This is a genomic window from Rothia nasimurium, from assembly GCF_928381415.1.
GTDB classification, from domain to species: Bacteria; Actinomycetota; Actinomycetes; order Actinomycetales; family Micrococcaceae; genus Rothia; species Rothia nasimurium_H.
The window spans coordinates 169,402-227,072 of record NZ_CAKMSF010000004.1; the positions used below are offsets into that span (position 1 = coordinate 169,402).

The 57,671-nt window shown below is 58.3% G+C and carries 49 protein-coding genes and 1 tRNA gene (2 of these 50 only partly in view); 27 read left to right on the forward strand and 23 right to left on the reverse strand.

Translation table 11 applies throughout. The annotated features are described in order from the left end of the window. Positions 1-541 carry the final stretch of an MDR family MFS transporter gene (locus tag L7A20_RS06100; protein ID WP_237222763.1) on the forward strand. 1,526 nt of this gene lie to the left of the window's left edge, so 541 of the gene's 2,067 nt are visible here — the last part of the coding sequence; its start codon lies beyond the left edge, outside the window; it ends in the stop codon at positions 539-541. An 82-nt stretch (positions 542-623) separates the two neighbouring features. Here the strand turns inward: L7A20_RS06100 and L7A20_RS06105 are convergent, their stop codons facing one another. Together L7A20_RS06105 and L7A20_RS06110 are read right to left on the reverse strand one after the other, a co-directional pair. After that, a complete protein-coding gene (locus L7A20_RS06105; protein ID WP_237222764.1) occupies positions 624-2,129 on the reverse strand; it encodes a protein adenylyltransferase SelO family protein in 1,506 nt (501 codons plus the stop codon). A 252-nt stretch (positions 2,130-2,381) separates the two neighbouring features. Beyond that, positions 2,382-2,467: transfer RNA gene (locus L7A20_RS06110), tRNA-Leu, on the reverse strand. Positions 2,468-2,615: 148 nt separating this feature from the next. On the opposite strand from L7A20_RS06110, the gene pepN reads away from it, so the two are divergent. Both pepN and L7A20_RS06120 read left to right on the forward strand, forming a co-directional pair. Beyond that, the gene (pepN, locus tag L7A20_RS06115; protein WP_237222765.1) at positions 2,616-5,276 is read left to right on the forward strand and encodes an aminopeptidase N; all 2,661 of its coding nucleotides are present in this window, start codon (positions 2,616-2,618) and stop codon (positions 5,274-5,276) included. Between the two features lie 115 nt (positions 5,277-5,391). Beyond that, positions 5,392-6,561: an HIRAN domain-containing protein gene (locus L7A20_RS06120; RefSeq protein WP_237222766.1), complete on the forward strand. Its 1,170-nt coding sequence runs from the start codon at positions 5,392-5,394 to the stop codon at positions 6,559-6,561. Positions 6,562-6,677: 116 nt separating this feature from the next. Here L7A20_RS06120 and L7A20_RS06125 read toward each other — a convergent pair whose 3' ends face one another. From L7A20_RS06125 to L7A20_RS06140, 4 genes are all read right to left on the reverse strand, one after another. Further along, entirely contained in the window at positions 6,678-7,835 is a 1,158-nt protein-coding gene (locus L7A20_RS06125) for an LCP family protein (protein WP_237222767.1), read from the reverse strand. 171 nt (positions 7,836-8,006) lie between these two features. Next, positions 8,007-8,264 carry a type B 50S ribosomal protein L31 gene (locus tag L7A20_RS06130; protein WP_083091002.1) on the reverse strand — a complete coding sequence of 86 codons (258 nt, stop codon included), beginning with the start codon at positions 8,262-8,264 and terminating at the stop codon, positions 8,007-8,009. Between the two features lie 96 nt (positions 8,265-8,360). Further along, positions 8,361-9,239 (reverse strand): TrmH family RNA methyltransferase, encoded by an 879-nt coding sequence (locus tag L7A20_RS06135; protein WP_237222768.1) that lies wholly within the window; start codon positions 9,237-9,239, stop codon positions 8,361-8,363. Between the two features lie 9 nt (positions 9,240-9,248). Continuing rightward, complete coding sequence (locus tag L7A20_RS06140; protein WP_237222769.1) at positions 9,249-10,034, reverse strand: ABC transporter ATP-binding protein; 786 nt, start codon at positions 10,032-10,034, stop codon at positions 9,249-9,251. 30 nt (positions 10,035-10,064) lie between these two features. Here L7A20_RS06140 and serB point away from each other — a divergent pair, with 30 nt between their 5' ends. Further along, positions 10,065-11,000: a phosphoserine phosphatase SerB gene (serB, locus tag L7A20_RS06145; RefSeq protein ID WP_237222770.1), complete on the forward strand. Its 936-nt coding sequence runs from the start codon at positions 10,065-10,067 to the stop codon at positions 10,998-11,000. A gap of 156 nt (positions 11,001-11,156) precedes the next feature. On the opposite strand, the gene L7A20_RS06150 is transcribed toward serB, so the two are convergent. Both L7A20_RS06150 and L7A20_RS06155 read right to left on the reverse strand, forming a co-directional pair. Beyond that, on the reverse strand, positions 11,157-11,897 hold the full coding sequence (locus L7A20_RS06150; RefSeq protein ID WP_237222771.1) for an SDR family oxidoreductase: 741 nt from the start codon (positions 11,895-11,897) through the stop codon (positions 11,157-11,159). Between the two features lie 179 nt (positions 11,898-12,076). After that, positions 12,077-12,784, reverse strand: a complete 708-nt coding sequence (locus L7A20_RS06155) for a beta-ketoacyl-ACP reductase (RefSeq protein WP_237222772.1) — start codon at positions 12,782-12,784, stop codon at positions 12,077-12,079. Between the two features lie 183 nt (positions 12,785-12,967). On the opposite strand from L7A20_RS06155, the gene L7A20_RS06160 reads away from it, so the two are divergent. Both L7A20_RS06160 and L7A20_RS06170 read left to right on the forward strand, forming a co-directional pair. Continuing rightward, entirely contained in the window at positions 12,968-13,468 is a 501-nt protein-coding gene (locus L7A20_RS06160) for a DUF3099 domain-containing protein (protein WP_237222773.1), read from the forward strand. Between the two features lie 257 nt (positions 13,469-13,725). After that, entirely contained in the window at positions 13,726-14,694 is a 969-nt protein-coding gene (locus L7A20_RS06170; RefSeq protein WP_237222775.1) for an SURF1 family protein, read from the forward strand. A gap of 82 nt (positions 14,695-14,776) precedes the next feature. On the opposite strand, the gene L7A20_RS06175 is transcribed toward L7A20_RS06170, so the two are convergent. Together L7A20_RS06175 and L7A20_RS06180 are read right to left on the reverse strand one after the other, a co-directional pair. Next, positions 14,777-15,367 carry a xanthine phosphoribosyltransferase gene (locus L7A20_RS06175; protein ID WP_237195934.1) on the reverse strand — a complete coding sequence of 197 codons (591 nt, stop codon included), beginning with the start codon at positions 15,365-15,367 and terminating at the stop codon, positions 14,777-14,779. Then, on the reverse strand, positions 15,364-16,707 hold the full coding sequence (locus L7A20_RS06180; RefSeq protein ID WP_237195932.1) for a nucleobase:cation symporter-2 family protein: 1,344 nt from the start codon (positions 16,705-16,707) through the stop codon (positions 15,364-15,366). The genes L7A20_RS06175 and L7A20_RS06180 overlap by 4 nt, the downstream gene beginning before the upstream one ends. A 231-nt stretch (positions 16,708-16,938) precedes the next feature. Here L7A20_RS06180 and L7A20_RS06185 point away from each other — a divergent pair, with 231 nt between their 5' ends. Continuing rightward, entirely contained in the window at positions 16,939-17,670 is a 732-nt protein-coding gene (locus L7A20_RS06185; protein WP_237222776.1) for a metal-dependent hydrolase, read from the forward strand. 587 nt (positions 17,671-18,257) lie between these two features. On the opposite strand, the gene abc-f is transcribed toward L7A20_RS06185, so the two are convergent. Continuing rightward, positions 18,258-19,856 (reverse strand): ribosomal protection-like ABC-F family protein, encoded by a 1,599-nt coding sequence (gene abc-f, locus L7A20_RS06190; RefSeq protein WP_237199046.1) that lies wholly within the window; start codon positions 19,854-19,856, stop codon positions 18,258-18,260. A 173-nt stretch (positions 19,857-20,029) separates the two neighbouring features. Here abc-f and L7A20_RS06195 point away from each other — a divergent pair, with 173 nt between their 5' ends. The 6 genes from L7A20_RS06195 (at position 20,030) to L7A20_RS06220 (ending at position 29,391) form a co-directional block, all read left to right on the forward strand. Continuing rightward, positions 20,030-20,632: a biotin transporter BioY gene (locus L7A20_RS06195; RefSeq protein WP_237222777.1), complete on the forward strand. Its 603-nt coding sequence runs from the start codon at positions 20,030-20,032 to the stop codon at positions 20,630-20,632. 14 nt (positions 20,633-20,646) lie between these two features. Beyond that, complete coding sequence (locus L7A20_RS06200; protein WP_237222778.1) at positions 20,647-21,456, forward strand: energy-coupling factor ABC transporter ATP-binding protein; 810 nt, start codon at positions 20,647-20,649, stop codon at positions 21,454-21,456. Continuing rightward, on the forward strand, positions 21,453-22,067 hold the full coding sequence (locus L7A20_RS06205) for an energy-coupling factor transporter transmembrane component T (RefSeq protein ID WP_237222779.1): 615 nt from the start codon (positions 21,453-21,455) through the stop codon (positions 22,065-22,067). Before L7A20_RS06200 ends, L7A20_RS06205 begins: the two co-directional genes overlap by 4 nt. 95 nt (positions 22,068-22,162) lie before the next feature. Next, positions 22,163-23,917, forward strand: a complete 1,755-nt coding sequence (locus tag L7A20_RS06210; RefSeq protein WP_237222780.1) for an ABC transporter ATP-binding protein — start codon at positions 22,163-22,165, stop codon at positions 23,915-23,917. Then, positions 23,914-25,836 carry an ABC transporter ATP-binding protein gene (locus L7A20_RS06215; RefSeq protein WP_237222781.1) on the forward strand — a complete coding sequence of 641 codons (1,923 nt, stop codon included), beginning with the start codon at positions 23,914-23,916 and terminating at the stop codon, positions 25,834-25,836. The genes L7A20_RS06210 and L7A20_RS06215 overlap by 4 nt, the downstream gene beginning before the upstream one ends. Before the next feature lie 177 nt (positions 25,837-26,013). Continuing rightward, positions 26,014-29,391 (forward strand): DEAD/DEAH box helicase family protein, encoded by a 3,378-nt coding sequence (locus L7A20_RS06220; protein ID WP_237222782.1) that lies wholly within the window; start codon positions 26,014-26,016, stop codon positions 29,389-29,391. A gap of 10 nt (positions 29,392-29,401) precedes the next feature. Here the strand turns inward: L7A20_RS06220 and L7A20_RS06225 are convergent, their stop codons facing one another. Further along, positions 29,402-29,722, reverse strand: coding sequence for a nucleotidyltransferase family protein (locus L7A20_RS06225; protein ID WP_237222783.1), 321 nt, complete (start codon positions 29,720-29,722; stop codon positions 29,402-29,404). A gap of 73 nt (positions 29,723-29,795) precedes the next feature. Between L7A20_RS06225 and L7A20_RS06230 the strand changes: the two genes are divergently transcribed. Genes L7A20_RS06230 through L7A20_RS06240 form a run of 3 tightly spaced genes read left to right on the forward strand, consistent with a single transcriptional unit; the run spans position 29,796 to position 33,398 of the window. Then, complete coding sequence (locus tag L7A20_RS06230) at positions 29,796-31,277, forward strand: type I restriction-modification system subunit M (RefSeq protein ID WP_237222784.1); 1,482 nt, start codon at positions 29,796-29,798, stop codon at positions 31,275-31,277. Beyond that, on the forward strand, positions 31,274-32,344 hold the full coding sequence (locus tag L7A20_RS06235) for a restriction endonuclease subunit S (RefSeq protein WP_237222785.1): 1,071 nt from the start codon (positions 31,274-31,276) through the stop codon (positions 32,342-32,344). The genes L7A20_RS06230 and L7A20_RS06235 overlap by 4 nt, the downstream gene beginning before the upstream one ends. Before the next feature lie 46 nt (positions 32,345-32,390). Beyond that, positions 32,391-33,398 (forward strand): hypothetical protein, encoded by a 1,008-nt coding sequence (locus L7A20_RS06240; protein WP_237222786.1) that lies wholly within the window; start codon positions 32,391-32,393, stop codon positions 33,396-33,398. Positions 33,399-33,421: 23 nt separating this feature from the next. Here the strand turns inward: L7A20_RS06240 and L7A20_RS06245 are convergent, their stop codons facing one another. Beyond that, on the reverse strand, positions 33,422-33,859 hold the full coding sequence (locus L7A20_RS06245) for a prevent-host-death protein (protein ID WP_237222787.1): 438 nt from the start codon (positions 33,857-33,859) through the stop codon (positions 33,422-33,424). Between the two features lie 218 nt (positions 33,860-34,077). Here L7A20_RS06245 and L7A20_RS06250 point away from each other — a divergent pair, with 218 nt between their 5' ends. After that, positions 34,078-35,013, forward strand: a complete 936-nt coding sequence (locus tag L7A20_RS06250) for a restriction endonuclease (RefSeq protein WP_237222788.1) — start codon at positions 34,078-34,080, stop codon at positions 35,011-35,013. A 69-nt stretch (positions 35,014-35,082) separates the two neighbouring features. After that, positions 35,083-35,505, forward strand: coding sequence for a DUF6508 domain-containing protein (locus L7A20_RS06255; protein WP_237222789.1), 423 nt, complete (start codon positions 35,083-35,085; stop codon positions 35,503-35,505). 73 nt (positions 35,506-35,578) lie between these two features. Here the strand turns inward: L7A20_RS06255 and L7A20_RS06260 are convergent, their stop codons facing one another. Continuing rightward, entirely contained in the window at positions 35,579-36,727 is a 1,149-nt protein-coding gene (locus L7A20_RS06260; RefSeq protein ID WP_237222790.1) for an XRE family transcriptional regulator, read from the reverse strand. Further along, on the reverse strand, positions 36,669-37,340 hold the full coding sequence (locus L7A20_RS06265; protein WP_237222791.1) for a hypothetical protein: 672 nt from the start codon (positions 37,338-37,340) through the stop codon (positions 36,669-36,671). Before L7A20_RS06265 ends, L7A20_RS06260 begins: the two co-directional genes overlap by 59 nt. 130 nt (positions 37,341-37,470) lie before the next feature. Here L7A20_RS06265 and L7A20_RS06270 point away from each other — a divergent pair, with 130 nt between their 5' ends. The 5 genes from L7A20_RS06270 (at position 37,471) to L7A20_RS06290 (ending at position 42,976) form a co-directional block, all read left to right on the forward strand. After that, positions 37,471-38,265, forward strand: a complete 795-nt coding sequence (locus L7A20_RS06270) for a MerR family transcriptional regulator (protein WP_237222792.1) — start codon at positions 37,471-37,473, stop codon at positions 38,263-38,265. A 110-nt stretch (positions 38,266-38,375) separates the two neighbouring features. Continuing rightward, positions 38,376-38,900, forward strand: a complete 525-nt coding sequence (locus L7A20_RS06275; RefSeq protein WP_237222793.1) for a DUF664 domain-containing protein — start codon at positions 38,376-38,378, stop codon at positions 38,898-38,900. A gap of 2 nt (positions 38,901-38,902) precedes the next feature. Further along, complete coding sequence (locus L7A20_RS06280; RefSeq protein WP_237222794.1) at positions 38,903-39,511, forward strand: DUF1349 domain-containing protein; 609 nt, start codon at positions 38,903-38,905, stop codon at positions 39,509-39,511. Positions 39,512-39,726: 215 nt separating this feature from the next. Further along, complete coding sequence (locus L7A20_RS06285; protein ID WP_237222795.1) at positions 39,727-40,479, forward strand: SDR family NAD(P)-dependent oxidoreductase; 753 nt, start codon at positions 39,727-39,729, stop codon at positions 40,477-40,479. A gap of 283 nt (positions 40,480-40,762) precedes the next feature. After that, positions 40,763-42,976 carry a phospholipase D family protein gene (locus L7A20_RS06290; protein WP_237222796.1) on the forward strand — a complete coding sequence of 738 codons (2,214 nt, stop codon included), beginning with the start codon at positions 40,763-40,765 and terminating at the stop codon, positions 42,974-42,976. A gap of 90 nt (positions 42,977-43,066) precedes the next feature. On the opposite strand, the gene L7A20_RS06295 is transcribed toward L7A20_RS06290, so the two are convergent. From L7A20_RS06295 to L7A20_RS06325, 7 genes are all read right to left on the reverse strand, one after another. Beyond that, on the reverse strand, positions 43,067-44,329 hold the full coding sequence (locus L7A20_RS06295) for an FAD-dependent oxidoreductase (protein WP_237222797.1): 1,263 nt from the start codon (positions 44,327-44,329) through the stop codon (positions 43,067-43,069). 168 nt (positions 44,330-44,497) lie between these two features. Then, positions 44,498-47,692: a fibrinogen-like YCDxxxxGGGW domain-containing protein gene (locus L7A20_RS06300; RefSeq protein ID WP_237222798.1), complete on the reverse strand. Its 3,195-nt coding sequence runs from the start codon at positions 47,690-47,692 to the stop codon at positions 44,498-44,500. Between the two features lie 340 nt (positions 47,693-48,032). Beyond that, the gene (locus L7A20_RS06305) at positions 48,033-48,362 is read right to left on the reverse strand and encodes a metal-sulfur cluster assembly factor (protein ID WP_237209360.1); all 330 of its coding nucleotides are present in this window, start codon (positions 48,360-48,362) and stop codon (positions 48,033-48,035) included. A 27-nt stretch (positions 48,363-48,389) separates the two neighbouring features. Continuing rightward, positions 48,390-49,148 (reverse strand): Fe-S cluster assembly ATPase SufC, encoded by a 759-nt coding sequence (gene sufC, locus L7A20_RS06310; RefSeq protein ID WP_185172967.1) that lies wholly within the window; start codon positions 49,146-49,148, stop codon positions 48,390-48,392. Positions 49,149-49,177: 29 nt separating this feature from the next. Then, a complete protein-coding gene (sufD, locus tag L7A20_RS06315; RefSeq protein WP_237222799.1) occupies positions 49,178-50,425 on the reverse strand; it encodes a Fe-S cluster assembly protein SufD in 1,248 nt (415 codons plus the stop codon). Positions 50,426-50,428: 3 nt separating this feature from the next. Continuing rightward, positions 50,429-51,886 carry a Fe-S cluster assembly protein SufB gene (gene sufB / locus L7A20_RS06320; protein WP_135011742.1) on the reverse strand — a complete coding sequence of 486 codons (1,458 nt, stop codon included), beginning with the start codon at positions 51,884-51,886 and terminating at the stop codon, positions 50,429-50,431. Between the two features lie 99 nt (positions 51,887-51,985). Next, positions 51,986-52,744: a helix-turn-helix transcriptional regulator gene (locus tag L7A20_RS06325; protein ID WP_237222800.1), complete on the reverse strand. Its 759-nt coding sequence runs from the start codon at positions 52,742-52,744 to the stop codon at positions 51,986-51,988. Between the two features lie 154 nt (positions 52,745-52,898). Here L7A20_RS06325 and L7A20_RS06330 point away from each other — a divergent pair, with 154 nt between their 5' ends. From L7A20_RS06330 to L7A20_RS06345, 4 genes are all read left to right on the forward strand, one after another. Further along, a complete protein-coding gene (locus L7A20_RS06330) occupies positions 52,899-53,918 on the forward strand; it encodes an ABC transporter ATP-binding protein (RefSeq protein WP_237222831.1) in 1,020 nt (339 codons plus the stop codon). Continuing rightward, a complete protein-coding gene (locus tag L7A20_RS06335; protein WP_237222801.1) occupies positions 53,915-54,682 on the forward strand; it encodes an ABC transporter permease in 768 nt (255 codons plus the stop codon). The genes L7A20_RS06330 and L7A20_RS06335 overlap by 4 nt, the downstream gene beginning before the upstream one ends. A 41-nt stretch (positions 54,683-54,723) precedes the next feature. Then, complete coding sequence (locus tag L7A20_RS06340) at positions 54,724-55,902, forward strand: COX15/CtaA family protein (protein ID WP_237222802.1); 1,179 nt, start codon at positions 54,724-54,726, stop codon at positions 55,900-55,902. Between the two features lie 809 nt (positions 55,903-56,711). Further along, on the forward strand, positions 56,712-57,047 hold the full coding sequence (locus tag L7A20_RS06345) for a hypothetical protein (RefSeq protein ID WP_237222803.1): 336 nt from the start codon (positions 56,712-56,714) through the stop codon (positions 57,045-57,047). 80 nt (positions 57,048-57,127) lie between these two features. On the opposite strand, the gene L7A20_RS06350 is transcribed toward L7A20_RS06345, so the two are convergent. Continuing rightward, positions 57,128-57,671, reverse strand: partial view of a heme o synthase gene (locus L7A20_RS06350; protein ID WP_423816782.1) — the 3' portion only. The gene runs 416 nt beyond the window's last position; 544 of the gene's 960 nt are visible here — the last part of the coding sequence; its start codon lies off the right edge, out of view; its stop codon occupies positions 57,128-57,130.

Genomic DNA, 57,671 nt, shown 5'->3' on the forward strand with positions numbered 1-57,671 from the left:
CGCCGACGATGCGGTCTACCAGCAGGTTTCTGCTGCGGTTCAGGCCCAGGTTGACGCTGGTGCCCTGCCTGCCGACCAGGCCCAGACCTTCATTGATGCCCAGGTAGCTGAAGCCACCCCGGCCGCTGAAGAGGCCGCACTGGCATCTGCTGCCGAGCAGGCTCACGCGTCGGTTCAGGACGGCACCCTGGTCGTTGACTGGTCCGATGAAACCCAGCGCTCCTACTGGGTTGATCAGCTCACCCCCACCCTGGCAGAGCAGATTTCTTCTACCTCCACCGATGGTGAAGGCTCAGGCGTTTCAACCTCTGATACCTCTTACCTCACCGGTGCGGACGCCCGCCTCACCCGCCCCTTCATGGTCGGCTTCAACGCTTCAACCCTGTCGGTCTACTGGGTTGCCTTCTTTGCCACCGTTATGGCCTTTGTTCTGGCTCTCTTCTTCAAGACTCCCCCGCTGCGTGCAGCTTCGGGTCTGCAGGAGAACGCCCAGGGCAACAAGCAGGCTGAAGATGCCGCTCCCGCTAGGCACTCCCAATAGCAGAAGGCCGGGGCCTACCACCGACAAGTTCGGTGGTAGGCCCCGGCCTTTTTAAACCAAATTCTAGATAAGAGAAGTTACTCTACGTTCCGCAAAAGCTCGTGAAGAAGCGGGACTCGGCAGGAGCGCCCTCCAGGTAGTCCAGGCCGGCGCGGCGCTCAAAGGGGTTACTGACGGCTTCCAGCAGCTCCTCAATCGGTTGCCGATTCCCGCGCTCCATCTGCCGTAGGGCAGCGTCGAGGGCTAAATTTCTGGGGATGTAGACCGGGTTATGTGCCAGCATGAGTTCCGTGGCCCGTTCAGGGGTAGTACCTGTAGCGACCTTCAGTTCTTCCCACCGAGTCAACCAGCCCTGCCGGTCTCCCTCCGGTAGCAGGCAGGTTCCTTCAGCCAAAGACCTAAAGAACCCTGTAAAGTCCAGCGCGTGGCGCTCTAGCAGCCCCAGAGTTGCCTGCCCGAACCTGCCCACTTGGGCGCGGACGTCCTCACCAACCCCGCCCAGGTCAAGCCCCAGCTTGATAGCAAATGCCGCTATTTGCTGCTCTACCACTTCATCTTCGAACTCCGAGATCACCTCGGTGGCTAGGTGGATTGCCCGGTTCGGATCTTCAGGGTCGATGATATCGAGCAGGGTTTCGGCAAAACGGGAAAGGTTCCAGGCGGTAATGCCGGGCTGGTGGTTGTAGGCGTAACGGCCCTGGCGGTCGATAGAACTAAAAACCTTGCCGCGCTCAAAAGCATCGATGAAAGCGCAGGGGCCAAAGTCGATAGCCTGGCCGGAAATAGTCACGTTATCGGTGTTGAGCACCCCGTGTACGAACCCCAGCGCCTGCCAGCTAGCTACCAGGTGAGCTTGCCTCTGCGCCACAGCCTGAAGCAGGGCAAGGGCCCGCTCACTGCGGGTTTCTCCCGGGGTGAGGTCGGGGTAATGACGGGCCAGGGCATAATCGACCAGCTGCCCCCGCACCTCGGGGTCGCAGTGGTACTGGGCAAACTGGAAGGTACCTACCCGCAGGTGGCTGGCGGCAACACGCAGAACCAGCCCCGCCGGCTCCGGTTCAGGTGCGCGGCGCTGCACCTTCTCTCCGGTCTCAAACACAGCCAGGGCCCTGGTGGTCGGCAAACCGAGCGCATGCAGAGACTCCCCGATGACAGCCTCGCGCCAGGCCGCCGACAGCGGAGCCTTGCCGTCCGAACCGGGGCGGGAGAAGGGCGTCCGACCACTGCCTTTCAGGTGCAGATCGCAACGGGTAGCCCTACCGCCTTCTTCTTGCGCGGGGATAGCCAGTTCGCCAATGAGGTGGGCCCGACCGTCACCCAGCACCGACGAGAGCTGCCCGAACTGGTAGCCCGAGTAGGCCAGGGCAACCGTGGGAGCCTCTCCCCTGCCCGTCATCCAGGCTAGACCGGCGTCCGTGCGCAACCAGGCCGGGTTCAGCCCCAGGTCGCGGGCAAGATTCTCGTTGAGCCAGGCCAGGCGGGTACCCTGCGGGATGTCCGGCTGAGCATGGCGAGTGAGGTCGGGGAAGGTCTCGCTGTAGGTATGGTCAAGGAGCGGGGCGGACGCACGGGGTTCAGTAGGCTGCATAGGGCTAGTTTATCGCCCGGTCTAAGGATAGAGAGACTGGCTTGGAGGCTGGGAGCTGCCACTGGTTCCAAAAATTTTTTAAGGGCGCCCGCCAAAAATAATCAGTTTAACTGATGAGTAAAGTTGATAATCTACCGGGGTATAAAAATTCCGCCAGGGCCTGATTTGCAGCAGAAGGACCTAAGTCAACAAAAAAACCGGCTCCTGTCAACAGGAACCGGTTTTTTCTATATCCCATATGGGGTTTTCTTGTGCGCGAGGGGGGACTTGAACCCCCACCCTCTAATACGAGGACTAGCACCTCAAGCTAGCGCGTCTGCCTATTCCGCCACCCGCGCAAGGTGTCTTACAGACTTCAACTGAAGCTGTGCTGGCAACGAGTTATTACTATACACAATGTTGAGCGAACGTGCAAAATCCACCTTCCACCACCCCACCATCACTCCCCAGCTCGACCTTGTACATACAGGGGCTTACTATAGTGATGTGAATAACGAAAACTTGACTCAAGAAGAGGCCGCCCTGCGCGCCCGTACTATCAGCGTTGATACCTACGATGTGCATGTTGATCTCACTCATGCCAGCTCTGATTTTGAAACTTATCCGGTTACTACGACTGTTCGATTTACGGCGTCTGAGGGTGCTAGTACTTTTATTGACTACATTCATCAGTCGGTGGAGTCGGTGAAGCTGAACGGAGTGTCACTAGCTGTTGATGAGGTGGTTGAGGGTTCCCGTATTGCCCTGCCGGGTTTGCAGGCGGAGAATACTCTCACTATCAAGGGGCGGTCGTACTTTAGCCGCTCGGGTGAGGGTCTGCACCGCTATGTTGACCCGGCCGATGGCAAGATTTATCTCTACACCCAGTATGAGCCGGCGGATTGTCGTCGGGTTTTCCCGAATTTTGAGCAACCCGACCTCAAAGCTGTATTCAGCTTCCGCATTACGGCTCCTAAGAGCTGGGTGGTGAGCTCGAATGCTGAGCTGGATCGCGAAATTGATGACCCGTCAGATTCATCGATTTCTAAGCGTGTTTTCAAGCCGACTGCCCGTATTTCTACCTATATCACCGCTATTGTGGCGGGCGAGTACTTTACCGCTTTCGATACCTATACCCCGGCGTCCGCTGTTAATTCTGGGCCTATCCCCCTGGTTGCTTACTGCCGCCAGTCGCTCAAAGAGCATTTTGACTACCAGAATATCTTTGCCGTGACCAAGCAGGGCCTGGACTTCTTCCAGGACCTCTTTGACTACGCCTACCCCTACCCCAAGTACGAGCAGGCTTTTGTTCCGGAGTACAACCTGGGGGCGATGGAGAACCCCGGTTTGGTGACGTTTACCGAGGGGTACATTTTTGTCTCCGGTGCTGATGAGTCCCAGCTTGAGGGCCGGGCTAATGTGATTTGCCACGAGATGAGCCACATGTGGTTTGGTGACCTGGTCACGATGAAGTGGTGGAATGACCTGTGGCTCAAGGAGTCTTTTGCAGACTTCATGGGGCACCTGGGCGCTGCTGAGGCCAATGGCTATAAGGACGCCTGGGTCACCTTTGCGAATTCCCGTAAGGCTTGGGCTTACCGTCAGGATCAGCTGCCGACAACTCACCCGATTGTTGCGGATATCCCCCACCTTGAAGCCGCCCGCCAGAACTTTGACGGTATTACCTACGCCAAGGGTGCGAGCGCCCTGAAGCAGCTGGTTGCTTATGTTGGGTTTGAGCAGTTTATTGAGGCTGCGCGGGTGTACTTTAAGCGGTTTGAGTGGGGTAATACGACTCTGGATGATTTCTTGGGTGTGCTTGATGAGGTTTCTGATCGGGATGTGCGCACTTGGGCTGAGGCTTGGTTGCAGACCAGTGGTTTGTCTGAGCTGTCGTGTGAGCGTGTAACCGGTGCTGATGGTTCTGTGCAGCTGGTGGTGCGTCAGGTGTTGCCTGTGGGTGTTCCCGCTGAGCTGGGGCGTCCGCACCTGTTGAAGATTGCCCTGTTCGCGTCTGAGGGCGGACGTCTGGTACCGACGGGTGTGGTGTCTGCTGATCTTCCTGTGGGTCAGAATGAGGTGCTGGTTGAGTTGACTGAGCAGGAGCAGGCTCTTGTGGCTGCTGCTGATCTGGTTTTGCTCAATGCTGAGGATTTGACCTATGCCAAGGTTGCCCTGGCTGAGGCTGATGGGCTTGAGTTGGCTTTGAGCCAGATATCGTCGGTGGAGGATGCCCTGTCGCGCGGGTTGCTGTGGGGTAGCTTGTGGAATATGGTGCGTGATGGGAAGCTTGCTAGCCGCCGGTTTGTGTTGGCTGTGGGGCAGGCTGCGGCGGCTGAGCCGTCCGCTACCCTACTGTCGAATATTGTGGATCAGGCGCAGGCTGCGATTTCTTTGTACACTCCGGCGGGTGCTCGTGGTGAGCTGTGGGATGCCCTGTATGCTGCGCTGTCTGAGGCTCTTGCCGGTGCGAAGGAGGGTAGCGATGAGCAGTTGATTCTGGTGCGGGCGCTGCTGTCTGTGTCGGCGCATTCTCAGTTGGGTCTTGAGTTCGCTCAGGATCTGGCGCGGGGTGCGAGCGGGCAGGTTGAGGGCTTTATTTCTGATGCTCCTGGTATGAGCTATAACCAGACTCTGGGCTGGAAGGCTCTGGGGGCGCTTGCGGTTCAGGACGCGGTGACCCGGCAGGAGCTGGATGAGGCGCGGTCTTTCCGTCCTTCTGCCACGGCTGAGCGTGGCTATGCTTTTGCGACCGCTGCTCTGCCGGTGGCGGCTGCGAAGCAGGCCGCCTGGAACCTGGTGACTGAAGATATGAGCCTATCGAATGAGTTGCTGTCGGCGACCGCTGCTGGTTTCCAGCACGGGCCGGAGGAGCTGCGCACCGGTTACCGGGATGCTTTCTTTGAGCTTCTTGCCCCTACCTGGGCTGCCCGTACCGGCGGTATGGCTACTCGCGTTATTCGCGGCCTCTACCCGGCGGTAGAGCTGGCAGAGGGTACTGCGGCGGAACACCCGGTCGTCCGCGCTACCGAGCGCTGGCTAGCCGAGCATACGGACGCCCCCACCGCCCTGGTGCGACTGGTGCGGGAGCTGCTCGATGATGCCGTCCGTATCCTTACCGCTCAGGCCTATAACGCATCTGCCGCCGAAGAGGGGGCAGGTAACTAGGTCTTTACCTGGGAATCTACGCAGAAAGCCGGTTTTGGGGCGCAGCATTGCAAACCAAAACCGGCTTTTTCGTGAGAAGCTATAGAGAGTAACTTTTTGGGATAAGGAGCCTACTGTGACCGACTACGTACTGGGCGATCGCGGCACCGTGCAGGTCATCACCGATGACTACTACGATGCAGAAATTCTTCAGGTTTTTGAAGAACTCTTGATTGACCGTGAACGGGTCTGGAACGGTGAGGTTCGCCTTGTACCAGAACCCGATAACCCCTACCAGCCCCAGGCCATTGCGGTTTACGCTGATGACCTCAAGCTGGGGCGTCTTTCCCCCGAGGACTCCGCTGCCTACTGGGGCCCGATTACACGCGTTGTGGCCTCGGGCTACGACGCTGTGACCCGTATGCAGCTCTCTGCTGTTCTGCGCGGGGTCACCGGTGAAACCCACATCGAAAGCAGCGGCCAGCTCTCCCTGAGTGCCCCCGGTTCTCTCTTCCCCCTCAATAACGCCCCCACCCAGGCAACCCTGCTACCCCAGGGGGCCTCTATGAAGGTGCTCGATGAGAAGGACCATTCCGAGTACCTGCACTCCATCCTGCCTCCCTCCGGTGAGGGTCGGGTGATTCTCTCCCTGGAAAATAACCAGATTAAGCACGCGGACGGGCGCGTGGTTGACTCGGTCGACGTCCTGCACGACCGCAAGGTGGTAGGCCGTCTCTCCACCCAGATCTCCGAGCAGCTGGCCCCCGTCATCCGCTATGCCTACGAGCACGATAAGCTCACCAGCGCCTGGGGCACCATCCGCGGCAACTCCTTTGAGCTGTCCCTGACGGTGCAGGCCGTCCGCCCCTCTGAGATTCCCACCGAGTGGTACCAGGAGCTCCCCAACTACCTGCCCGAGCTTCTACCGGCTGCACCCTCCTACGAGGTGCCCCCCGCCTATGTGCCGACCGAGGGTGAAGCGACCCGCAGCAACGCCCCCAAGAAAAAGCGCTCACTCATGCCCAGCCGTCCGGCCGCAAACGAGCCCACTACCGCTGAAGCCAACGGCGCAGAGGTCTCAGAGCCCACCGCCGCACATTCCCTGGGCCTACAGCGTATCTCTGTTCTCCTTGGCCTTGTCGGCGGGCTGATCCTGGTTACGGGCCTGGTTCTTGTCTTCTTCAAGCCCCTGCTCGGCATTTTAGGTATAGTGCTCGGCGCCTCCGTAGCCTTCCTGGCTCTCTTCGTCGGTCGCGATAACAGCTATACCGAAGAAGAAGTATCTGCCGACCCGCTAGAACACTAAGCCAACACAACGAGCAGCTAGCCTAGGGAAGATACCTATACCTCAGGTGCTAGAAAGGGAGCCCCACCAAACTGGTGGGGCTCCCCTTATATCCTCTGGCGAGGGACTACCTGGATTTAGTCAGAACCGTAGGTAGCAATGTAACTAGGCATGGTATCGGTCTTCAGAGCGTTCGACAGAGCGCTGGTTGCAGCGGCATCGAGCACCACAATCGACTGACCATCCCAGGACCAGCCGGTACCGGCATTCGGCAGGGTCATGGAAACCAGCTGAGTGTTACCGTTAGCCAGAACAGGCTGGGCAATACCCACGATGGCTGAAGGGGATAGACCCTGATCTACGGTCATGTAGGGAGATACAGACTCGATGACCTGCAGCAGCTTGCTAGCAGAAGACAGGGCACCATCGGCTTTTAGCTCGTTATAGACGCCGCGCAGGAAGGCACGCTGGTTACGGACGCGCTGGTAGTCACCGTCAGAGAAAACGTAGCGTTCGCGCACGAAGACCAGCGCCTCACCACCGGTCATGGTTTGAGGACCAGCAGCAAAGGAATACCCAGCGGGAGTTGCGTTAAAAGCGAAGGGAACATCAACAGTTACACCGCCCAGGGTATCAACCAGAGCCTTAAAACCCTGGAAGTCAATTTCAGCGACGTGATCCATCTGGATGCCGAGAAGCTGCTCAATGGTAGCAACCTGCAGGTCAACACCGCCATAGTTCAGACCGGCATTAACCTTGTGGGAGCCGTAACCGGGGATATTAACCCAGGTATCACGCATCACTGAAATCAGGTAGGCCGCTGAGCCATCCTCAGGGATATGCAGCACCATGATGGTATCGGCACGGGCACCGGTCACAACCTGCGCTTCGGCACCGGAGCGCTGGTCAGAGCCCAGCAGCAGGATATCGGTGGAGGCGGTGTTGACCGGACGGTCGGTGACAGCACCACCGGCTACAGCATCCAAAATGCCGTCGCCGTTAGCATCACCCTCAGAGACGTTGCTTTCTAAGGTAGCACCCGACTCATTGGTAATCGTAGCGTTAGCTGCCTGATCAACCAGAGCCTGCAGCTCGTCATTATGGGGGGTGGTGACGGTGCCGTCCTCATTGGGCATGGCGTTATCAAAGGTCTCGGACTTATTCCAGGCCTTATTGATCATGAACAGGTAGCCGCCCACAGCGATAACCGGAATCAGCAACAGAATGAGCAGGGTAATCCAGAGGGCTTTTTTGCTTTTCTTCTTTTTAGGTTCTTCGTGAGCCTCGACGGACACGGTACCTCCCTAACTTGTCTCAAAAGGGGCGTACCCACCCGGCAAAAGGGTGCGGTACGCGGAGTGAATCGAACCCAATTCTACGCAGTAAACCTACAAAAACACCCCGTAACGCGTGATAAATCACGGTCACGGGGTGTGATATTAAGCCTGAATAGACTGGCTGTAAACTTAGGCCTTCTTGCCGAAGTTTGCGAAGCGAGCGTTGAAGCGCTCAACACGACCAGCGGCGTCCATGATGCGCTGCTTGCCGGTGTAGAAGGGGTGTGAAGCTGATGAGATTTCAACTTCTACGAGGGGGTACTCGTTGCCGTCTTCCCACTTTTCGGTCTTCTGAGAAGTCATGGTTGACTTGGTCAGGAAGGTCTCGCCTGATGCGAGGTCGCGGAAGAGAACGTAGTTGTATTCAGGGTGGATGCCAGCCTGCATGATATTTACCTTCTTCGTGCCCTGGATTTTGCCAGTGCATATCTTGTTGCTACCGGGGCGGGTGCCTACCGGTGGTTGCGGTTTACAACCGAGGAACTACTCTACCATCTTTGGGCGGGTTTCCCAGAAGGCAACGGCTGAGGCGGCCGCTACATTGAGGGAATCGACCCCGTGGCTCATGGGAATCATGACGGTGTGCTGGGTGGCTGCCAGGGTGGATGTGGCCAGTCCGTGCCCCTCGGTGCCCAAAATCAGAGCTAGCTTCTCGTCTTTGCGGTCTGCCAGTTCGGTCAGGCTCAAAGAATCTTCTTCTAAGGCGAGCGCGGCGGTGGTGAAGCCCGCTGCGTGCAGGGTGTCGAGGGCGCCGGGCCAGGAGTCCAGTCTGGCCCAGGGTACCTGGAAGACGGTTCCCATGGAGACGCGGATTGAGCGCCGGTAGAGCGGGTCAGCGCAGCGCGGGGTCACCAGCACCAGGTCGACGTCGAGGGCGGCTGCCGAGCGGAAGATGGCACCCACGTTGGTGTGGTCCACGATGTCTTCCAGAATTGCGATGCGCCGCACCCCCTCAAGCAGGGTTTGTAAGGGGGCGGGTTCAGGCCTGGCCATGGCAGCCAGGGCCCCGCGGTGCAGGGCGAAGCCGGTAACCTGCTCCAGCTCGTCCTCGCTTCCCACATAGGCGGGTACCTCGGGGTGCTCCTGCAACACGTCAATGAGGTCGTCGGCCCATTTCTCGCTCATGAGAAACGAGAGAGGCCGGTGCCCGGCGGCGAGCGCCCGGCGGATTACCTTGGAGGATTCTGCAATGTAGATTCCCCATTCGGGTTCTTTGATGGAGCGCAGTTTGACGTCGGTGAGGTGGGTGTAGAAGCGGGTGGCCTCGCTCGGGGTTGTACTGAGCGGACGCGTGTTGGGCAGGGCGGTGACGCGGGCTGAGCGTTCTACCAGCTGCTCGGGGGTGAGTTGTTTGGGTTTCATGCTTGGGAGCTAGCGGGCGAAGGCTGAGTAGCGGCCGGACTCGTGAACGGTCAGATCAAGGTCGAGGCCGTAGGTGGCTGAGACGTTGGCCTGGGTGAGGGTTTCTTCGATGGGGCCTGCTGCTACGATTTCACCTTCGCGCAGGAGCAGGGCGTGGGTGAAGCCTGCGGGGATTTCTTCGAGGTGGTGGGTGACCAGGATGGTGGCGGGGGCGTAGGGGTCGAGGGCCAGGTGGGTGAGGCGCTTGACCAGGTCTTCGCGGCCTGCGATGTCCATGCCGGCGCCGGGTTCATCGAGAATCAGCATTTCGGGGTCGGTCATGAGGGCGCGGGCGATGAGCACGCGCTTTTTTTCGCCCTCAGACAGGGTGCTGAAGGGGCGGTCAGCTAGGTGGGCTACCCCCCAGTCGTCGAGCAGGGCCTTGCCCTGGTTGTCGTCGAAGGAGTCGTATTCTTCGTTCCAGCGGCCTGCTACGCCGTAGGCTGCGGTGATGACGACATCGAGCACGGTTTCGTTGCCGGGGATTTGGGCTGCCATGGGGGCTGATGAGAGGCCGATGCGGGGGCGTAGTTCAAAAACGTCGACGGCGCCGAGGATTTCGTCGAGGATGTCGACTTCGCCGCGGGTGGGGTGCAGGCGGGCTGCTGCGATGGAGAGCAGGGTAGTTTTGCCCGCGCCGTTGGGGCCAAGGACGACCCAGCGTTCGCCTTCTTCGACAGACCAGGTGATGTTGTGGATGAGGTTCTTACCGCTTCGTGAGACAGTAACCTTATTAAGTTCAAGAACTGATGCCATGGTTCACAACTTTAGTAGATAATGGTGCCTATGAGTACTTCTGTGAATATTGTTGCTATTTCTCGTGCGGACGCCCCCCTGATTGCTACCGAGGAGCAGCTGGTTGCTGCGTTGCAGACGGTTGAGGGCTTGGAGCTTGAGTCGGGTCTTTTGATGGAGGTTCCTGCCTCTCGCGTGGAGCGCGAGGCTGAGGGCCCGGCCTACTCGGTCTATATTGCCGCGGCTTCGTGGGAGCGCGGTGGTGTTGAGGACGCCCGCGGCGCCTTGGGGCTACTCGATGGGGCGCGCTCGCTAGGCTTTGACCTGAATGTGGTACCCGCTGAGCTGGCCAACGATGAGAAGAAGCTGCTCATTATGGATGTTGACTCTACCTTAATCCGCCAGGAGGTCATTGATGAGCTGGCAGCTGCGGCAGGACGCGGCGCTGAGGTTGCTGAGGTGACCGAGCGGGCTATGCGCGGGGAGCTCGATTTTGAGGCGTCCTTGCGTGAGCGGGTTGCCACCCTAGCCGGTCTCGATGAGTCGGTGATTGATGAGGTGGCTTCCAAGGTGCTGTACTCCCCCGGCGCTACCAAGCTGGTTGAGGTTTTCCTGGCTGCCGGCCACGAGGTCTGCGTGGTCTCGGGCGGGTTTGTGCAGGTGCTCTCCCCGCTGGCGGGCTACCTGAATCTTTCCAAGGCGCGCGCCAACGTCCTTGACATCATCGAGGGTAAGCTGACCGGCAAGGTCACCGACGAGGTCATTACCGGTGAGGTCAAGAAGGAGTCGCTGAAGGAGTGGGCCAAGGAGTTCGATATTAAGTCCTCCCAGACCATTGCCGTGGGCGATGGTGCCAACGATGTGCTCATGATCCTTGAGGCGGAGCTGGGCGTTGCTTTCAATGCCAAGACCGCCCTGCTTGAGGTCGCCGACGCCCAAATCAACACCCTGCGCCTGGACGCGGTACGCCACTTCGCTGGGCTCTAAACAATCGCTTCATTCTGCCCCGTAGGGCAAGCAAAAGGACGCTGGTAGGTGGCTACCAGCGTCCTTTTACGTGCTGAAATCATCGGGTTTGTACCATGCCCTGCCCACTTTTAACCTTAAAAATGGGCAGGGTGCGGTACAAAGTTCGACAGGAAACTACTTGATGAAGCCGCCCGCGCCACCGACCAGCTCGATGTGGCCGGTCTCGACATCAGCGGTCACCATCTTGGAGACTTCCTGGGCGAACTCGTTGACGGTGTAAAGTTTGCCGGCTTCTTCGCGGCGGGCCTCAATGGCGCCGGGGTGCAGGCGGTTGAGTAGGGCCGCGGTGACGGTACCTTCAATCATGTCGGCGGAGACAACCACCAGGGAGATGCCCTTTTCGGTGAGGGCGGGGATTTCTGCTAGCAGGGCGTCCTCGCCGGCGCGCTTGGACTCAGCAACCGGCTTGTACTCGGGCATGGTCTCTACTTCGCGGATGAAGTGGGCCTGGTGGCTGGTCACAAAGACGATACGGCCGCCCTCAGGCATCTTTTCGGCTGCCAGGCGGGCCAGGCGCAGCTGGGAGTCGCGGTTGAGCACCATGGCGTAGTCGTCGGGCATGCCGGCCTCCATGCCGCCAGAGGCGTTGAGAATGAGGTAGTCCAGGGAGCCGAAGTTCTCGATGGCAGCTTCTACCAGGGCGGCGGCGTCCTCAGCCTTGGTCACGTCGCCCTGTACGGCAACGGCCTTACCGCCGGCTTCTTCAATGGCGGCAACAACCTTGGTGGCACGGGGTGCCTTGGAGCGGTAGTTGACGATGATGTTGGCTCCCTGGGCGGCAAGAATCTGGGCGGTATCTGCGCCCACGCCGCGGGAGGAACCGGTAATGATAATGGTCTTGTTCTGAAGTGACATTCTTAGTCCTTATTAGCGCTGTATAAATGATTTGTTTAGGTAGCAGTGGGCGGTAGCTCCCCGGCAGCCGACTGGCTGGGGCTGGCATGAATCGCCTGTGAGCGATAGCGAACCGGCGAGAAGGTTAGTCGGCAGAGGGGAGCTACCGCCCTTCGCTGGCACACACCGGCCAGGCTGTATTAGTGCCCCATGCCCAGGCCGCCGTCTACTGGAATGACGGCACCTGAGATGTACCCTGCGGCGTCTGAGGCGAGGAAGAGGGCTACGTCGGCGATTTCTTTGGGTTCGGCGAAGCGGCGGGCGGGGATGGAGTCGGTGTACTGCTTTTTGAGGTCGTCGGAGAGTTCCTCGGTCATGTCAGTTTTGATGAAGCCGGGAGCGATGACGTTGGCGGTGATATTGCGGGCGCCGAGTTCGCGGGTGATGGAGCGGGCCATGCCGACGAGTCCGGCTTTGGAGGCTGAGTAGTTGACCTGGCCGGGGTTGCCGTAGAGGCCGACAACGGAGGAGATGAAGATGATGCGGCCGCCCTTGTTTTTGAGTAGGCCCTTGGTGGCGCGCTGGGCGACGCGGAAGGCGCCGGTGAGGTTGGTGTCGATGACGGAGGTGAAGTCGTCTTCTTTCATGCGCATGAGCAGGGTGTCTTTGGTGATGCCGGCGTTAGCGATGACGACGCCTACGGGGCCGAATTCTGCTTCGACGGCGGTGAAGGCTTGGTCGATGGAGGCTGTGTCGGTGACGTCTGCTTTGACGGCGAAGAAGTCTGTGGGGGGTTCGCCGCTGCGGTAGGTGATGGCGACGTTGTAGCCGGCTTTTTTGAATTCGGTGGCGATGGCGTGGCCGATGCCGCGGTTGCCGCCGGTGATGAGTACGGTGGGGTTGGTCATTGTTTCACCTTGTTGTGGGGTTTTGTTTCTGCCCCTATCTTACGCTCTTGAGAAAAAAGTGGTGGTTTGTTCAAGTAGGCGCGTGTTATTTGGCCTGGCGGGTTTGGTTAGGGGGTCGGGCGGGGTGTGGGTGCGAGGGGTAGACTGGTGGGGTGAGTTTGAGCCTGTGTGAGGAGGGTGCCGGTGGCGCAGAAGTATTGGACTGCTGAGGATTTAGAGGCTGCCGGGTATTCTTCGGGCGATTCTGAGGTTTTTGAGATTACGGACGCTGCTGAGCGGCAGTCGGTGGGGGTTAGTTCGCGGGCTAAGGTGTATGCCTTCAAGATGTTTTTACGCATTGTTTTTATTATTGCTGCGGTGATGGTGGACGGTGTGTGGCAGTGGGTGTGCCTGGCTGCGGCTGCGATTATTCCTTGGACGGCTGTGGTGGTGGCTAACGGTGAGGCTAAGCAGGGTGGTGGCGGTTTTTCTGCCATGCTGCCGCCGGAGCAGCAGGCTGCTATTGAGGCGGCTCAGGCTGATCGGGCGGCTCGTGCCGCTGCGGCTGAGGGGGCGGACGCCGGTGGGCCAGCTGGTGGCCGTACCCAGGCGAGCACGCACCCGGCAGATTCTGCGGCTGAGGATTCTGGTGAGCCGGTGATTATTGATGGTGAAGTGGTTTTTGATGAGGACGGTAAGGAGTAGCGGGTGGATATTTTAGGTTCTTTGAATCAGGGTCAGGCAGATGGCAGTGGCCAGGGCCCTGAGTTTGTGAAGTGTAGCCGTAAGGGCTGCCAGAAGCAGGCTCGTTTTGAGGTGCTGTGGAATAACCCGAAGGTGCATGCCCCGGGGCGGCTCAAGAGCTGGGCGGCCTGTGAGGAGCACGTGCAGTATTTGCAGGATTTTTTGGTGGCGCGTAGTTTTTGGAAGCAGACTGTCCCTCTGGGATAGGGTGGTTGCTTGTGAAGAAATACGGTTTTTTGCTCTCTGGTAAGTGGGTTGGCCTGTTTGTGCTGACTGTGGTCGCCTCGCTGGTGTGCCTGTATTTGGCGAGCTGGCAGATGAGCCGTAAGGAGGCGCTTGATTTTTCGAATGAGCGTATTTCGCAGAACTATGATGCCGCTCCCCTGGATTTTGCGGACGATTCTAGCCTGTTTGCGTCCGCTCATTCTGAGCTGCGCTGGCAGCCGGTGACCATGACCGGCCAGTACCTGAGTGAGCACCAGTTGCTGGTGCGCAATCGGCCCTATAACGGGTTGAACGGGTATGAGGTGCTGGTACCTTTCCAGACCGATCAGGGCCATATTGTGGTGGTCAACCGCGGCTGGATGGAGGCTGCGTTTGGGGATGCCGGTTCGACGGCTTCTCCGGTGCCTGCTCCCCCGGCTGGACAGGTGACGATTACGGTTCGCCTGGTGGAGGGTGAGATTGATACGGGTGCTTCATCGGTGGATGGGCAGATTAGCAGTATTGACCTTCCCGAGGTTGCTGAGGTGACCGGTCTTGATGTTGACACGGTCAATTACGGTGTGCTGGCTTCTGAGAGCCCGGCCCCGGCGAGCGCCCCGGTTGCTAAGGATAAGCCGGAGGAGGATTACGGGCCGAATCTGTCGTATTCGGTGCAGTGGTACTGTTTTGCGGTCATGTTCTATATTGCCTATTTCTGGTCTGCCCGCCAGAAGGTGCGTAACGATGAGCTCGATGCGCAGGTTGCCGCTGAGCTTGAGGCCTATTTTGGTCAGTTCTACGATGCTGATGGCACCTATATCGGCGATGAGGACGAAGAGGTGGTGCGCCGCCGCATGGAGTTTGTGGATGATATGCCCGCGCATATGAAGTCCATTGTGCGCCCTAAGGCCCCTAAGCGCAGTAAGAAGATTACCGATGAAGAGGTTGAGGACGCCCTGCTCGATGAGCAGCTCTACCGCTAGGCTTTGTGGGTGATTGAGAAAAGAAAATGCTCCCCTCCACCGGTTCAGGTGGAGGGGAGCATTTCTTGAGCTGGGTGATGTACTACTGGGTTTTTTCTACCTCGTGGGTAAAGACCACTCCGTCGTCGGTGAAGTGGTCGATCATGGCCAGGGAGTAGACGTCGTAGCCGCGGTCGCGGAATTCTTTGCCGCCGCCCTGGAAGACCTTTTCGATGGCGATACCGATGCCGGCTACCTGGGCCCCGCCCTGTTCGCAGAGGTGGGTTAGGCCGTGCAGGGCCTGGCCGTTGGCGAGGAAGTCATCGATAATCAGGATGCGGTCTTCGGGAGTGACAAAGCGCTTGTCGACGCGGATGTCGTACTCGATTTTCTTGGTGTACGAGAAGACCTTGGAGTGGTAGGTGTCGGTGGAGAGGGTTTTGGAGGAAATCTTCTTGGCAAAGACCATGGGCACGCCCAGGTGCAGGGCGGCGGTCATGGCCATAGAGATGCCGGAGACTTCGAGGGTGAGGACGCGGGTGATTCCGGCGTCCTTGAAGTGCTCGGCGAAGTCACGGCCCATGTCCATCATGAGCTGGGGGTCGACCTGGTGGTTGACGAACTGGTCGACTTTGAGGATGTTGCCGGGCAGGATGCGGCCGTCGCGGCGGATGCGGTCTTCGAGGAGTTTCATGCGGTTTTCTTCTTTCGGTCTACCAGGATGATGTTGAGTAGCAGGGCTGCCAGGGTGCCGGTGGAGATGCCGGAGGAGAGAATCATCTGCAGGGCGGTGGGCAGGTTGGCGAGCATGTCGGGGCGCACAGTCACGCCGATACCCAGGGCGAAGGCCACCGAGACGATGAGCAGTTCGCGGTCACCCAGTTCGATGGTGGTGAGGGTTTTGATGCCCTGAGCAGCGACCAGGCCGAACATGATGACGCCTGCACCACCGAGGACGGGCTGGGGCATCACGGAAATCAGGGCTGAGAGCTTGGGGAAGACGCCAAGGATAGCCAGGATAATGCCTGCGGTAATCATAACGCGGCGGGAGGCTACCTTGGTGAGGGTAATCAGGCCGACGTTCTGGGAGAAGGCGGTGTTGGGGCCCGCGCCGAAAGCGCCTGCTAAAGCTGAGCCGACGCCGTCCGCAAGTACGCCGTTAGAGACGCGCTTGCTGTCGAGTGTGGCGCCGGAGGCCTGGCCGATAGCCATCATGATGCCGACCGTTCCGATGGTGGAGACGATGTAGGCGGGGACGAAGGCCAGGGTGGAGGCCAGGTCAAAGTGCAGGCCGTAGGCGAAGATGTTGGGCAGGGCGAACCAGGCGGCGTCTGAGACGACAGAAAGGTCAACTAGGCCCAGGGGAATGCAGACCAGGTAGCCGACGACCATGCCGATAAAGACGGCGGCAGCGCGCAGAATACCGCGGCCAAAGTGGGCGATTGCGAGGGTGAGGGCCATGACGCCGAAAGCGATGGTGAGGTTCTGCAGGGAGCCATAGTCTTCGGAGCCCGCGCCACCTGCTGCCCAGTCCATGGAGACCGGCAGCAGGGTGATGCCGATGAGGGCCACCACGGTACCGGTAATCAGCGGCGGGAAGAAACGCATCAGGGGCTTAATGAAGCGGGAGAGCACAATCTCAACCAGTGAGGCGCTGATGGTGGCGGCCACGATTCCGGCCATGCCGAACTGGGAGCCAACCGCGATGGTGGGGTTGACGAAGGTGAAGTCGGTGCCCATCATGCCGGGCACGCGAGCGCCCACGGGGCCGATGCCGCGGGACTGGATGAAGGTGGTGAGGCCCGCGACGAAGATGGAGGCGCTGACCATCAGTGAGGTTTGGGCGACGTTAAAGCCGAGGGCGGTACAGACGACCAGGGGTACTGCGATGATTCCAGCGAAGGCTGCCAGGATGTGTTGGAGCGCTAGCAGGATAGAGACACCGAGGGGTGGGGTGTCGTCGATCTGGTAGAGCATGTCGGTTGAAGTTTCAGCAGGGGCCTGGGGTTCTGACCCTTGGGTATGTTGGTTCAACGAAGGACTTTCGGTATGTAGTTGTGGTGGGTGTAAGGACGCTCGCCCCCGGCAGGGCTGCCAGGGCGGGGTGGTCCTAGTTTCAGTCTACGCTTCTTGCTCGCTCTGGGCGAACACTCCCCCAGCTATGCTCACTCCGTGACCACCGGCGTCCTTTTAGAACAAATATTCGAAACTGTGTTAAAGTGGTGCTTTCACTTCCAGAGGATTATTCATAAGGATCGCACCATCATGATGGGTTATTCCCACTCCATTAGCGCAGCAGCAGCCTGGCTAGCCCTCAACGAGGCGGGAGTCTTGGGCATTGACGACCCCACCACCCTGGCCGTCACCACCCTAGCGGCTGCCGGTGCGGGCATGCTCCCCGATATTGACCACCACAACGGCACCATCGCCCACTCGATTCCGCCGGTCAGTCGCTGGGTTGCCCTGTTGGTGGGGCGACTTTCAGGCGGCCACCGCAAGGGAACCCATTCTTTGATTGGCCTAGCAGCCTTTTGGGCCCTGGCCTTTTTTGCCGACCGCCTGACCTACGCGGATATCCCCGTCCTAGCTCTGGCTCTAGCCGGCTTTGCTGGTGGCCTGGCCCTGCGTACTTTCAAGGCACCGGGGGGCTGGCTGGGGGCACTCGCGGTCATTGCCGGAACCATCTATACCGATTCGCTGGCCCTCATGCCCTGGGCGGTTCTTACCGGGGCAACCGCCCACATTCTGGGTGATGCCCTGACCACCCGCGGGGTTAACCCCTTCTGGCCCATCACTATCAAGCCCGTTGTGCCCAGCAAGCTCTGGCGCAAGAGCGGCTACATGGCCCTACCCATCCTGGGTGATGCTGGCTCAGCCCGCGAGAACTTCCTCACCGCCGCCCTGACCGTCTATATCGGGGCCTACACCCTGGCCTTTTTCGGTTTCCTCACCAGCTACCCCACCCAGCTGATCAGCGGCTTCTTCACAGGAGCTTAAGACTTCAGGCAAAGACAGGGGCCCGGCACCATATGGTGCCGGGCCCCTGTCTTTCACCCGTGTATCACTTCTATGTAGTCACTCATTGAAGTGGGGTGGGAAGGAAAACAAAAATATATCCGTGCCGCTGAGGCGAACGATGTTTAGTCTTCGGTCCAGAAAACGTCGACCTCTACGCCCTCTTCAGCGATTTCAGGGTAACGTACGTCGTGTGATTCCAGCATAGAATCATCCTTTCAAGGTTCGGCCCAACGTCGGTGTTGGATTTGTGTGCCGCCTCATCGGTGAGGTGGTGTTCTTGAGGTGCAGCTGGGGAAGATTGGCTTCCGAAGCTGGTATTTACTCTACGCCGACTGGCCCACCCTGCACTAGCAAAATAGGGCCGTTATCATTTCGTGACCTTTGTTTGGGAACAAAAAACCCACGAAACACACAGGCCTTTTTCGTAGAGTGTGGTGGCCCCAACAGTGGGCTTACGTAAGAAACAGACACACAAGCCTATTTGTACGGACCAAAGAAGGGGTGTCGATACAAGACCGCCCCGCCCGGTCAGCTACCGGGCGGGGCGGGCGTCCGCTCATTCCTGCCTAAGCCAGGGAGATGAGGTCCTGGTATTCCTTGCTCCACAAATCTTCTACCGCATCGGGCAGCAGTAGCACGCGCTCGGGGTCAAGGGCTTCAACTGCCCCCTCATCATGGGAAACCATCACGATGGCCCCCCGATAGTTCTTCAGGGCGTTCAAAATCTCTTCGCGCGAGGCCGGGTCGAGGTTATTGGTGGGCTCATCGAGCAGCAGAACATTGGCGGACGAGGCCACCAGGGTTGCCAGCGACAGGCGGGTTTTCTCACCACCGGAGAGCACGCCGGCGGGCTTATCGACGTCGTCCCCCGAGAAGAGGAAGGAGCCGAGAATGGTGCGGACGCGGGTGTCATCGAGGTCGGGGGCCGCTGACTTCATGTTCTCAAAGACGGTGCGGTCGTGATCCAGAATCTCGTGTTCCTGGGCGAAATATCCCACCTTGGCCCCGTGGCCGTAGATGACCTCGCCGGTATCGGGCTGGGTGCTCTTAGCCAGCATGCGCAGCAGGGTTGTCTTACCGGCGCCGTTAAAGCCCAGCACCACCACGCGCGAGCCTCGGTCAATCGCCAAGTCGACATCGGTGAAAATTTCGAGGGAGCCGTAGCTCTTGGACAGCCCCGTCGCCGACAGGGGCGTCTTGCCACAGGGGGCAGGGTCGGGGAAGCGAATCGCGGCCACCTTATCGACCTGGCGCTCTTCTTCCAGCCCGCGCATGAGCTTTTCGGCGCGCTTGATCATCTGCTGGGCTGCAACCGCCTTGGTTGCCTTGGCGCGCATCTTGTTGGCCTGCTCCATCAGGGCCGAGGCCTTTTTCTGGGCGTTGGCGCGCTCGCGCTTGCGGCGGGCCTCGTCCTGCTCGCGCTGCAGCAGGTAGTTCTTCCAGCCCATGTTGTAGATATCGATGACGCAGCGGTTGGCATCCAGGTAGAAGACCTTATTGACCACCAGTTCCATCAGTTCCACGTCGTGGGAGATGACCAGGATGCCGCCCTGGTAGTTCTTCAAAAACTCGCGCAGCCAGACTACCGAGTCGGCGTCCAGGTGGTTGGTGGGCTCATCGAGCAGCATGGTGTCTGCGTTGGCAAAGAGAATGCGGGCCAGCTCGACGCGGCGGCGCTGACCACCGGAGAGGGTTGACAGGGGCTGATTAAGGACGCGCTCGGGCAGGTCAAGATTGGCGGTGATGGTAGCTGCCTCAGACTCGGCCGCATAGCCGCCACCGGCAATGAACTCAGCTTCGAGCCGGTCGTAGCGGCGCATGCCCTTGGCGTGCTCTGCGGGGTCTTCGCTAGCCATCATTTCCTGGGCCTGGCGCATTTTGCGGGCAACCCCATCCAGGCCGCGGGCCGAGAAGATGCGGTCCTTGGCGAGCTGGGTCATGTCATCGACCTTGGGGTCCTGGGGCAGGTAGCCGATGGTGCCGCCGCGGGTGACGGTACCGTCAGCGGGCAGGGTCAGCCCGGCCAGCACCTTGGTCATGGTGGTTTTACCGGCGCCGTTTCGACCCACGAGGCCAACCTTATCGCCCTTATCGATGCGGAAGGTGACGTCCTCCATGAGTAGGCGAGCGCCAGCTCGCAGTTCGAGGTTGTTGACTGACAGCACGGGTCTGCTCCTTGGGTGGGGGGTGGGTTGGCCAGCTATCTATCTTACCGCCCCGGTGTGGTGCTGGTCGATGTTGGAAGGGCCACCGGGGCGTTGGTTCGGGCTGGCGTCACAGAAGTGAAAGAAAGGCAGAGTTTTTGAACGGTGTTCAAAACCTGTTTATAGTAATGGGCATGACATCATCACAGACTTCCGCGCGCCCGGTGCGCGCCGCTGCCAATCCCGGTCGCGATCTGGCTCTCATCGCTGTGTTTGCAGCCTTCATTGCCGTATGCGCCCTACTTCCTGCCATCCCGGTCGGCCCGGCAGCCGTTCCCATCACTCTCCAGACCCTAGCGATCTACATTGCAGCTCTTACCCTGGGCGGCACCCGCGCGGCTCTTGCTGTCACTCTGTATGTCGTTGCTGGCCTCATCGGCCTGCCGGTTTTCTCTGGGGGCAAGGGCGGCTTCGGCACCATTGCCTCACCCTCCTTTGGCTACCTGCTGGGCTTCATTCCCGGTGCCCTGGTTACCGGCGGGCTTGCCTACGCAGCCCTGCGCCGCCGCATGAGCGGGGCCGGGCTTTTTGGCGCTTTTGTGGTGGCTGCACTGGCAGGTTTTGCCATCATCCAGGTCTTTGGCGTTGCCGGCATGATGGTCAATGCCAACCTTGAACTGGGTGCTGCCGTTGCCGCTGCCCTGATTTACATCCCCGGCGATCTCATTAAGTGCCTGGTGGCCGTTCTGGTTGCCCTGGCTGTACACCGGGCCTTCCCCACCCTGGCCCGCCGCTAGGTACGATAGAGCCCGTGTTTTTTTCTCGCTCTTCACGCGCAAGCGCTGCAAGCCCGTCGGCCCGGTTTTCGGACGACGGGCTGCTTGCCACCCGCTCAGCCACCGTTACCGTTGATACCGGCACCAGCGACCGCACTCTCTTACACAACATTACCGTGGAGCTCTCTGCCCCGCGCACCGCAGTGCTCGGCCTCAACGGCTCGGGCAAGTCAACCTTCCTACGACTCTTCAACGGGCTCTCCCAGCTCACCTCGGGCGAGGTCACCGTACACGGGGTGAGCGTGAGTGAGCATCTACCTGCGGTGCGCTCGCGGGTGGGTATGCTCTTTTCAGACCCCGGCGCCCAGCTGGTGATGCCGACGGGGGTTGAGGATGTCGAGCTCTCCCTTCAGCACATCAAGGGTAAGGACGCCCGCCGCGCAGCAGCCCTGGCTGCCCTGGCGGAGCGCGGGGTTGAGCACCGGGCCTTTGACTCTGTTTATAACCTCTCCGGGGGTGAGAAACAGCTGACGGCTCTAGCCGCCGTACTCGCTATTGACCCTAAGGTTCTACTTTTAGATGAACCTACAACTTTATTAGACCTTAAGAATAGGTTGAAGTTTATCAGCCTGCTCGATAACCTGCCCCAGCAGCAGGTCATCTCCACCCACGACCTTGACCTAGCCGCCACCTGCGATGAAGCTATCGTCATTCACAGCGGCCATCTCCTAGCCCAGGGGCCGGCCAATGAGGTACTGAAAGACTACCGCCACTGGTGCGCCACCGGCTTCCCCGCCCTACCCGAACCCACTGACCCCGGGCGTCCTAACGGGAGCGGGGCATGAACCTAGCCAACCAGCTCTTTGGCACCTATCAGCCCCTGAACACCCCGGTACACCGAGCCCCCCTGTGGTCTAAGGGCAGCTTCATACTGCTGCTAGGCTTCTACCTCGCTGCGACCTCCCACTGGGGTTTTGGGCTGGCAGCCCTCACCCTCGTGCTTGCCCTGGGAGCCCTGGCTAAAATCCCCTGGCGGTCCTGGGGGAAGGCACTACTATCGCTCTTCTGGTTGCTTCTGATCCTGACGGCCTACTATCTGATCAGCAAGAAAATCGCAGCCGGAGCCGACGTCATTCTGACCCTGCTCACCATGATTGCCGCTTCAAGGGTCTTGCTCTGGTCAACTCCCCTGCCGGTGCTTATTGACGGTTTCATCTGGCTGTGCGCCCCTCTCAAGTGGGTAGGAGGATCCCCTGAACGGGTGGGCCTGGCCCTGGCATTAATGGTTCGCTCAATCCCGGTGATTATGGATAGCTGGAACCTCATTCAGGCAGCTGTGGCAGCTCGAGGAATCAAGGTGGCCCCATTCCGCCTCTTCATTCCCCTGGTCATTGCCACGGTAGCCTACGCCCAGGAAACCGGCGACGCCCTGGCCGCCCGGGGCCTTGACCGGTAAAGAATCTAGGCAAGCTCAGCCAAGAGGGGCATAATAGAAAGGACGAAGGTGCAGAGATGCACCTTTTTTCTTTGACGAAAATGCCCTAGGATTCCATGAAAATCACCCAATTCATTCACCGGCGAGAATGGTTACTCGCCCTGGTGGCGGTGCTGTCCATCGTGGCTCAGGTCTACCTTGACCTCAAGGTTCCCGAGTACATGGAGAACATCACCCTCACCATCTCAACCCCCGGGTCCGAACTGAGGGACGTCACCTCAGACGGCACTCTCATGCTGGCAGCAGCCCTGGCCTCGATGGTCTGTGCCATTATCACCGGCTTCTGCACCGCAATTTTCGGTACCACCCTCGCCCGGCGCATGCGGGCCGGGGTCTACAACAAAACCTTTGACCTCTCCAGTGCCGAGGTGAACCACATTGGCACCGACAGCCTGATCACCCGCTCCACCAACGATGTCACCCAGGTGCAGATGTTTGTGGTGATGGGCCTACAGATGAGCATTAAGGCCCCCATCATGGCGCTCTGGGCTAGCTCCAAAATCGCTACCCAGTCGCTGACATGGACCATCCCTACCGGGATCGCCGTCCTTGCCACCCTGCTGGTGTTGGGCGTCGCCATGGGCCTGGCCATCCCCCGCATGATGCGCATGCAGAAAATCACCGACCGTCTCAACCGGGTGACCCGCGAGCACCTGACCGGTTTGCGCGTCATTCGGGCCTACACCACCGGGGACTTCCACGAAGAGCGCTTTGAAGAGGTCAACACCGACCTGCGCAACACCACCCTCTTCGTCAACTCCACCATGGCCTTCATCATGCCCCTGCTGACCGCCATCATGACGGGCCTGTCCCTCTCCATCTATGTGCTGGGTGCTGTGCTGATTGACGGCACCGCCGACCTAACCGAGCGCGTCACCCTCTTTGGGCAGATGGTGGTCTTCTCCACCTACGCCCTGCAGGTGGTCACCAGCTTCATGATGATGACCGTCATCTTTGTCATGGGCCCGCGAGCCCTGGTCGCCTGGCGTCGCATCCGCGAGGTGCTCTCCACCGAGCCTGCGATTGTGGACGGCGGTGCGAGCGCTGGGGTTGCCCCGGCAGGTTCCCTGGAGTTTAGGGACGTGTCCTTCCGCTACCCCGAGGCTGACGGGGACGCCCTGCATTCGATTTCCTTTACGGCAGCCCCGGGTGAGACCGTGGCGATTATCGGCTCGACCGGCTCGGGTAAGTCGACCCTGGTGAACCTGATTCCGCGTTTTGCCGATGTGCGCGAGGGGGCGGTACTGGTGGACGGCGTTGATGTTCGTGACTGGAACCAGAAGGACCTGCGCGACCGCCTGGCCTATGTGCCCCAAAAGAGTGTGCTGTTCTCTGGCTCGGTGGCCTCGAACCTAGCCCTGGGTGAGGGCCTGCACCCGGTAACCCCCGAGGACGTGGTGGCAGCGGCTCACGCTGCTGCGGCAGCTGAGTTCGTGGGGAAGAAAGAGGACGGCTACGCCTCGGCTGTTGCCCAGAACGGCAAGAACTTCTCGGGCGGCCAGCGGCAGCGCCTGTCGATGGCCCGGGCCTTTGCCCGCGGCGGGGAAATCATGATTTTCGATGACTCCTTCTCAGCCCTGGACTATAAGACCGAGCGGGATATCCGCAGCCAGCTCAAGAACTCCGCTAAGGGGGCAACCATTGTGGTGGTGGCCCAGCGTATCGGTACGGTACGGGAGGCCGACAAGATTCTGGTGCTCGATAAGGGCCGTCTGGTTGGCTCTGGCACCCACGAGGAACTGCTGGCTACCAACGAGGTCTACCAGGATATTGCCCTGTCCCAGCTCTCTGAGGAGGAACTTCGCTCATGAGCCAGTCACCAGTCTTTACCCCCGAAGAGCTAGAATCAGCCCGCCGGGGCCTAGAGTCCGCTGAGCAGCTGCGCGATAGCCAGCTCAAAAGCGAGAAAGCAGGACGCCCCGGAGGTCACGGCGGGCCCGGCGGCCCGCCGCGCGCACCCATGCCGGGGCAGGCGTCCGCCCCTTTTAAGCAGACTATGGGCAAGCTCCTTGCCTACCTGCGCCCGGTGCTGCCGGGCATGGTGGTCGCTATTGTCGCTGCCGTCATCGGGGTGGTTCTTACCATTGTTGCCCCGCAGTTCCTTTCGGCGATTACCGACGAGATTCAGAAGGGCTTCACCGGCCAACTGAATATGGGCGAAATCTACCGACTGATGTGGATCTCTATCGGCATGTTGGTAGCCTCCCTGCTCTTGAGCCTGGTGGAGGGGCAGATCATGGCCCGCTCAACCGTCTGGGTATCGCGCTCCATGCGCCACGACCTAGACCGCAAAATCGACCGGCTCCCCCTGGCTTACATGGACAAGGGTTCTACCGGCGATACCCTCTCGCGCGTGACCAATGACGTCGATACCCTGCAGCAGACCCTCAACAACTCCCTGGCTACCACCATCACCGGTGTGGTCACCCTGGTGGGCTCAGCCGTCATGATGTTTGTAACCGACTGGCGCATGGCCCTCGCCGCTATCGCCGCCTCCCTACTCGGCATTGTGACCTCCGGCTTCGTGCTGGCCCGCAGCCAGAAGTACTTCGTGGCCCAGCAGCAGCTCCTCGGTAAGCTCAACGGCCACATCGAAGAAACCCTCAGCGGCCACTCCATGATTCGCGCCTACAACGGTGAAACCGCCGCCCGCGCCGAATTTGCCGACCGCAACACCGACCTCTATCGGGTGGCCTGGAAGTCCATGTTCTTCTCGGGCCTCATGTTCCCCCTCATGGGTTTCATCGGCAACCTGGGCTACGTGGTGGTCTGCGTGGTTGGTGCCGCCCTGGTTCTGAACAACACCATTACCTTCGGCGTCATCGTCGCCTTCATCGTCTATGTCCGCCTCTTCACCAACCCCCTAGGCCAGCTCGCCCAGTCGGCTACCTCCCTGCAATCGGCGGCGGCTGCGGGCGCTCGCGTCTTTGAGTTCTTGGAGGCCGAGGAGCTGGAGGACGAGTCCGCCAAGAGCACCCCCCTGCCGAACCCCGTGCGCGGCGCTGTGGACTTTGAGGACGTGCGATTCAGCTACGAGCCGGGCAAGGAGATTATCCACGGCTTTACCGCCTCTGTGGCCCCCGGCCAGAAGGTGGCGATTGTGGGCCCGACCGGGGCCGGTAAGACTACTCTGGTCAACCTGCTCATGCGCTTCTACGAGCTCGATTCGGGGCAGATTCGCATTGACGGGGTACCCACCACCGACCTGACCCGTGAGCAGGTTGATTCCCTCTTTGCTATGGTGTTGCAAGATACCTGGCTCTTTGAGGGCACGCTGCGGGAGAATGTGGTGTACGGGGCTGGTGAGGTCAGCCAGGAGCGCCTGGATGAGGTCATGGCCTCGGTTGGCCTGGACGAGCTGGTATCGCAGCTGCACGACGGGTACGACACGGTACTGACCGACCAGACCCAGCTTTCTGCCGGGCAGAAGCAGCTGGTCACGATTGCCCGCGCCATGGTGGCTCAGAAACCCCTACTGATTCTGGATGAGGCTACCTCGTCGGTCGATACCCGCACTGAGCTGCTGATTGCCCGGGCCCTGGGCCAGCTGGCCGTGGGCAAGACCTCCTTCGTGATTGCCCACCGCCTCTCGACCATCCGGGACGCCGACGTCATCTTCGCTATGCGCGACGGCGACATCGTCGAATCCGGCTCCCACGCTGAGCTGCTGGAGCGCGGCGGCTTCTACGCAGAGCTCTACAACTCGCAGTTCGCGGGGGCGGACGAGTAGGGAGGGCGGATCAGGATCCCTCTCGCTGCCGCCCGCCCCCTCCAAGGGGACCTGATTTCCAAAAAGGGACCGCATAATGTGCGGTCCCTTTTAGGTTTTGAGGTCCCCTTCCAAGTGCTGACCAGGCTAAAATATGTGTGATTGCACCTACACCTTCTCGCACAGTCATGAGGCGCTATGTCTAACTTTGCTTTTGTTTACCAGGCCCTGCCGGAGCTCTACCAGGATTGCGCCAAGGCCGAGGGCTATCTGGTGACGGACGCGCCCACCGCCTGCTTCTACGCCCGGCGGGCTATCGAGGGTTTGGTTGAGCATATCTACCGGGTGCGGGGTATTTATCGCCCAGAGCAGGCCACGCTGGCGACCTTGACCAGCAATGAGGCTTTCTCTGTATTTCTCGATAATGACAAGCGCCTGAAGTTCAAGACTATCCGCCACCTGGGAAACGATGCGGCCCATAACTCCCGGAGGGTCCTTTCTGAACGGGACGCCGAGCGGGCGGTGACCGATCTGTATCACCTGATGGTCTGGGGTGTGTACAACCATTCGGCAACCCCAGCCCTAGCTCCTATGGGCAGGGCTTTTGACCGCCAGCTGATTCCCACGCTGTGCCGCCAGGCAGAGCAGCGAGCTCTGACCCAGCAGCGCATGGCTGAGGCTGAGGCCGAGCGCACGGCTGAGCTGGAGAGACTTGCTGCTGAGCACCAGGCGCGGGTTGACGCTATGGACGCTGAGCTAGAGCGTCTTCGTGCCCAGTTAGCTGAAGCCCAGGCGGCTAGGCCCCTGCCCGATACCCACGACTATAACGAGGCTGAAACCCGCGACTACTTCATCGACCTGCTCCTGGGTGAGGCTGGCTGGCCCCTTGCCAATACGCGGGACCGTGAGTACCCGGTGACGGGCCTGCCCACCCCCAGTGGCTCGGGCCGGGTTGATTACGTATTGTGGGGTAGGGACGGCCGCCCCCTCGGCTTGGTTGAGGCCAAGCGGGCCCGGGAGTCGGTGGATGTTGGCCGTGACCAGGCAAAGGCCTATGCGGACGCCCTCCAGGCGGCGACCGGCGTCCGCCCGGTTATTTTCTATACAAACGGCTATACCCACTACCTGTGGGATGACGCTGCAGGTTACCCTCCGCGTGAGGTGCAGGGTTTCCTCACCGAAGATGAGCTGGCCCTCTTGATTGAGCGCAGGACCAGCCGCCATCAGTTGAGCGGTCAGCAGGTGAATACTGAGATTGCTGGGCGCGACTATCAGTTGCGGGCTGTTGCTTCGGTGGCTGAGGCTTTTGATGCCCGGCGTCGTAAGGCCCTGCTGGTGATGGCGACCGGTTCGGGTAAGACCCGTACAACCATCGCTCTGGTGGACCTGCTTTCACGCGCCGGGTGGGTCAAGCGCGTGTTGTTCCTTGCTGACCGCACTGCCCTGGTCAACCAGGCGGTCAAGGCCTTCAAGGCTCACCTTCCCAACCTGGCTACGGTGAATCTGGTTGAAGATAAGCAGGCCAATGGCCGGGTTTATGCCAGCACCTACCCCACTATGCTAAACATCATTAACCGCACCCGGGCTGAGGGTGAAGCTACCCTGCGTGAATTCGGTCCCGGCTATTTTGACCTGATTGTGGTCGATGAGGCTCACCGGTCGATCTATGCCAAATACAAGGCAATTTTTGACTACTTTGACGCCCTGCTGGTGGGGCTCACCGCTACCCCTAAGGACGAGGTTGATTTCAATACCTATGCTCTCTTTGACTTGGAGGCCGGGGTCCCGACCGATGCCTACACCCTCGATCAGGCGGTCAGCGACGGTTATCTAGTGCCGGCGCGGGGCTTTAGCGTGGGAACCCGTTTCTTGCGTGAGGGTATCCGTTACGACCAGCTGAGTGAGGCAGAGCAGGAGCAGTGGGAGTCTGCCGACTGGGGTGATACTGTGCCCGAAGAAATTACCAGCGAAGCCTTGAACCGCTTTCTTTTCAACGCCGATACGGTCGATAAGGTGCTGACCACGCTCATGGAGCACGGCTACCGGGTTGCTGACGGTGAGTTGCTAGGTAAGACCATTATTTTTGCTAAGAACCAAGCCCACGCTGATTTTATCTATGAGCGGTTTAACGCGCTCTTCCCCGGCTACGGCGGCTCCTATGCCCAGGTGATTACTAACCGCACGTATGCGGCGGAGTCAGCGATTGAGAAGTTCTCTGAGCCGGAGTCTCTGCCCCGCATTGCCATCAGTGTGGATATGCTCGATACCGGCATTGATGTGCCTGAGATTCTGAACCTGGTCTTTTTCAAGCTGGTACGGGCCAAGACCAAGTTCTGGCAGATGCTGGGGCGCGGTACCCGCCTGGCCCCCGATATTTTTGGCCCCGGGGCCGATAAGACGGACTTTTTGGTCTTCGATTTCTGCCAGAACCTGGAGTATTTCAGCCAGGATCTGCCCGGCTCTGAGGGTCAGCTGGCTAAGCCTGTCTCTCAGCGGGTGTTTGAAACCCGGGTGAGGCTGGCCCGGGCCCTGGTGGGTTCTGGCTCTGTAGCTGCTGGGGACGATTACGCGGTGGCTGTGCGCTCTGATCTGGCTGCCTTTGTGGGCAGGTTGGATCTGGGCAATGTGCTGGTGCGCCCCCACCGGGCAGCGGTGGAGCGCTTTGCATCCGCGGACGCCTGGGCGCAGCTTTCTGAGGCAGAGGCCGAGTTTGCGCTGAGTTTGGGGGCTGTTGCCTCAACGGTGCCGGTCGAAGGAACCTTGGAAGCCAAGCAGTTTGACCTGCTCATGCTCGGGGCCCAGCTGTCTGCCCTCACCGATGATTCTGCCGCACTGGCCCGCACCAAAGAGGTGACCCAGACCCTGGCCGAGGATCTGCTGACCAAGGCAGCGGTTCCTGCCATCGCGGCCGTCCTGCCCCACCTGGAGCAGTTGGCTGCAGATGACTGGTGGGTGGATGTCTCCCCTGCCCTGCTGGAGTTCATGCGCAAGAAGCTGCGCGGTGTCACCCACCTGCTCGATAGGGGCCAGAAGAAGATTGTCTACACCAATTTTCAGGACGAGCTCATCGACCCGGTTGAGATCGAGGTGGTGCGCACTCAGGTGGGTATGAACCAGGAGCGGTTTGAGCAGAAAATGCAGGAGTACCTGCGCGAACACCTGGATGCGGTGGCTGTGCAGAAGGTTCTTCGCGGCAAGCAGCTGACAGACGAGGATTTTGCGGCTCTGGCTGATTTGATTGACGCTTCGGGTATTGGCGGGCCTGCAAATGTGCAGATGGCGCGTGAGTCCGGGGGTCTGGGTGTGTTTGTGCGCTCGCTGGTGGGTTTGAGCCGGGACGAGGCCCGGGCGGCTTTTGCGGCCTTTTTGGATGAGTCGCGGTATTCGGCGACGCAGATTCGGTTTGTGCAGCGCATTGTGGATGAGCTGAGTGAGAATGGCACGGTTGACCCGTCGCGTCTCTATGAGGACCCCTATGTAAGTTTGGGTGACCCGCTTGAGATGTTCGGGGACAATGACGCCTTTGAGATTGTCTCGATTCTCAACCGTATCAGGGCTACGGCCGAGGTGGCTTAAAGGAAATTTTTTAGCAGATGGTGACTAGGTCTTTCTTGGCTTCTACTGAGATTTTCTCTCGCAAAATCGTGGGTGTAACAACATCAACCCTGACGCCTAAGAGTCGTCTGAGTGATTCTGATATACCAGCAAGTTTCATGATGGTTGCGCCTTTGGTGTCGTCAATGTCAACCATGATGTCGATGTCGCTGTGTGCATTAGCGTCCCCGCGTGCGACTGATCCGAAAAGCCTGGGGTTGGTAGCTCCATACTTGGTGAAGATTGCGCCGATAGCGTCGCTGTTATCAGCAATGAGTTTCTGTAGTCTCAGTGAATCTGCGCTGGCTGTCATGTTCCCTAGTCTACGCAAGGTTTTCTTCCCTGTGTAGGGGTGCCTTGAGGCATAACCCCATATACTTAGAGCTATGGCTATTGCAATCTCGGGCGAGACTAAATCGCGTATTGATCGTATTTGGAATGATTTTTGGTCGGGTGGTATTTCTAACCCGCTTGAGGTTATTGAGCAGATGACTTATCTGCTGTTTATTCGTCGTTTGGATGATGCGCAGACCCGTGCTGAGAAGAAGGCTCGGTTGACTGGCCGCCCGGTGGAGAACCCGGTGTTTGGTGAGGGTCAGGAGTTGTTGCGGTGGCAGAATTTTAAGAATCAGGATCCGCAGGTCATGTTTGACCTGATGAATTCTGGTATTTTCCCCTTTTTACGGAACTTGGGGAGCCAGGTGGGTGGCGAGGCGTCCACTTATTCGCAGCATATGAAGGACGCTACTTTCCGCATTCCCTCCCCTGCCTTGTTAGCAAAGGTGGTTGACCAGTTAGACGCGATAGCTCTTGATGATCTTGATACGAGTGGCGACTTATATGAGTACATGCTGTCGAAGTTGGCCACATCGGGTACGAATGGCCAGTTCCGTACTCCGCGTCACATTATTGAGTTGATGGTGGCGATGATGGCGCCTGATGTTGAGGACGTCATTGTGGACCCTGCCTGCGGTACGGCTGGTTTTTTGGTGGCTGCTGCTGAGTGGGTACGTGAGAATCGTGACCCATTTACAAACGCTAAGCACCGGGAGCATTTCCATGAGGGTATGTTCCACGGGTATGACTTTGATTCGACCATGTTGCGTATTGGGTCGATGAATATGATGTTGCACGGGGTGAATAACCCTGATATTCGCTACCGTGATTCTTTGAGTGAAGGTGCGAGTGAGGACGCCGAGAAGTATTCCTTGATTCTGGCGAATCCGCCGTTTGCGGGGAGCTTGGATTATGAGGCCACGAGTCAGGATTTGTTGAAGGTCGCTAAGACGAAGAAGACTGAGCTGTTGTTTTTGGCTCTGTTTTTGAAGTTGTTGAAGCCTGGTGGGCGGGCTGCGGTGATTGTGCCGGATGGCGTTTTGTTTGGGTCGTCAAAGGCGCATAAGGACGTTCGCCGAGCCCTAGTTGAGGACCAGAAGCTGGATGCTGTGGTGAAGTTGCCTTCGGGTGTCTTTAAGCCTTATGCAGGTGTGTCAACCGCGATTTTGTTCTTCACGAAGACGAATTCGGGTGGCACTGATGAGGTGTGGTTCTTTGATGTTGAGGCTGATGGGTTCAGTCTGGATGATAAGCGGAACCCGGTGGAGGCTAATGACTTGCCGGAGGTTTTGAAGCGCTGGGCTGAGCGTGATGGGGCTGAGCGTGAGCGGGCCCGCACGGAGAAGTCTTTTACTGTTCCTAAGAGTGAGATTGTGGAGCAGGGCTATGATCTCTCTATTAACCGCTATAAGGAGCTGGTTTTTGAAGAGGTGGCCTATCGCTCCCCTGAGGAGATTATTGCGGAGTTGGAGCAGACCCAGCGCGAAATTGGCGAGCACATTGAGCAGCTGAAGAAGGTGATGGGGCTGTGAGCGAGACAAGGACGGTGAGGCTCGGTTCTTTGATTAAACCTGCCGGTAAACGCGCTGGCGAGAATAGCGAATTGCCAGTGTACTCAGTAACAAAACACCAAGGTTTTGTCCCTAGCCTAGAGTACTTTAAAAAACAGGTCTTTAGCCGCGAGACTAAGAGCTACAAGGTAGTTGAACAGGGACAGTTCGCATATGCAACAATCCATCTTGATGAGGGTTCGATTGGTATCGCACCTGAGAAATGCATCATTAGTCCTATGTATACCGTTTTTGAGGTGGCATCGGAGGAAGTGATTCCAGAGTATCTGTTGCTATATCTCAAAGGACCACGCGCAATGGCTACCTATCCTCTTCTGGGACAGGGCGCAATCGAGAGGCGAATGGCCATCTCTCTGAAGTCCCTAAGCACACTCGAAATTCCACTTCCACCGCTTGAACATCAAGAACAAGAAGTAAAGTCGTTCAACCTTCAAACAACAATCACTAAAAAACGTGAGCGCCAGCAGGAGCTTTATACAGAACTTGAACGGTCACTTTTTATTTCAATTTTTGGCAATCCAGAAACTTGGGCAAATAAATTTGAAATGACTACAATCGGTGATTTAGCGAAGTCTACTCAATATGGCACCTCAGCTAAGGCAGGTGCTACTGGAGAGTATCCTGTGCTTCGCATGGGAAATATTACCGATGATGGAAAGATAGACCTTTCTGATCTCAAATATATGGACTTGTCTCCTGAAGAGGTTGAGAAGTATACAGTTCGCAAGGGCGACCTCTTATTCAACCGCACCAATTCAAAGGAAAAAGTTGGTAAAGCTGCTGTTGTGCTGACGGATGAGAAACTAGCCTATGCTGGTTACTTGGTGCGGGTTCGGTTTAAGAATCCTGACCACGCTCATTTTGTTGCAGCTTTCCTTAACAGTGATTACGGTCGTAAGCTCCGGCGGAAACTAGCAAAAACTGCTGTCAACCAAGCCAACATCAATGCAAAAGAACTAACGAAAATACCCATCATCGAACCGGAAAATGCAAAAATAATCAATTTTAATAATTTTTTCACTTTGTAATTAAATGCAAAAAATAAATCCCCAATTTTAGTTGAAATAAAAAATAATGACAGCTGTATATCTTACAATATTTGTAATTTTTGGATTTTTTCTAATACAAATGCTGTTTGCGTTACTGGAGTCAAAATCAAGACAACAGCCTCCTACATTTATAGGATACCTTCCACTGTCACTCATCGGGAATAATCCAAAAATTCTAGTCAAAACATTTCTATCAAGATTTTTGATTTATTGTATAGTTTTCACATTTCAAATAGGAACACTATACAAAATCGCAGGTAAAGACTTAAATATATCAAATTACTACTACCTGCTAGTAGCAATTTTAGCAAGTGGCACGCACTGGATTCACAGAAACTACAGGCCCTTCCTGATAGAATTTAGAAAGTTTAAGTACTTTCTATTCCACCTAGTAGCACTTTCAATCCCAATTACGGCATCGATATTTATCTGGATTTTATTTATCAAGACTGATTTAATTATTCGCCTCTCGCCCTCTTGGGATTCGCTAATAGACAATGCATGGGGATCGCTGTTTGTTGCCCTAGTTCTGATCTGGTACTTTAACTTTTTTCAGCAACCAGAATCAGTAATCACTAGGGAAGAAAAAGTGAGGATTGAAAAAGAAGATAGAAAGCATCAAATTATCAATACCGAACTTTTAAATATATCCAAGAAATATAATGAAGTTCTGCGCCAAGCCTCGTTAGAGTCAAGTAATTATCTATACTCACTGCTTGTTTCAATCCTTATATTTGAAAACTTAAATCGGCCTTCGATTATTAGATATTTTGAAAATTTATTTGTCCGATTAACCGGCATCGAATCCACAGTTGGCATAGGCCAAGTGCACTCAAAGCAACCACTGTCAGATTCAGAGTCGATTGAGATTCTACTCAATAATATAACAAACCTTCATCGGGAATATTTGGACATTGATGATATATTAATAAAAATCAATAATTGCAAAACTTTTAGCACTGAAGTCAAATATATTTTTGAATACATATCAAGTGATAATCTAGCCAATCTAGCTATAGAAAAATTCTCGTAGAACCCCAGAAAAAAATAACAAAGTCAGTATTGAGCAACAAGCCACTCTGCCTCTACCTGATTCAGCCCAGCAGCAAGCGCAGTCGCGGACTCAAACCAGCTCGTTACCTCAACCAGTAAAGTCTTTGGCTGGTTGGTAGCAAATGCAGCTCGGGCAGTGTCGATCAGTTCACGGGCACAAAGCTCACGGTCCTCAGCATTGAGCGCTAACATCCAGGGGAAAACAGTGGTCATACGCTCAGCCAGTGAACCACCCTCAAGTGTTGTGGCGGCAATAATCTGAGCTGCAATCGCAAACATGTCGCGACGTTCGTCGGCCTCGTGCTCAGTCATCAGCACCAGGTTTTCACCATCATGTCGAGTCACCAGAACAGGCTGAAACTCAACCGCTTCAAAAACTGGTTTGGGGTTGCGGCTCAGCTCAGAGGAGTTGAAAGTTTGAGCGTAGGTATGAGCAGACATAGCAACAGACTATTCAGAAATAGTTCTGAAAACAAGAGATTTTGAGACACTCTATCCAAGTCCAGCGCCACTCTCATTGAGCTCACTTTGACTGCTTAATAGTCCATACTTTTTGCTACCCCTCCAGCCAGCGGGGGCAAATCAAAACTAGACTTATCCTCGTAAGGTACACCCATGCGTGCCCTGTAGTGCTAGCCGAGTAAGGTAGGTGTTCTCTGGTGGTTGATGAAGTTCCCACGACCGACGAGTTCCGTCCAGCCGTATTGCGCGTACTCTCCGACGGGAAAACCATGAGTTTTGCTGAGCTTTGCCAAAATACAGCCGACTCTCTCAGGCTTAGCCCGAAAGCTCGACAAGAGTTGCTACCCAGCGGCCAACCCAGATTCCGCAATCGAATCAACTGGGCATGTTCAGCCCTAGTCAAAGCCTCACTAGTATCACGACCAGAACGAGCCATGTATAGAATCACTGAAAACGGTTTGAAGGTCAACGCTAGGGACCTGAAATCTTACAGTGAAAAAGATTTGTTGGAGTGGCCCCAGTGGCAGGAATATCAGCAAGAAATTGCAGAGCGTAAAAACTCAGAAGCTTCCTCGCCTGTCGTCGCTGAGCATGACCTAGAGTCCGACTCAGACCCGTTCGAGCAATCTATAGAGCTCACCCGTAGACACAATGCTTCAATTGAGACTGAGCTGCGGAGCAAGCTACAAGAAGCAACACCTGCCTTTTTCGAAAAGGCAGTGGTCGACCTTCTCTGGGCTATGGGTTACGGTGGCCCTCATGGCGAACGAGAACACGTTGGTAGATCAGGAGACGGCGGAATAGATGGAGTCATACGCCAAGACGCTCTGGGCCTAAACAAGGTTTACATTCAGGCTAAAAGGTATGCCGATGGGAACCCGGTTGGCCGTCCTGCTATTCAGCAGTTCTTCGGGTCGCTCTCCTCTCGTGGCGCTGACCGAGGCGTATTCATCACGACCTCCCGTTTCTCCGAGGAAGCTAAAAGGGAAGCAGAAATCTATAAGACTATCGTCCTCATTGACGGTATCCGCCTGACCAAGCTCATGCTGGAATATAAGGTTGGTGTGCAGCCCGCCCAGCATTTAATACTTTTCCAGGTTGATGAAGACTATTTCGACTCAGATGTGATGTAGCATGGCAGAAATCAGAATCGCACCTGTTCACACCTAGCTTTCTCACACCTAATCTGGCTTAATAGGTACATGGGAGTAAGAGACAACAAAACTGCTGAACAACTTTTCGACGGTATTACCCTCATGCACCGCAACCTAAAAGATGGTGTAGAAACAAACCCCGCTGAGGACTCCCCCGCCCGCCTGGGATACTCGGATATTCCCCCGTGGCTGTGGAACGGAATCTATGACGCCATGACCTTCCTGTCCGACGTCATGGGTGTTGGCTCCGAGCCATACAGCAATTGGCTGAAGAACCACCAGGATCCCGCCCCTATTGAGGAATGCGACCTGGCTGACCTCGCCCTCTACTTCTACATGGCTGGACGCGGTGAGCGGTTCAGTGAAGGTACAATCGCTGGCTTCGTTAAAACAGGCAAACTGCTGGCCATGACCGAGCGTTTCTTCGAGCTAGTGCCCACCCTGCCAGAAACGGACCTGCGGCAGAAATAAAGCCGTCAGCAACCCCGGTAAGACAACAGCCGAAATTACACACACCGTAACTTTCAACAAATCGGGGTGCAACTTAACGCACCACCCGCAAGGCCGGACGTCCGCTCTCACCATGCTTTTCGCTCTTGCCCTCCCCCTGCACAAGGCGCAACCGAGTACTAAACGTCAAAGTCAGCACATCATCAACCGGCACCGCAAGATCAGTAGCAATACGCTCGGCCGTCACAGCACCGCCCTTATCAGCTGCGAACACCTGCGGGAAAAGCCTGGACTGCTCAAAGGCTCCCATGCCCTCGGGCTCCCCGTCCCTATACCCCCGGCGCGTCAGCTCAATACACACCTTGCGGTAAATCCAATCAGTCATCCGCCCAACCTTATGCAAAGTAGTTGCCAAGGCAAAAGCAGATACCTGAAAAATGTACTTAGCCTCTACAAGATCGTCCACCGAAGGATTCTGAGGAAGATACTCAGCCAACAGCGACTCAGGCATTAACAGGGCAGACGCGAACTCATCCGCCTCGCGCTCCTGCACAGCCGAAGATTCATCAACAGGAGCAAACCGGTGCAGCACAAGATGGCCCAGCTCATGAGCAATATCGAACCTAGCACGCTCGGGAGTCTTCTGCCGAGCAATAAAAATAAAGGGCTTACCCTCATGCCAGAGCGAGAAAGCATCAACCTGCATGGCAGCGTCTGGAAGCACCATCACACTAATACCCCTCGACTCGCATAACTGCACCAAATTCGGTAGGGGCTTAGTACCTAGCCCCCACTCTTCACGAAGCAACTGAGCAGCTACCCTTGGGGCTATTCCCTCGAATGAGGGCACGACAATAGACGGTAGGGTGAACTTATCCTCCACCCACTGCATGACCTCAATACCGGTAACGCCTGCTGCAACGGCAGAATCACGCGCACTGCGAGTAGCCGCACGGCCAGCCCTAAAATTAACACCGTCAACCTCAACCGCAACCTGCAGCTGGCGTGAAAAATACTCAACCGGGTACCCAAGAACATGAGCCAACTGACTGACCGCAGAATCAGGGGCGCCCTCTTTTTCATATTTCTGAGTGGTACGGTCTGTTACCCCTAGCTCCTGCGCCAACGATACACGGGTATGCCCCCGCCGTTTACGGGCGAGGGCAACACGCTCAGGGTAACTGCTATGCAATCTTGAACTCAACGTCTCCGCCACCAATATCAGGAATTTTGCTACGGTCAATAGCCGATTTATCTATAGAGGGAAGAATAACCCGGTACTGCCACCTATGGAACTGACCACCGTCGAATTCAGGGTAAGGCAGGGAAATCTCGCAACGAATTTCCTCTACGTCCCGATAATAGAGCAAGAACCAATGCCCCTCCGAAGGAACTCCAGAGACGAGTTCCCGCACCATTTCATCCGAAGGCATATTGAGATAAAACAGTGCCGGTTGGTTAGCCTTCACCGACTCACCAGTAGCGGGCCCCTTCTTCCGATTAGCTTTCGGAACCACATCAGGGTCAAGAATACCGGTGTTAGCGTCACCGCCGAGAATACCTAGGATGTGCTTTCCTGATGGATGAATTGAAAGCGGGCGTCCCTTTGGGTTAGCTAGCTTCCAACCACTCTTCACCATGAGGTGATCGCGGATTACCTCTGTCGTGTCAAACCACCGGCGGGTTCCTGCCGCTGTTACAGGAGCCGATGACCGTGTATTACCTGCCGCCTGCTCCCCAGCTTCTAAGCCTTCCTGAATATCAGCAATATCAATACCAAACTTGGCCAAAAATTCAGGGGCTTCACTAGGCTCAATAATTACAGTTGGCTTAGGGGCAAACGCATTCAGAGGCAAGACACCGCTCCTATCGGTAAGATATCGACTCCTCAAATTATTGCACAAAACCCGAAGTTAATCGACAGCATGCAGCCGCAGTTCTCATCTTGTTTGACCCTCACGCTACGTTAGACCCCACAATGGAATCATGAAGGATCAAGATACCCTCTACACGGTAGGGGAAGTAGCGCAGGCTCTCGGTGTCACGGTGCGCACCCTGCACCACTGGGAATCCCTCGGGCTCATTGCCCCTGCTGAACGTACCTGGTCGAATTATCGGCTGTACACTCCCGACGATACTGCGACCCTGCAACGGATCCTTATCTACCGGGCAACCGGCATGAAACTCACCGACATTAAAGAAGCCCTGGCCAGTAGCTCAACCAGCCTGGAGCACCTCCGCAGGCAACGCCAGGCCCTCATGGAGCAGCAACAGCAGCTCTCCGCTATGGTCACTGCTATCGACACCCTCATGGAGAACGAAATGACGAACAAGAAACTCACCCTCACCGAAATCGGCGAAGTTCTCGGCGATGCCAACTTTGCCAGCTACCAGGCAGAAGCTGAGGAACGCTACACCGGCACAGATGACTGGACCATCAGCCAGCAGCGCACCGCAAGCTGGAGCCAGGCCGACTGGGCCGGTTACAAGAATCGCGCCGCTGAGCTGGACGGAAAACTAGCGGATGCCGTGCGCCGTGGCCTGCCGACGGACGGTACCGAGGCGGGCGAGCTCGTCCACGCCCACCGTCAGCTGCTGAGCGAGTTCTTCCCCGTCACCCCCGCCAAGCATTACCTGATCTCACGCGGTTACGTTACGGATGAGCGGTTCACCAGCTACTACGAGTCCCAGCAGCCCGGCCTAGCCCGGTGGCTGGCCGACGCTATTGAGGCAGAGGCCCAACGTGCCGGGGTGGACCTGGCTAACCCCACCTGGGACTAACTACAGCATCTCCCCTAACCGAGCGTGCGTCATTTCGCTGAGCGTGCACCGACCATGCACACGCTCAGCGATATGGCGCACGCTCGTTGTACCGCCGGTAAACTGAGACTATGAAAACCCCTTTCACTGACCCGCCCCTGACCGGCTCCGAAAAAGAGCTGGTGCTTGGCTATATCCGTTTTCAGCAGGAGATTTTCCTGCGCAAACTCCAGGGCGCGGACGGAAGCTGGCTGGACGAGAGCGTCCTTGCAACTCCCCTGCACCCCAGCAGCATGACCCTAGCCGGTATGGCCGGGCACCTCTGGTTCGTGGAGGACTACTGGCGGGAGGAAATCCTACTCGGCCGCACCCTACCTGAGCCGTGGGCGTCCTTCAACTGGCAGCAGGACGCGGACGCCGACTGGCACCTATCCCTCCCCCTGCCCCGGGTTCTAGAGAACCTCCAGGCCAGCATGGAAGCTACCCGCCAGCTGCTGGCTGAGCACGACTGGGATGATCTCAGCGAAGGTGGTCTCAAGGACGGCACCCGCTTCAGCTACCGCTGGGTTGCCCTGCACCTGATTGAAGAGTGGGGCAGGCACCTAGGCCATGCCGACCTGCTCCGAGAAAATATCGACGGAGAACAAGGAGACTAGACATGGACCTCACCACCTTCACCTGGACGCGCCAACCCCAGCGCTATACCGTCACCCCCGACCGAGTTGAAATCACCACAGAACCCGGCACTGACCTCTGGCAACGCACCTACTATCACTTCCGCAACGACAACGCACCGGTCCTGCAAACCAGAACCCGGGACCAGTATTTTTCCTTTATCGTCAAGGCCAGTTTCGATTCCGCCCAGCACCGTTTTGACCAGTGCGGTGTAGCTGTCTACCTCGACAGTGAAAACTGGATCAAAGGTTCCATCGAATACGACAATGAGGACTTCCAGCACCTGGGTTCGGTCGTCACCAACGGCGGCTACTCCGACTGGGCTACCACAGAGATACCGGCATCAACTGGTTACATGTGGTACCGGCTCAGCCGCAGGGGCCAGGACTTCCGCATTGAGAACTCTCTCGATGGCACCACCTGGCACCAGATGCGCATCTGCCATCTGACGGATGCGGGTGAAGAGATCAGTTTTGGGGTCTATGTCTGCTCCCCCGAAGACTCATCGTTTACCGCTGTCTTCACGGATTTCGAGCTAACAGACTGTGCCTGGCAGCCCCATGATGGGCAGCAGCCGGATGCCGGAGCCTGAAATTGGCCCAGCAGGGCGAGGACGTCGCAGCTCATCTGCTCAGGCCAGGGCGGCTGTAGAAGCGATAAGCTAACTTCATGTGGAGTGGCTACAAAGTCTTAACTATAAATTTTAGTTTACTAATGAACTAAATGGGTGTAGGCTTCAAGTACCAGACGATGTAACACGACATCGACCGGTATCGTCAAAGATGACATCACCTGAAGGGAAATACCATGATAGATTTCACTGGAAAGATAGCCACAGTCTCAGGGGCCGGTTCCGGACTAGGACGCGCAATATCGCTGAAACTTGCCGAGTTAGGAGCGAGCGTATTAGTTACTGATATCAATCTTGATGCTGCACAAGAAACTGCTGAAATCATTATTCAAGCCGGTGGCACAGCATCAGCCCTTCAGGCTGACACATCTATCTACGATGATCACGTCAAGGTAGTTGATACAGCCGTCAAAAAGTATGGAGCCCTGCACTTAGCTGTCAACAACGCGGGCATTACCGGCCCTACAGGCAAGATTGAAGATATCGATATTGCTGATTGGGACAAGGCTATCGATATCAACCTAAATGGCGTTTTCTACGGCATCAAGGCCCAGGCTCAAGAGATGCTCAAGCATCCTGAGAATTCCGCAATTGTAAATGTTGGTTCTATCCACTCCCGCACGTCCTCAATTGGATCCCCGGCTTATACAGCAACTAAGCATGCAGTAGACGGAATTACCAAAGCTGCGGCTGTAGAATATGCGCCGTTGGGTCTACGCGTAAATGCTGTTGGTCCTGGGTATGTGAATACTCCACTACTGAAGAACGTCAGTGATGATGCCCTTAAAGCACTTACTGCTAAACACCCCATGGGACGGCTTGGCACTCCTGAGGAAGTCGCCAATGTGGTGGCTTTCTTGCTCTCAGATGCTGCCAGCTTTGTCACCGGTTCCTACTATCTAGTAGACGGTGGGTATAACGCAGTTTAATTAAACCGACTTTTCTCTAGCACCAAATTTTTGGATCCGCTGCGCCCCTAACCGAGCGTGCGTCATATCGCGGAGCGTGCACAGGCCATGTGCACGCTCAGCGATATGACGCACGCTCGCTTGATTTCGCCGCAATGTGCAGAAAACCGGCGACTAAAAGTTTTCATTATTCATTTACCAGACATCTTCTCGCCATCTTGCCGCCATTTGCATCCTGTTCACAATAGCCTGTCATGCTACTGGGTAAACCACACACCCCACCCACTAGCTGAAAGGCATACTCATGCTCACCGTCTTCGACCTCAACACCCGCACCATGCTTTACGGGCCGGACTTCTGGGAGCTCACGGCAGGTTACACAGAGTTTCACGGGGTCAGCTTCGTCTCCTCCTTCGCTACGATTGACCAGCTCAGCCAGAGGTTCGAGCAGGTCAAGCTGATTCTGGGTCTTGAAGAAGCCAAAACCGGCAGCCTGCTGCGGCAAATCTTCGACCCAACCCGGCGCGTCCGCGAACTAGAAACCGCCAGCGAGCCCCTGCTCGACGCCCTCGAAAGCAGCCGCGTGCACCTCAAATACAACGCCGATAAGCTCTTTCACTCCAAGTACTTCATCCTCACATCGGCCGACGAGTTTGCGATTCTCACCGGGTCCATGAATCTCACCCGGGCAGCCATGACCCAGAATCACGAGCACAACACCCTCTACCGGGGTCGCTTCGACAGCCCCGACGACACCGCCTACCTGCGCGAATACACCGAACTCTTCACCCAAAACTTCGAGGTCGAAGCCACCGACTATCTCGACCGCAGCACCGTGCAGGAATTCCGTCAGGCCAGCACCGCCGAGCAGCGCACCAGCATCATCGATACCCGCATCATCAAGGACGCCAAACTCCTACCCACCGAACACCGCGAAACCATCGGCCAGCTCCTGCGCGAGGAAAAATCTGATACAGCCACCCCCGAAAGCGTGACCACAACCTACCAGCTGGGTGACCCCGTCGTCCTGCACACCCTCAAAGCCACTTACACCCCCGCCGGTAAAACGCGCACCCCTGCCGCCGCGGCCAAGGCCCTGCAGACCGTGCACCTCAAACAAAGGCAGGTCGCCCCGGCGGACGCCAGCCCCATCACGGGTGCGCAACCCCGCTGGGTTGCCACCGACGACGGCACCCTGCTCATCAACCACGAGGGGAAGGAACTTACCCTGCTCACCGATGCAGAGGTAACAGCCCGCGACGCCTCAACCTTCGTCGATATCGTGCTCTCCTACCGGGATAACAAGATGCGCGATGAATCCCACCAGGCCCTGAGTGCCTTCCTCTTTGCCATGACGGCCCCGGTGCTCTGGCGCATCCGCCACCTGGTTATGGAAACCGGCGAAAATCCCGACAAAATCCCCGTTCTCCTGGCTATCTTGGGGTCTGGGTCATCGGGTAAAACCACTATGGTTGACGACTACCTCAAGCCCTTCATCGGTGACTACTCTCCCCTACTGGCTGAAGAACTGCTCAAAACCACCTACGGCTCTAAAACCGGGTCCATCAACTATATGAACAGCTATATGGAATCGGGCGAAGTCTCACCCCTCATCATCGACGAGGTGGGCACCCAGTTCCTGAACGGGGCAACGGTGCAGGGCAAAATCAAGCACTGGGCCAACCTGCGCTCCAACGGATTTGAGGGCCCGCAGGGAACCATCATTTTGACCTCAAACGCCGACGGGGCTGTGCTGCAAGAAGCCATCAAAAAACGCGTCTGGTACATCTCTATTACCAGCGACTACAAGCCCACTGACCAGCAGGTCTATAACTTCACCTCCCTGGCGGGGTCGGTCAACAGCAACCTCTACCGCCATGTGGTCTTTACCCTCAGCCAGCGGCTCGACCACCTGACTGCCCACGAAATTCAGCGTTTTTCGCGCAACTGGGTCTGGCTCACCGCCGAGATTCTGCAAGAAACCCTGGCCCGTTTTGGGCTAGAAACGGCCTTTCCCGCCAAAATGTTCACTCCCTACAGCTACCGCGACGAAATCGCCCGCGGCATCATCACTGACACCATCCACCAGGCCCACGCCAAGGACGCCCTGGCCTTTAGCGCGCACAGCCCCGGGGTGGCGTCCGTCCTGCGCTCTGCCTGGGAGGCAACCGGCACCTTCAACAAGACCCAGAAAGAAGAGATGATTGAATTTCGCTCTATTCTGCCCGCCGACTGCGTTTTAGAAGCAACCCCTAAGGCCATCACGCTGAACATCGAGCGCACCGACGCCTATCTGGGCGAGCCCCTGCTAGCCGGCTACCGCGAGCGCAGCCCGCTCAATGTGGTGACCAAGAGCGAGCATGCTCTCGCCTTACTCGAAGCGCAGCGGGAGAGGTCTGAGCGGGAGAAGGCCGAGCTGAGGTTAGAGTTAGAGGCTGAGCGGGTTGCTTTGCTGACCCGGCAGATTCAGGACGCTAAAGCCCGCTCGCGCGGGTGGGGGCGGCTGTGGCGGCGGTAGGCTCCGCTGCGTTTTAACCGAGCGTGCGTCATATCGCTGAGCGTGCACCTATCGGGCGCACGCTCAGCGATTTGGTGCACGCTCGCTCACCTAAGCCAGCAGCGCGTTGAACACCTCAGAGGTCGAGGGGTGGGTGTAGATGCCCTCACCGACCGCAGCGGCCGGGATCTTCTGGGTCATGGCCAGGGCTACCGTGTTGATGAGCTCCTGGGAGTCAATGCACCAGAGGGTGGCACCCAGAATCTGGTTGGTTTCTTGGTCGAGCACGAACTGGGCAATACCCTCTGGCTGACCCATAATCTTGGGGCGGGGCACAATCGCCAGGTCAGCGATTTTTGACTCACGCACCTCAATCTCGTGGTGAGCACCAGCAGCCTCAGCGGTCAGACCCACGGTTGAGAGCGGCGGGTCAATAAAGGTGGTCGTGGGCAGCAGACGACCGGTGCGGGTTCGGGAACCATCGCCCCAGCGGTCTGAGAGCACAATACGATGGTCATCATAGGACGCGTAAGTGAACTGGGGTGCGCCGGTTACGTCCCCGACCGCGTAGATACCCTCAACGCTGGTGCGGCAGTGGTCATCGACCTCGATTCCCTTCTCGGTGTACTTGACCCCGGCAGCCTCAAGGTCAAGCCCCGCAACCGCCGGGCGGCGTCCTGTCGCTACAAGTATCACCTCATCGTCGAGCTGCTCAGAAGCTTGCTCTACCGAGACGCGCTCATCAACAAGAGTTACGCCCTGGGCTTCTAGATGCTCGCGCACCGCCTGGGCAATGTGCCGATCGAGGGCGGGCAGGAAGTCCCCCTCGCCCTTATAGATAGTCACCCGGCTACCGAAGCCCGTGAACATGGTAGCGAACTCTAGGCCAACCGGCCCGCCACCGATGATGGCTAGTGACGCCGGGGTATTCTCTAGCTGCTGGATGCTGGTGGAGTCGTGCACGCGTCCGCCCACTTCCACGCCCGAGCTGGCCCCGGTGTTAATAATGATGGTCGAGGCGCTCACCTGCACCTGCTCCCCCACCTGAACAGTAGAAGAATCAAGGAACCGGGCAGCGCCGTCTAGAAGCAGCACGCCCTTGCCTTCCACCATCTTCTGGTTAGCGGCGTTCAGACGGTCGATGAAAGTATTGCGGGCATCGCGGGCCTGAGTGAATTCCCGGTGGGAGTGGGCCTGTTCCAATAAGAACTTGGTCGGCACACAACCAATGTTGATGCAGGTACCGCCATACATGGCCGGGTTTTGCTCCACCAGTGCTACCCTGTCGCCGGCAGCAGCCCGCTTCATCGCAATGGTCTTTCCGGCCTTACCAAAACCAATCACCAGTACATCGACGGTGAGCTGTTCCATCATGACTCCTCTGTGTTTCTTAGGGGTTTACCCTGCCTACCTTACTCCCGGCAGGCGTCCGCCCCGGGCACCTGCCCAGCTTTTTCGCGCAGAAAAAACTCCCCACCCCTAGATTCAAAAAATCTAGGAGCGGGGAGTTTTCAGGGTGCTAGCTCAGTTTTAGAACCAGGCCTATCGCACCTCGCCAATCATGTCGAAGGTGGTTGCTGCACCCTTGGTATTGGAGTTGACCATCACCGCGATGGAGTTCTTACCCTGCTTGAGGTCAGAGGCCGGAATCTCGATAACCAGCGGGGTGGTGCGGGCGGCGCCGAAGTCCACAGCGCGGGTGGCGGTGTAGGTGGGCAGGGCACCCCAAATCAGGTTCTGACGGGTGTATTCCTTGCCGTTGACCCAAATCATCATGCCGTCATCCACGTAGGTGGTGAGCACCAGCTTCTGGCCCGCTGCCAGGTTGAGGTTGAGCTCCTTGCGCAGCATCATCGACACCGGCTGAGCTCTGGATGAGAACTGGTACATAGTCGCCACACGCGGCTCACCCCAACCTACAGACGAGTAGGTGGTGTACCACTTGGCGGTGTCGTACTTATAGTCGGTGGCGCGCCAGGTGGAGTCCAGCCCCTGCCAGGCGTTCAGGCCAAAGGCAATCTTCCACTCATCACCAGATGCCAGAACAGGCTCAGAGTTTTCAGCCGGTACAGCAAAAGGTTCAATGGGAGCAGGGTTGTTGATGACGGTACCGTTGGCAGGAGCCTCAGCAAGGCGTTCGGGCTCAGCGGGAGCGGGCTCTTCCACAACCGGAGGCTCAACCGGGGCGGGAGCCTCGGTGGTAGCCTCGGCGGTCGGCTCTGCGCTCGCCTCAGCGGTGGGAGTAGGCTCAGCGGTCACCTCGGCAGTAGGCTGGGCAGTCGGTTCAACCGGAGCTACAGGCTGCTCGGTCTTCTGTGCCACAGCAACGGGGGTTGAGGCTGAGAAGTTACCTGCGGCGTCCGCGGAGCGCACGAAGTAGCGGGCGTCATCGGTGTGGGCTACCGAGTAGGTGGTGTCGGTGGTGGTTGCGATAACGCGGTTATCGCGCAGCACCTGGTAGGTGACGTTGCGACCGGCTGAGGGCCAGGTCAGGACGTCGGTGGTACCGTCGGTGCTCACAGCCAGCGAACGCGGGGCGGCGGGGGCGGTCACATCGCGCGGGGCGAAGCGGGCAAAGCCTACGGTCTGCTGCATGCCGTTAGCGCCCTGGGAGCGGTTAATGTCGCCGCCCAGCCAGAGGGTACCCGTGGAGTCAACGAACTGCTCCCAGACACCGTCGCCGCGAGGGCCGCGCAGATTGGGGGCGAACTCGCCGATCACACGGCCGGTTTCAGCGTCAAAGGCGGCAGAGAGGCGGATGGCCTGCAGGTTGAAGAAGCCCTTGTTGGTCCAGGGCTGCATCCAGGTGCCAGAACCTTCATAGATGTAGTTGCCGCAGTGGCAGGCACCGTAGATGACCTTGTTGTTCTGGTCTTCGTAGAGGTCCTGGAAGTCGCCGCCCTCGATGGTGATAGCCGAGTAGAGACGGCTCATGGTGTTCTTGGCGTACTGGTGGATGATGTGCTCTGAACCGGCGGCCCAGACGGTAGCGCCGGCGTCCTCAACGTCGTTCTGGTAGCCCTGGCGCTGGATGGTGGGGAAGGACGGTTCCCAGGTCCATGCCTTGGCAATGTTGCCGTCGGTGGTGTTGAGCTGGGCTAGCTTCCAGGTCTTGGTGCCGTTGACCTCTGAGAAGTAGCCTGCGGCAGCGACGGTTGCCCCGTCATCTGCTGCTGAGAGGCCGTTGACGGTGCCGTTGAGGTAGGGGCGCCAGTTGGCATCCGGCCCGTTCTGGCTGAAGCTGAAGCGACCCGCGTTGCGGGAGTAGCCGGTGGCCCCGGTTTCGGTGTTGACCACGTGCGAGAAGGCACCGCCCACGTAGAGGTAGTCGCCCTGCACGTCGAGGGTACGGGCGCTGGTGATGGAGCCTGCACCGCGGTTTTCGATACCGAAGTTGTAGGTGCGGTCGATTTCACCGGTGACGGGGTTAAGAATGACCAGGCCGGCAACTTTTTCGCCGTTGACCTCGGTGAACTCGCCACCTACAGCCAGGGTGCCGTTGGGCAGGGCTTCAAGAGCCTTAATCTGGCCGTTGAAGGTGGGCATGAAGGTGCGCACGAGTTCACCGGTGGTTACGTCGTAGCCTGCCAGGAACTTCTGCTGAACCTTCTCACCGGTGGCAGCGTTTTCTACCCAGGCGAAGTCGCCGCCGGTGAAGACGGTGTTACCCACCTGGGTGATGGCCTGCACATAGGTGTTGAGTTCGCCCAGGGTTCCGGTGCCGGTGGTGTCGCTGGTGCGCCAGGTGACCTTGGCTGAGTATGAGTTGGGCAGGGCACGGCGGGTAGAGCCGGACGCCCCCGCGTCAGCGTAGTCGCTCAAGTTCAGGTCTGCCTGGGTCAGCTTGGGGCGCAGGAAGACCTGGGAGAAGGGCAGGGGGCTGGCGCCGGTCTTGGACCAGAGGTGGGTGGTGGCGTTATCGGAGCCGCGAGCAACTGGGCCGTAGGCAAAGCCCATTCGCCAGCCCTGTGCGCTGGTGCCCAGGAAGTTGACCTGGTACATGGAGAGTACCGGCTTCATCATCTGGCCGGTCAGCGATGAGAAGTTTCGGTTGGAGCTGGTGACGGTCGGTGAATCGCCGCGGAATTTGATGTCACGCCAGGTCTGGGTGCCTGAGAGGGCCCAGGTCCAGTCGGTGGCGTTGGCGCGGGTGGCGGTAACATTCTGCCATTTGGTGCCTTCGGCGTTGGCAGCGCGGCGGATGCGGAAGCCTTCTTTGAGGTCAGACACCTTGCTGTTGCCGATCAGGGCATCGACCGTGGTGGAGGGCAGCTGTACGGGGGTGAAGGCGTCGGTGCCGTCGGGGTTGGTGTACAGCTCTGAGGCTTTGCCCTTGCCGTTGTAGTTTTCTTCCCAGCCGTCGCGGCCGCGGCCGATCATGACCCAGCCGCCACCGTCAGTTTCCTGGTCGCAGTAGAACTGTTCGGGGGCTGCCATCTCCGGGGTCCAGAGCCAGTAGGTGCCGCTGGTTGCGGCGGGGTCGGTCTGCTTGGCTTCCCAGCAGCTGGCGGCTGCGGTTTCACTGGTTTTACCGTCGGGGGTGTAGGTGTCGGATGCGGTTGCTCCCGGCAGCACGGTTACTGCGGTGGCAAGAGCGAGGACGCCTACCCCGGCTTTGGTGGCCAGGTTGGGTTTTTTGAGTGAAAAGGGGGCTTTAAACTGGGTGCGAGTAGCTACCCAAAAATCGCGCGCGGTGGTGCGCTTCGACGGGCGCGCCGAAGTGTCTTTGTGTTCCATGTGTTCCCTAGTGTGCGAGTAGCCCGCCGGTTAGTCGGCGAATCAATGTGCGTTATATATAGCTTAGGGTTTACCGCACCCATCCTGCCTATTGCGGCCTGTGGTCATTGCTGGGGCTACACACCACCAACTAGCCCACAAATAAAAACCGGTCAGGGTATATGACCACGTGAAAGCCCCTGCAGCGCCCAAGATGAGTCTTCAGCGCAATAAAGACCAAACTGTGGAACCAGCCACACCGGCTCACCATGACCGGTTGCAACAAGGACGCCGCCCCGCACTCCCCTGCCCGAGGGCAAGAAAGGTGCGGGGCGGCGTCCTCACATGTTAACCGCGTTGGTTAGATGTTGAAGCCTAGGGCGCGCATCTGGTCGCGGCCGTCCTCGGTAATGCGCTCGGGGCCCCACGGGGGCATCCAAACCCAGTTCACGTGCCACTCATCAATCATGTTTTCCAGGTTCTGCTGAACCTGTTCCTCGATGACGTCCTGCAGGGGGCAGGCGGCGGTGGTCAGGGTCATGTCGAGCACGAGGGCGCCTTCGTCATTCCAGCGCATACCGTAGAGCAGACCCAAATCAACGATGTTGACACCCAGTTCGGGGTCAATCACGTTCATGAGGGCTTCTTCGATAACCTCTTGGCTGGGGGCACCAGCGGGGGCTTCTGACATAGCAGTCACCTTTCAGTTCAGCCGCTACTACTTAGCAGCCAGGTAGCGCTCGTAGCCCTCTTCTTCAAGACGGTCAGCGAGCTCGGGGCCGCCCTGGTCTACCATCTTGCCGTCCACGAAAACGTGAACGAACTGGGGCTTGATGTAGCGCAGGATGCGGGTGTAGTGGGTAATCAGCATAACGCCCATGTCGTTGGCCTGGTGAGCGCGGTTAACACCCTCAGAAACAACCTTGAGAGCGTCGACGTCCAGGCCGGAGTCGGTCTCATCGAGAATACCGAACTTGGGCTTGAGCAGTTCCAGCTGCAGGATCTCGTGGCGCTTCTTTTCGCCGCCGGAGAAGCCTTCGTTGACGTTACGGGAGATGAAGGCGGGGTCGATGGAGAGGTTCTCCATGGCTGCCTTAACGTCCTTGGTCCAGGTGCGCAGGGCGGGAGCTTCACCGTCAACAGCGGTCTTGGCTGAACGCAGGAAGTTGCTCATGGTGACGCCGGGGATTTCGACGGGGTACTGCATAGCCAGGAAGAGACCGGCGCGGGCACGCTCGTCGACGGACATCTCGGTGACATCTTCACCGTCGAGCAGGATCTCACCGGAGTCGATCTGGTACTTGGGGTGGCCGGCGATGGTAGAGGCCAGGGTGGACTTACCGGAGCCGTTGGGGCCCATGATGGCGTGGATTTCACCGGAGTTGATGGTGAGGTTGACGCCCTTGAGGATGGGCTTGGTGTTTTCGTCGTCCAGAATAACGGAGACGTGGAGGTCCTTGATTTCAAGGGTTGCCATAGTTTGTTTCTCCTGTAAAAGGTAAAGCTTTAGTTGTTGGAAATCGCGAGTTCAGCTTCGAGGGCATCGGTGAGCTGTTCTTCGAGCTCGGGGATGCGGATCTGCTGAATAATCTCGTTGAGGAAGCCGCGGACGACCAGGCGGCGGGCTTCAGCCTCGGGAATACCGCGGGCCTGCAGGTACCAGAGGTGCTGCTCGTCGAGCTGACCGGTGGTGGATGCGTGGCCGGCACCTTCGATAAGGCCGGTTTCGATTTCCAGGTTGGGTACGGAGTCAGCGCGGGGGCCGTCTTCGAGAATCAGGTTGCGGTTGAGCTCGTAGGTGTCGGTGCCTTCTGCATCCTTACCGATCAGCACATCGCCCACCCAGACCGAGTGCGCGCCCTTGCCCTGCAGGGCACCCTTGTAGGTGACGCGGGACTTACAGTTCGGTTCGGTGTGGGCCACGAAGAGACGGTTCTCAATGTGCTGGCCGGCATCGACGAAGTAGAGGCCGTACATCTCGGTTTCAGCGCCGGGGGCGGTGAACTTGGTGGACGGGGTGACGCGCACCAGGTCGCCACCGAGGGAGATGTTGACGTGCTTGAACTTGGCGTCACGCCCCAGAGCAGCGTACTGGGCTGAGGCATGGATTGTGTCGTCCTCCCACTGCTGAACGGTGATGACTGTCAGGGAGGACGAGTCGCCCACCTTGAACTCTACGTTCTGGGAAAGCACAGCTGAGCCGGTGTGGCGCAGCACGACAACGGCCTTGGAGAAAGGCTTGGTCTCGATGAAGAGGTGCTGGGCCGCGGCGTCCTTGTGGGTGCCGTTGATAGCAACCTCAATCTGGCCTTCCAGTTCAGCTTCGGCGGGAACGGTAATGGCGGTTGCCTCGGAGAAGGTGCTCCAAGCGTTGGCCGCTACGCGGTCCTCGGGGATACCGGCTGAGCCGATGCGGGCGTCGTCGCGGGCGATAGTCTCGACCTGGACGCCGGCGGGGGCCTTGACCTCTACAGCGGGGGCAGCACCGGTGAGTTCATCGGTGTGCAGGCCGCCTAGACGCTTGAGCGGGGTGAAGCGCCAGTCTTCTTCACGGCCGGTCAGGGTAGCGAAGTCTTCGACCTTGTAGGAAGTCTTGCGCTCGGCGCGGGAGCCGTCAATCTCGACCTTGTCGGTGTTGTGCTTTGAGACGCGGATGGTATCGTCGGTGGCTAGCTCGGTAGCGAGCTTTTCACCTTCCTGGTCCATACCGGGAATCGCGGGGTTGTTGTGACCCTGGTTTTCTGCGTTAGCCATAATTTAGCCTACGGATCCTTCCATCTGGAGTTCGATCAGGCGGTTGAGTTCAAGCGCGTATTCCATGGGCAGCTCGCGGGCGATGGGCTCCACGAAGCCGCGCACGATCATGGCCATGGCTTCGTCTTCGGGCAGGCCGCGCTGCTGCAGGTAGAAGAGCTGTTCTTCTGAGACGCGGGAGACGGTTGCCTCGTGGCCCATGGTGACGTCGTCCTCGCGGATATCTACGTAGGGGTAGGTATCTGAGCGGGAGATGGTGTCGACCAGCAGGGCGTCACAGACTACCGAGCTCTTAGCGTGGGAGGCACCTTCGCGCACCTGCACCAGGCCGCGGTAGGCGGCACGGCCACCGTTACGAGCCACAGACTTGGACACGATGGTGGATGAGGTGTTGGGGGCGATGTGGACCATCTTGGAACCGGTGTCCTGGTGCTGGCCCTCGCCTGCGAAAGCGATAGAGAGGGTCTCGCCCTTAGCGTGCTCACCGACCATGTAAACAGCCGGGTACTTCTGGGTGACCTTGGAGCCGATGTTGCCGTCGATCCATTCCATGGTGGCGCCCTCGTGGGCGATGGCCCGCTTGGTCACCAGGTTGTAGACATTGTTTGACCAGTTCTGAATGGTGGTGTAGCGGACGCGGGCGTTCTTCTTGACCACGATTTCAACTACTGCTGAGTGCAGTGAGTCGGTCTTGTAGATGGGGGCGGTGCAGCCTTCGATGTAGTGAACGTAGGAGCCCTCGTCAGCGATGATGAGGGTACGCTCGAACTGGCCCATGTTCTCGGTGTTAATGCGGAAGTAGGCCTGCAGGGGGATCTCTACGTGAACTCCCGGGGGGACGTAGACGAAGGAGCCACCTGACCATACGGCGGTGTTCAGGGCTGCGAACTTGTTGTCACCGGCGGGGATGACAGAGCCGAAGTATTCTTCGAAGAATTCGGGGTGTTCCTTGAGGGCGGTGTCGGTGTCCAGGAAGATAACGCCCTGGGCTTCGAGGTCTTCGCGGATCTGGTGGTAGACAACCTCAGACTCGTACTGGGCGGCAACGCCGGCGACCAGGCGGTTACGTTCTGCTTCGGGGATGCCGAGCTTCTCGTAGGTGTTGCGGATGTCTTCGGGCAGTTCTTCCCAGGTTTCTGCCTGGCGCTCGGTGGAGCGGACGAAGTACTTGATGTTATCGAAGTCGATGTCCGAGAGGTCTGCACCCCAGGTGGGCATGGGCTTGCGGTCGAAGAACTTGAGGGCCTTCAGGCGAAGGTCCAGCATCCATTCGGGTTCGTTCTTCTTGGCTGAAATGTCGCGCACGACATCTTCGTCAAGACCACGCTTTGCAGCCTGGCCTGCTTCATCGGAGTCAGCCCAGCCGTACTCGTAGGTACCGATACCTTCGAGTTCGGGGTTTGCCTCCAGAATTTCTGAAATGACGGTGTTGTTGGCGGTGCGCTCAACCTGTTCAGTCATTACGGCCTTTCTTGGTGGGTTGGTTTTCACCGAGGTAAGTCGGTGAAATCTTCTTCTCAGTGGCGAGGTTCTGCGGGGCAGGCCCTGCCGGTGGAAAGTTTAGGGGGCGGTGTCGCCCTGGGTTTCTTCGGGGGCCTGCGGTGCGGACGCCGGCGGGCGGCCGAGCGGGATGTGGGTGGTGCAGACGTGGGCGCCGCCTGCCATGGTGGAGAGTCTGCGCACATCGACCCCGAGAAGTTCGGAGATGATTTCGGTTTCCTGGTCGCAGAAGACGGAGAAGTCTTCGGCGAGGTCTCGCACGGGGCAGTGGCCCTGGCAAAGCTGGATGGAGGCCAGCAGGTTATCGGGCAGCTTAGACCGCATGCCAACAGCCGGGGCCATTTCGTTGGCGGTGGCGACGAAGCCGTCGCGGGTCATTGCCTCTGCGAGCGCTTCGGCGCGGGCTGAGACGTCATCGCCTGCCGCTTCGACGATGGGGCGGTAGCGCTCTGCCATGTCGTGGGCGCGGGCTGAGGCGAACTGGCGCAGGGCGTCTTCACCGACGGCGTCCTTCAGCATGGTGAGGGCGTCGCGGGCGATGTCGAGGTAGTCATTGCCCAGTTCGCTGTGCCCCTGCGGGGCGATAACGTAGCGGCGGGCGGGACGGCCCGCTCCGGCACCGTGCTGGCGGTGGGAGGCAACCTCGATGAGGTTGTTCTTTTCAAGCGCGTCGAGGTGGCGGCGGACGGCTGCCGGGGTGAGGTTGAGCAGTTCACCCAGTTTGGCCGCAGAAACAGGGCCGTGAGTGAGAACTCCCTGGAGCACGCGGTCGCGCGTGCGTTCCTCTGTTTCTGCAGGGCGGGCAGTTTTAGTGGACACAGTTCTGCCTTTCTCTGCGGAATACACAAATAAAGTATGTCGTAATTGTGGCACCTTAAGCTAGTAAGGACTACCTATTTAAGGCAGTACAGTGGCAGGCGTCCGCCCAGAGCCGAAACGAAAGGGCTAGAATAGACGGGTGACGACACACCACCTGCCCCCCAGCCTTAGCCCACGTGAGAGCGCATCTGACGCACCCGCGTCCGCCGCTCTCATCATTGACAACCTGGTCAAGGACTTCACCCCCTCCAAGGACTTCGCGCGCAAGCACCCCGAAGCTCTCACCAGCGAGGGGCTCAAACGAGCGGTAGACCACCTCTCCCTCACCATTGAACCGGGTCAGGTAACGGTTCTGCTGGGTGCTAACGGGGCCGGGAAAACCACCACCCTAGCCTGCGCCCAGGGCCTGCTCAAACCCACCGGCGGCAATATCTCCCTGCTCGGTCACACACCCTGGGGGGCCTCCCCTGAACTGCGTGCCCGCGTTGGCATCATGCTGCAGGACGGCGGCCTACCCCCGTCCGTCCGTCCGCTTCCCCTGCTGCGGCACATCGCCAGCATGTACACCAACCCCCTCGACGTTGACGCCCTAGCAGCCCGACTCGGGATTGATGCCTTTAACGGCACCACCATCCGCAGACTCTCGGGCGGGCAAAAGCAGCGGGTCGCCCTGGCAGCTGCCATCATCGGTCGGCCCAACATTCTCTTTCTCGACGAGCCCACCGCCGGCCTCGACCCCCAATCGCGCAGCGTCGTTTTCGACATCATCCGCGAACAGCGCGATGCCGGCGTAGCCGTTGTACTCACCACCCACCTGCTCGATGACGCCCAGCGCATCGCCGACTACGTCTACATGATTGAGCACGGCAGGGTCGTACTGGCCGGAACCATGGCCCAGGTGCTAGCCAGCGGGCAGGACGACGCCCGCTGCCTCACCTTCACCGCCCCGCCCGGCATCACCCTTTCAGCCATCTGGCCCGCAGGTGACTCCCCCCTGCACCTGGTCGAAGAACCCCAGGGTCACTACCAGCTCACCGGCCCGCTCACGGCCCAGTACCTAGCCGACCTCACCGCCTACTGGGCAGCCCAGGGCTACATGCCCGGCGAATTCTCCCTGGCCAGCCGAACACTAGAAGACGTCTTCCTCGAACTATCAGGCAGGGATATCCGATGAGCACCACCTCAACAGCAGCACCAGCCCTCACCCGTGTGCTAGCCCAGGGCAAGTTCGAAACCATCGCCATGCTCAAAAACGGTGAGCAGCTCATGCTGAACATCGCCTTCCCCATCATGGGCCTACTGGCACTTGCCTACACCGGCTTTCTCGACCCCTGGGCGAACCGCTACGGGGTAAGCCGCGTCGACATTGCTGTGCCCGGCGTGCTAGCCCTGTGCGTGCTCTCCACCGCGCTCTCAGGTCAGGGTATTGCCACCGGCTTCGACCGCCGCTACGGGGTGCTGCGCTTTATCTCCACCACCCCGCTCGGCAAGGGCGGCCTGATCGCGGGCAAGGTGCTGGCGGTGCTCGCGGTCCTCCTAATTCAGTACCTGCTGGTGGGGGCACTCGGCCAGCTACTGGGCTGGACGGCCACCGTGCCCGGCGTCCTCATGTCCCTGCCGACCCTCTTACTGGGGGCAGCCTGCTTCACCTCCCTAGGGCTCCTGATTGCCGGCACCGTGCGCGCCGAAGCAACCCTAGCCATCGTCAACATGGCCTGGGTACTGCTGGCTGCAGCCGGTGGCATTCTCATTCCCACCGACCGCTACCCCACCTGGCTATCCCCCATCATTGACCTGCTCCCCTCAGCAGCCCTGGGCAACGCCCTGCGAGGGGACTACATCTACCACAGCTTCCTGCTGCTACCCCACCTGATCCTGTTGGTAGCAACAGTTCTTTTTGCTGCCCTGGCCACCCGATTCTTTAAATGGTCAGCCTAGCCTGACCCAGACCGTCCGCAACCCTCGTGAAGGAAAGCTCCATGCCGACCCCGCACACGCCCACCGCCGGCACCTATCAGCCAGCCACCCTGGGTGAAAAACTTATCCCCCGCAGCTACACCCGCTGGGTCAAACAGACCGCCTGGGCTGTAGCCATTGCCAACATCGTGCTCATTATCTCCGGCGGCGTCGTCCGCCTGACCGGCTCCGGCCTGGGCTGCGACGCCTGGCCCCGCTGCACCTCAGACGGCTCCTGGACCACCACCCCCGAAATGGGCATCCACGGCATGGTCGAATTCGGCAACCGCCTACTAACCTTCGTGCTGGTCGCCGTTACCGTCATCGCCTTCCTGGCGGTGCTGCGGGTGGTATTCCCTGAGCGAGTCACTTTGGGTCGCTTCATCTGGGGCCTCCTCGTGGGCAGTCGATCCGAGAGCTTCCGCGCTCAAGGGTTAGGCGCCTGGCTCGAGTCGCGCGGCTTTGTCGCCCCCCGCTCCCGCTATTCTGACCTCTTCAACCTCACCCTGCTGCTGCTCTGGGGTATTCCGGTGCAGGCTGTGGTCGGTGGTATTTCGGTCTGGCTGCGCCTCAATCCCTGGATGATTACCGCCCACTACATGCTTTCAGCCCTGATGATCATGATTGCCGGTATCTACCTCAACCGCGTCTACCGCTACTTTGAGGGCACAGCTGCCCGCGAGGGGCTCGTCCCCGCCGCTGCCCCGGCTCATGCTCCAACTCAGGGCGCGGACGCCGGCGCCCCCGCGTCCGCCCACCTCATGCGGGTGCTCGGTTGGGTCGGCGTGGTGCTGGTTGTTGCGCTGATGTTCATGGGTACCGTTACGACGGGTACCGGCCCGCACGCAGGTGACGCCGAGACCCACCGCCACGCTTTTAACCCGGTATGGGTGACCCGCCTGCACGGTTCCCTTGTGTGGATCTACTGCGCTTCGGTGCTGGGCTTCTTTGCGCTGTGGCGGTCAAAGGGGTGGGCCCCTATCTTTGGGAAGTCTCTGGCCTTTGTGCTGGTGGTGCTGGGCTACCAGGCCATCGTGGGTTACACCCAGTACTTCAACGGGCTGCCAATTTGGCTGGTGGAGATGCACCTGATTGGGTCGGGTGTGTTCGCGCTGGCCGCGTCTTCGCTGTTTGAGCGGCAGCTGGTGCTCTCATCCCCCGCTGCGCGCGAGAAGGCGGCGGGACGCGTCCGGGCGGCGTAGCGTTCCTCATCCTCCAGTAGGTACCATCTAAATCAGAAAAACCCACCAACTAGGTGGGTTTTTCTGATTTAAATGGTCTTTTCCACAGGCGCGCGCCAATGCTTCATAGAGGCGTCATCACTGCACCAACTTACTACCGTGTCAGGGCTCATTCCCTTGAATTTTCTCGCTTCACCCGCCTTCAGGTTATCCACAGACTGCACTGGCTCTAGCAAAAGTGAGACTGCATCAGTGAGTCTAGAGCCATGTCAATACATGAATACATCAACGCAGTCCGCACGGCCCGGCAGCTTCTGAACCAGGGCTACACCTACGACCACATCAACCGAGACGTGAAAACCCAGAAACTCACACGCGTCAGAAAGGGTATCTACTGCCCAACAGCCTGGTGGGACTCCCTGAAACCCTATGAAATCTACAGAGTCCAGATCGCCGCAGTACACCTGTCAGACCCATCTACCACTTTTTCGCACGCCCCTGCCGCTTGCCTACACGGATTAGCTCTAGCGAAAACCCCGCCAGCAGTCGATATCGTTGGCCCACCAGATTCACGCGGACGGGCTGCCGGAACCCGCAAACATTACACCTACAAACCGATAGAGGAGCACAGGACGCTCGTGGGCGGCTTGAGAGTGACAGGCTTGCTTCAGACGGTGGTAGATTGCGCGCGGTATCTTCCCGTAAACGAGTCAACCGTCATCGCAGATAGTGCCTTGAACCAAAAACTGGTGAGTGTGGAGGAACTCTCACACGAGCTTTCTCAGATAGTTGGGTGGGGTTCTCGCAAATGCCGAAGGGTTGCACTGGGTATGAGCCCCCATGCCGAAAGCCCGGGTGAAACCTTACTTCGTCTTATCTTGATTGATGCGGGTCTGCCAGCACCGGCCGAACAGGTTGAGGTAACCGTTGGCGGGCTACGTTTCAGGCTTGATTTGGCCTACCCTGATCAGATGATTGCCCTTGAGTTTGATGGCGAGGTCAAGTATGAGAACTTCGGCCCACGACAAGATGCTGAGTGGTCTGAGCGCCGTCGGGAGTCTCTTCTCCAAAATTCGGGGTGGACAGTCCGCCGGTATCGATGGGTTGATCTTATGACACGTCGGGCAGAAATCGTTGCCGAAATCCGTTACTTCCTTAACCGCTAGCGTCCGCCAGAAAAGACCATTTAAATCAGAAAAACCCACCTAGTTGGTGGGTTTTTCTGATTTAGATGGTACCTACCTGTTTAGAGGGGGAGCACCGGGCCGCCCACGAAGGGGTCGACCGCCAGGGCAATGAACAGTACGGTCAGGTAGGTGATTGAGCCGTGGAAGACCACCATAGCTGTCCGGCTGGTTGCCTGCTCCGCCAGCGCCAGGCGGTGCAGCTTGTGGCAGTGGTAGAGGAACCAGGCCCCAATCAGCACAGCGGTCGCCGTGTACACCCAGCCAGCGCCACCCAGGGGCACCAGCAGCAGGGAGCACATCACCATGGCCCAGCCGTACAGCACCACCTGCACCGAAACACTCTTAGCAGAATCAGTAGCACCCAGCATAGGAATGCCGGCGGCCCGGTAGTCCTCGGCGTACTTCATCGACAGGGGCCAGTAGTGCGGGGGCGTCCAGAGGAAAATCACCATAAAGAGCACCACAGCTGCCCAAGAAATGGTGTTCTCTACAGCCGCCCAGGCGATAAAGACCGGCATGCAGCCCGCCAGACCGCCCCAGACGATATTCTGCTTGGTACGCTTCTTCAGCCACAGGGAGTAGAAGACAACGTAGAGGAAAATC

What these genes read in the sequence shown, in the direction of transcription:
- L7A20_RS06275 (WP_237222793.1), top strand. Translation starts at nt 38,376, where the DNA reads ATGAAAACCCCTTTCACTGACCCGCCCCTGACCGGCTCCGAAAAAGAG.
- L7A20_RS06280 (WP_237222794.1), top strand. Translation starts at nt 38,903, where the DNA reads ATGGACCTCACCACCTTCACCTGGACGCGCCAACCCCAGCGCTATACC.
- L7A20_RS06295 (WP_237222797.1), bottom strand. Translation starts at nt 44,329, where the DNA reads ATGATGGAACAGCTCACCGTCGATGTACTGGTGATTGGTTTTGGTAAG.
- L7A20_RS06215 (WP_237222781.1), top strand. Translation starts at nt 23,914, where the DNA reads ATGAGCCAGTCACCAGTCTTTACCCCCGAAGAGCTAGAATCAGCCCGC.
- L7A20_RS06240 (WP_237222786.1), top strand. Translation starts at nt 32,391, where the DNA reads ATGACAGCTGTATATCTTACAATATTTGTAATTTTTGGATTTTTTCTA.
- L7A20_RS06290 (WP_237222796.1), top strand. Translation starts at nt 40,763, where the DNA reads ATGCTCACCGTCTTCGACCTCAACACCCGCACCATGCTTTACGGGCCG.
- serB (WP_237222770.1), top strand. Translation starts at nt 10,065, where the DNA reads ATGAGTACTTCTGTGAATATTGTTGCTATTTCTCGTGCGGACGCCCCC.
- L7A20_RS06150 (WP_237222771.1), bottom strand. Translation starts at nt 11,897, where the DNA reads ATGTCACTTCAGAACAAGACCATTATCATTACCGGTTCCTCCCGCGGC.
- L7A20_RS06300 (WP_237222798.1), bottom strand. Translation starts at nt 47,692, where the DNA reads ATGGAACACAAAGACACTTCGGCGCGCCCGTCGAAGCGCACCACCGCG.
- L7A20_RS06270 (WP_237222792.1), top strand. Translation starts at nt 37,471, where the DNA reads ATGAAGGATCAAGATACCCTCTACACGGTAGGGGAAGTAGCGCAGGCT.
- L7A20_RS06175 (WP_237195934.1), bottom strand. Translation starts at nt 15,367, where the DNA reads ATGAAACTCCTCGAAGACCGCATCCGCCGCGACGGCCGCATCCTGCCC.
- L7A20_RS06230 (WP_237222784.1), top strand. Translation starts at nt 29,796, where the DNA reads ATGGCTATTGCAATCTCGGGCGAGACTAAATCGCGTATTGATCGTATT.
- L7A20_RS06255 (WP_237222789.1), top strand. Translation starts at nt 35,083, where the DNA reads ATGGGAGTAAGAGACAACAAAACTGCTGAACAACTTTTCGACGGTATT.
- L7A20_RS06140 (WP_237222769.1), bottom strand. Translation starts at nt 10,034, where the DNA reads ATGGCATCAGTTCTTGAACTTAATAAGGTTACTGTCTCACGAAGCGGT.
- L7A20_RS06345 (WP_237222803.1), top strand. Translation starts at nt 56,712, where the DNA reads ATGAGCCCCCATGCCGAAAGCCCGGGTGAAACCTTACTTCGTCTTATC.
- sufB (WP_135011742.1), bottom strand. Translation starts at nt 51,886, where the DNA reads ATGACTGAACAGGTTGAGCGCACCGCCAACAACACCGTCATTTCAGAA.
- L7A20_RS06335 (WP_237222801.1), top strand. Translation starts at nt 53,915, where the DNA reads ATGAGCACCACCTCAACAGCAGCACCAGCCCTCACCCGTGTGCTAGCC.
- sufC (WP_185172967.1), bottom strand. Translation starts at nt 49,148, where the DNA reads ATGGCAACCCTTGAAATCAAGGACCTCCACGTCTCCGTTATTCTGGAC.
- L7A20_RS06155 (WP_237222772.1), bottom strand. Translation starts at nt 12,784, where the DNA reads ATGACCAACCCCACCGTACTCATCACCGGCGGCAACCGCGGCATCGGC.
- L7A20_RS06130 (WP_083091002.1), bottom strand. Translation starts at nt 8,264, where the DNA reads ATGCAGGCTGGCATCCACCCTGAATACAACTACGTTCTCTTCCGCGAC.
- L7A20_RS06210 (WP_237222780.1), top strand. Translation starts at nt 22,163, where the DNA reads ATGAAAATCACCCAATTCATTCACCGGCGAGAATGGTTACTCGCCCTG.
- L7A20_RS06305 (WP_237209360.1), bottom strand. Translation starts at nt 48,362, where the DNA reads ATGTCAGAAGCCCCCGCTGGTGCCCCCAGCCAAGAGGTTATCGAAGAA.
- sufD (WP_237222799.1), bottom strand. Translation starts at nt 50,425, where the DNA reads ATGGCTAACGCAGAAAACCAGGGTCACAACAACCCCGCGATTCCCGGT.
- L7A20_RS06285 (WP_237222795.1), top strand. Translation starts at nt 39,727, where the DNA reads ATGATAGATTTCACTGGAAAGATAGCCACAGTCTCAGGGGCCGGTTCC.
- L7A20_RS06135 (WP_237222768.1), bottom strand. Translation starts at nt 9,239, where the DNA reads ATGAAACCCAAACAACTCACCCCCGAGCAGCTGGTAGAACGCTCAGCC.
- L7A20_RS06245 (WP_237222787.1), bottom strand. Translation starts at nt 33,859, where the DNA reads ATGTCTGCTCATACCTACGCTCAAACTTTCAACTCCTCTGAGCTGAGC.
- L7A20_RS06105 (WP_237222764.1), bottom strand. Translation starts at nt 2,129, where the DNA reads ATGCAGCCTACTGAACCCCGTGCGTCCGCCCCGCTCCTTGACCATACC.
- L7A20_RS06225 (WP_237222783.1), bottom strand. Translation starts at nt 29,722, where the DNA reads ATGACAGCCAGCGCAGATTCACTGAGACTACAGAAACTCATTGCTGAT.
- L7A20_RS06220 (WP_237222782.1), top strand. Translation starts at nt 26,014, where the DNA reads ATGTCTAACTTTGCTTTTGTTTACCAGGCCCTGCCGGAGCTCTACCAG.
- L7A20_RS06205 (WP_237222779.1), top strand. Translation starts at nt 21,453, where the DNA reads ATGAACCTAGCCAACCAGCTCTTTGGCACCTATCAGCCCCTGAACACC.
- L7A20_RS06185 (WP_237222776.1), top strand. Translation starts at nt 16,939, where the DNA reads ATGATGGGTTATTCCCACTCCATTAGCGCAGCAGCAGCCTGGCTAGCC.
- L7A20_RS06340 (WP_237222802.1), top strand. Translation starts at nt 54,724, where the DNA reads ATGCCGACCCCGCACACGCCCACCGCCGGCACCTATCAGCCAGCCACC.
- L7A20_RS06195 (WP_237222777.1), top strand. Translation starts at nt 20,030, where the DNA reads ATGACATCATCACAGACTTCCGCGCGCCCGGTGCGCGCCGCTGCCAAT.